The sequence below is a fragment of the Thioalkalivibrio sp. ALE31 genome (assembly GCF_000377405.1).
Lineage (GTDB): Bacteria > Pseudomonadota > Gammaproteobacteria > Ectothiorhodospirales > Ectothiorhodospiraceae > Thioalkalivibrio.
This window is the reverse complement of record NZ_KB905026.1, coordinates 1-56162: the sequence shown is the minus strand read 5'-3', so window position 1 is coordinate 56162 and position 56162 is coordinate 1. Positions and strand designations below refer to the sequence as shown.

The 56162-nt window shown below is 67.9% G+C and carries 56 protein-coding genes (1 of these 56 running past the window's edge); 34 read left to right on the top strand and 22 right to left on the bottom strand.

What is annotated here, in order from left to right:
• The 4 genes in view from D103_RS0111515 to D103_RS0111500 are tightly spaced (at most 60 nt apart) and all read right to left on the bottom strand, a layout consistent with a single transcriptional unit that may run on beyond the window.
• Positions 1 to 588, bottom strand: the 5' portion of a protein-coding gene (locus D103_RS0111515) for a zinc-binding dehydrogenase (protein WP_026280352.1). Its footprint begins 411 nt before the window's first position; the window shows 588 of its 999 coding nt (coding positions 1-588); it begins with the start codon at positions 586 to 588; the stop codon falls past the left edge of the window.
• A 60-nt stretch (positions 589 to 648) separates the two neighbouring features.
• Entirely contained in the window at positions 649 to 1140 is a 492-nt protein-coding gene (locus D103_RS0111510; RefSeq protein WP_018876899.1) for a Slp family lipoprotein, read from the bottom strand.
• 2 nt (positions 1141 to 1142) lie between these two features.
• A complete protein-coding gene (locus D103_RS0111505; protein ID WP_018876898.1) occupies positions 1143 to 1727 on the bottom strand; it encodes a Slp family lipoprotein in 585 nt (194 codons plus the stop codon).
• 44 nt (positions 1728 to 1771) lie between these two features.
• A complete protein-coding gene (locus D103_RS0111500; RefSeq protein ID WP_018866724.1) occupies positions 1772 to 2668 on the bottom strand; it encodes an HDOD domain-containing protein in 897 nt (298 codons plus the stop codon).
• Between the two features lie 194 nt (positions 2669 to 2862).
• Between D103_RS0111500 and D103_RS0111495 the strand changes: the two genes are divergently transcribed.
• The gene (locus D103_RS0111495; protein ID WP_018876897.1) at positions 2863 to 3660 is read left to right on the top strand and encodes a dienelactone hydrolase family protein; all 798 of its coding nucleotides are present in this window, start codon (positions 2863 to 2865) and stop codon (positions 3658 to 3660) included.
• A gap of 81 nt (positions 3661 to 3741) precedes the next feature.
• On the opposite strand, the gene D103_RS0111490 is transcribed toward D103_RS0111495, so the two are convergent.
• The 5 genes from D103_RS0111490 to metH form a co-directional block, all read right to left on the bottom strand.
• The gene (locus D103_RS0111490; RefSeq protein ID WP_018876896.1) at positions 3742 to 5115 is read right to left on the bottom strand and encodes a response regulator; all 1374 of its coding nucleotides are present in this window, start codon (positions 5113 to 5115) and stop codon (positions 3742 to 3744) included.
• Positions 5116 to 5283: 168 nt separating this feature from the next.
• The gene (locus D103_RS0111485) at positions 5284 to 6837 is read right to left on the bottom strand and encodes a bifunctional GNAT family N-acetyltransferase/carbon-nitrogen hydrolase family protein (RefSeq protein ID WP_018866721.1); all 1554 of its coding nucleotides are present in this window, start codon (positions 6835 to 6837) and stop codon (positions 5284 to 5286) included.
• A 57-nt stretch (positions 6838 to 6894) separates the two neighbouring features.
• On the bottom strand, positions 6895 to 7218 hold the full coding sequence (locus D103_RS0111480) for a hypothetical protein (protein ID WP_018866720.1): 324 nt from the start codon (positions 7216 to 7218) through the stop codon (positions 6895 to 6897).
• Complete coding sequence (locus D103_RS0111475) at positions 7215 to 7607, bottom strand: PH domain-containing protein (protein WP_018876895.1); 393 nt, start codon at positions 7605 to 7607, stop codon at positions 7215 to 7217. Before D103_RS0111475 ends, D103_RS0111480 begins: the two co-directional genes overlap by 4 nt.
• Positions 7608 to 7756: 149 nt before the next feature.
• Positions 7757 to 11548 (bottom strand): methionine synthase, encoded by a 3792-nt coding sequence (metH, locus tag D103_RS0111470; protein ID WP_018876894.1) that lies wholly within the window; start codon positions 11546 to 11548, stop codon positions 7757 to 7759.
• A gap of 154 nt (positions 11549 to 11702) precedes the next feature.
• Here metH and D103_RS0111465 point away from each other — a divergent pair, with 154 nt between their 5' ends.
• On the top strand, positions 11703 to 12437 hold the full coding sequence (locus D103_RS0111465) for an arginyltransferase (protein WP_018866717.1): 735 nt from the start codon (positions 11703 to 11705) through the stop codon (positions 12435 to 12437).
• Between the two features lie 39 nt (positions 12438 to 12476).
• Here the strand turns inward: D103_RS0111465 and D103_RS0111460 are convergent, their stop codons facing one another.
• Entirely contained in the window at positions 12477 to 13325 is an 849-nt protein-coding gene (locus D103_RS0111460) for a methyltransferase domain-containing protein (protein ID WP_018876893.1), read from the bottom strand.
• Positions 13322 to 14140 carry a class I SAM-dependent methyltransferase gene (locus tag D103_RS0111455; RefSeq protein ID WP_018866715.1) on the bottom strand — a complete coding sequence of 273 codons (819 nt, stop codon included), beginning with the start codon at positions 14138 to 14140 and terminating at the stop codon, positions 13322 to 13324. Before D103_RS0111455 ends, D103_RS0111460 begins: the two co-directional genes overlap by 4 nt.
• 489 nt (positions 14141 to 14629) lie before the next feature.
• Between D103_RS0111455 and purH the strand changes: the two genes are divergently transcribed.
• The 3 genes from purH to D103_RS0111440 are packed head-to-tail and all read left to right on the top strand — an operon-like array spanning position 14630 to position 20023.
• Positions 14630 to 16195 (top strand): bifunctional phosphoribosylaminoimidazolecarboxamide formyltransferase/IMP cyclohydrolase, encoded by a 1566-nt coding sequence (gene purH / locus D103_RS0111450; protein WP_018876892.1) that lies wholly within the window; start codon positions 14630 to 14632, stop codon positions 16193 to 16195.
• Between the two features lie 7 nt (positions 16196 to 16202).
• Positions 16203 to 17492, top strand: a complete 1290-nt coding sequence (purD, locus tag D103_RS0111445) for a phosphoribosylamine--glycine ligase (RefSeq protein WP_018876891.1) — start codon at positions 16203 to 16205, stop codon at positions 17490 to 17492.
• A 44-nt stretch (positions 17493 to 17536) separates the two neighbouring features.
• Positions 17537 to 20023, top strand: a complete 2487-nt coding sequence (locus D103_RS0111440) for a glycogen/starch/alpha-glucan phosphorylase (RefSeq protein ID WP_018866712.1) — start codon at positions 17537 to 17539, stop codon at positions 20021 to 20023.
• Between the two features lie 27 nt (positions 20024 to 20050).
• Here D103_RS0111440 and cysQ read toward each other — a convergent pair whose 3' ends face one another.
• From cysQ to D103_RS0111425, 3 genes are all read right to left on the bottom strand, one after another.
• Positions 20051 to 20884: a 3'(2'),5'-bisphosphate nucleotidase CysQ gene (gene cysQ / locus D103_RS0111435; protein WP_018876890.1), complete on the bottom strand. Its 834-nt coding sequence runs from the start codon at positions 20882 to 20884 to the stop codon at positions 20051 to 20053.
• Between the two features lie 85 nt (positions 20885 to 20969).
• On the bottom strand, positions 20970 to 21515 hold the full coding sequence (nudE, locus tag D103_RS0111430) for an ADP compounds hydrolase NudE (protein ID WP_018876889.1): 546 nt from the start codon (positions 21513 to 21515) through the stop codon (positions 20970 to 20972).
• Between the two features lie 16 nt (positions 21516 to 21531).
• Complete coding sequence (locus D103_RS0111425) at positions 21532 to 22245, bottom strand: alpha/beta hydrolase (protein ID WP_081618411.1); 714 nt, start codon at positions 22243 to 22245, stop codon at positions 21532 to 21534.
• Positions 22246 to 22277: 32 nt separating this feature from the next.
• On the opposite strand from D103_RS0111425, the gene D103_RS0111420 reads away from it, so the two are divergent.
• Positions 22278 to 23018, top strand: a complete 741-nt coding sequence (locus D103_RS0111420) for an HAD family hydrolase (protein WP_051074675.1) — start codon at positions 22278 to 22280, stop codon at positions 23016 to 23018.
• On the opposite strand, the gene D103_RS0111415 is transcribed toward D103_RS0111420, so the two are convergent.
• Positions 23011 to 23250 (bottom strand): hypothetical protein, encoded by a 240-nt coding sequence (locus D103_RS0111415; RefSeq protein WP_018876886.1) that lies wholly within the window; start codon positions 23248 to 23250, stop codon positions 23011 to 23013. The two genes, D103_RS0111420 and D103_RS0111415, sit on opposite strands and share 8 nt — an antisense overlap.
• Positions 23247 to 23888, bottom strand: a complete 642-nt coding sequence (locus D103_RS0111410; protein ID WP_018866707.1) for a 7-cyano-7-deazaguanine synthase — start codon at positions 23886 to 23888, stop codon at positions 23247 to 23249. The genes D103_RS0111415 and D103_RS0111410 overlap by 4 nt, the downstream gene beginning before the upstream one ends.
• Before the next feature lie 43 nt (positions 23889 to 23931).
• On the opposite strand from D103_RS0111410, the gene D103_RS0111405 reads away from it, so the two are divergent.
• Both D103_RS0111405 and D103_RS0111400 read left to right on the top strand, forming a co-directional pair.
• A complete protein-coding gene (locus D103_RS0111405) occupies positions 23932 to 24393 on the top strand; it encodes a TerB family tellurite resistance protein (protein ID WP_018866706.1) in 462 nt (153 codons plus the stop codon).
• Positions 24394 to 24704: 311 nt separating this feature from the next.
• Entirely contained in the window at positions 24705 to 25367 is a 663-nt protein-coding gene (locus D103_RS0111400) for a sulfite exporter TauE/SafE family protein (RefSeq protein WP_018876885.1), read from the top strand.
• Between the two features lie 45 nt (positions 25368 to 25412).
• On the opposite strand, the gene D103_RS0111395 is transcribed toward D103_RS0111400, so the two are convergent.
• The 4 genes from D103_RS0111395 to ppsA form a co-directional block, all read right to left on the bottom strand.
• Positions 25413 to 25865, bottom strand: coding sequence for a DUF4426 domain-containing protein (locus D103_RS0111395; RefSeq protein ID WP_018866704.1), 453 nt, complete (start codon positions 25863 to 25865; stop codon positions 25413 to 25415).
• A gap of 139 nt (positions 25866 to 26004) precedes the next feature.
• On the bottom strand, positions 26005 to 26568 hold the full coding sequence (locus D103_RS0111390; RefSeq protein WP_018866703.1) for a YggT family protein: 564 nt from the start codon (positions 26566 to 26568) through the stop codon (positions 26005 to 26007).
• 100 nt (positions 26569 to 26668) lie between these two features.
• On the bottom strand, positions 26669 to 27499 hold the full coding sequence (locus D103_RS0111385; protein ID WP_018866702.1) for a pyruvate, water dikinase regulatory protein: 831 nt from the start codon (positions 27497 to 27499) through the stop codon (positions 26669 to 26671).
• Entirely contained in the window at positions 27492 to 29864 is a 2373-nt protein-coding gene (gene ppsA, locus D103_RS0111380; RefSeq protein WP_018876884.1) for a phosphoenolpyruvate synthase, read from the bottom strand. Before ppsA ends, D103_RS0111385 begins: the two co-directional genes overlap by 8 nt.
• 123 nt (positions 29865 to 29987) lie before the next feature.
• Between ppsA and D103_RS13530 the strand changes: the two genes are divergently transcribed.
• From D103_RS13530 to D103_RS0111330, 10 genes are all read left to right on the top strand, one after another.
• Complete coding sequence (locus tag D103_RS13530) at positions 29988 to 30536, top strand: ATP-dependent zinc protease (RefSeq protein WP_018876883.1); 549 nt, start codon at positions 29988 to 29990, stop codon at positions 30534 to 30536.
• The gene (locus D103_RS0111370) at positions 30533 to 32068 is read left to right on the top strand and encodes an inactive transglutaminase family protein (protein ID WP_018876882.1); all 1536 of its coding nucleotides are present in this window, start codon (positions 30533 to 30535) and stop codon (positions 32066 to 32068) included. The genes D103_RS13530 and D103_RS0111370 overlap by 4 nt, the downstream gene beginning before the upstream one ends.
• A complete protein-coding gene (locus D103_RS0111365) occupies positions 32068 to 33096 on the top strand; it encodes an alpha-L-glutamate ligase-like protein (RefSeq protein ID WP_018876881.1) in 1029 nt (342 codons plus the stop codon). Before D103_RS0111370 ends, D103_RS0111365 begins: the two co-directional genes overlap by 1 nt.
• 49 nt (positions 33097 to 33145) lie before the next feature.
• Positions 33146 to 33628 (top strand): Fur family transcriptional regulator, encoded by a 483-nt coding sequence (locus D103_RS0111360; RefSeq protein WP_018866697.1) that lies wholly within the window; start codon positions 33146 to 33148, stop codon positions 33626 to 33628.
• A gap of 38 nt (positions 33629 to 33666) precedes the next feature.
• Complete coding sequence (locus D103_RS0111355; RefSeq protein ID WP_038028834.1) at positions 33667 to 34194, top strand: DNA-deoxyinosine glycosylase; 528 nt, start codon at positions 33667 to 33669, stop codon at positions 34192 to 34194.
• A 134-nt stretch (positions 34195 to 34328) separates the two neighbouring features.
• A complete protein-coding gene (locus D103_RS0111350) occupies positions 34329 to 35630 on the top strand; it encodes a TonB-dependent receptor (RefSeq protein WP_018876879.1) in 1302 nt (433 codons plus the stop codon).
• A 107-nt stretch (positions 35631 to 35737) separates the two neighbouring features.
• Complete coding sequence (locus D103_RS0111345) at positions 35738 to 36664, top strand: metal ABC transporter substrate-binding protein (RefSeq protein ID WP_018876878.1); 927 nt, start codon at positions 35738 to 35740, stop codon at positions 36662 to 36664.
• A gap of 91 nt (positions 36665 to 36755) precedes the next feature.
• A complete protein-coding gene (locus tag D103_RS0111340) occupies positions 36756 to 37355 on the top strand; it encodes an ATP-binding cassette domain-containing protein (RefSeq protein ID WP_018876877.1) in 600 nt (199 codons plus the stop codon).
• Positions 37345 to 38118 (top strand): metal ABC transporter permease, encoded by a 774-nt coding sequence (locus D103_RS0111335; protein WP_018876876.1) that lies wholly within the window; start codon positions 37345 to 37347, stop codon positions 38116 to 38118. The genes D103_RS0111340 and D103_RS0111335 overlap by 11 nt, the downstream gene beginning before the upstream one ends.
• Before the next feature lie 31 nt (positions 38119 to 38149).
• A complete protein-coding gene (locus D103_RS0111330; protein ID WP_018866691.1) occupies positions 38150 to 39028 on the top strand; it encodes a class I SAM-dependent methyltransferase in 879 nt (292 codons plus the stop codon).
• A gap of 285 nt (positions 39029 to 39313) precedes the next feature.
• Here the strand turns inward: D103_RS0111330 and folE2 are convergent, their stop codons facing one another.
• Positions 39314 to 40258: a GTP cyclohydrolase FolE2 gene (gene folE2 / locus D103_RS0111325; protein WP_081618408.1), complete on the bottom strand. Its 945-nt coding sequence runs from the start codon at positions 40256 to 40258 to the stop codon at positions 39314 to 39316.
• 115 nt (positions 40259 to 40373) lie between these two features.
• Here folE2 and dksA point away from each other — a divergent pair, with 115 nt between their 5' ends.
• From dksA to D103_RS0111290, 7 genes are all read left to right on the top strand, one after another.
• Entirely contained in the window at positions 40374 to 40775 is a 402-nt protein-coding gene (gene dksA / locus D103_RS0111320) for an RNA polymerase-binding protein DksA (RefSeq protein WP_017940914.1), read from the top strand.
• A gap of 65 nt (positions 40776 to 40840) precedes the next feature.
• Positions 40841 to 42103, top strand: coding sequence for a zinc metallochaperone GTPase ZigA (zigA, locus tag D103_RS0111315; RefSeq protein WP_018876874.1), 1263 nt, complete (start codon positions 40841 to 40843; stop codon positions 42101 to 42103).
• Entirely contained in the window at positions 42100 to 42747 is a 648-nt protein-coding gene (locus D103_RS0111310; protein WP_018876873.1) for a DUF1826 domain-containing protein, read from the top strand. The genes zigA and D103_RS0111310 overlap by 4 nt, the downstream gene beginning before the upstream one ends.
• A 235-nt stretch (positions 42748 to 42982) precedes the next feature.
• On the top strand, positions 42983 to 43459 hold the full coding sequence (locus D103_RS0111305) for a hypothetical protein (protein WP_018876872.1): 477 nt from the start codon (positions 42983 to 42985) through the stop codon (positions 43457 to 43459).
• A gap of 4 nt (positions 43460 to 43463) precedes the next feature.
• Entirely contained in the window at positions 43464 to 44432 is a 969-nt protein-coding gene (locus tag D103_RS0111300) for a YafY family protein (RefSeq protein WP_018876871.1), read from the top strand.
• The gene (locus D103_RS0111295; protein WP_018876870.1) at positions 44432 to 44956 is read left to right on the top strand and encodes an MOSC domain-containing protein; all 525 of its coding nucleotides are present in this window, start codon (positions 44432 to 44434) and stop codon (positions 44954 to 44956) included. Before D103_RS0111300 ends, D103_RS0111295 begins: the two co-directional genes overlap by 1 nt.
• A gap of 70 nt (positions 44957 to 45026) precedes the next feature.
• Positions 45027 to 45446 (top strand): HIRAN domain-containing protein, encoded by a 420-nt coding sequence (locus D103_RS0111290; RefSeq protein WP_018866684.1) that lies wholly within the window; start codon positions 45027 to 45029, stop codon positions 45444 to 45446.
• Between the two features lie 32 nt (positions 45447 to 45478).
• Here D103_RS0111290 and D103_RS0111285 read toward each other — a convergent pair whose 3' ends face one another.
• Positions 45479 to 46846, bottom strand: a complete 1368-nt coding sequence (locus tag D103_RS0111285) for an NAD-dependent succinate-semialdehyde dehydrogenase (protein WP_018876869.1) — start codon at positions 46844 to 46846, stop codon at positions 45479 to 45481.
• A gap of 104 nt (positions 46847 to 46950) precedes the next feature.
• On the opposite strand from D103_RS0111285, the gene D103_RS0111280 reads away from it, so the two are divergent.
• From D103_RS0111280 to D103_RS0111240, 9 genes are all read left to right on the top strand, one after another.
• Positions 46951 to 47922 (top strand): complex I NDUFA9 subunit family protein, encoded by a 972-nt coding sequence (locus tag D103_RS0111280; protein WP_018876868.1) that lies wholly within the window; start codon positions 46951 to 46953, stop codon positions 47920 to 47922.
• Positions 47923 to 47947: 25 nt separating this feature from the next.
• Positions 47948 to 49180 (top strand): multifunctional CCA addition/repair protein, encoded by a 1233-nt coding sequence (locus D103_RS0111275; protein ID WP_018876867.1) that lies wholly within the window; start codon positions 47948 to 47950, stop codon positions 49178 to 49180.
• A gap of 299 nt (positions 49181 to 49479) precedes the next feature.
• Positions 49480 to 50136 (top strand): protein-L-isoaspartate O-methyltransferase, encoded by a 657-nt coding sequence (locus D103_RS0111270; RefSeq protein WP_018876866.1) that lies wholly within the window; start codon positions 49480 to 49482, stop codon positions 50134 to 50136.
• Positions 50137 to 50238: 102 nt separating this feature from the next.
• Entirely contained in the window at positions 50239 to 51564 is a 1326-nt protein-coding gene (locus D103_RS0111265) for a TolC family outer membrane protein (protein ID WP_018876865.1), read from the top strand.
• Positions 51564 to 52139 carry an isochorismatase family protein gene (locus tag D103_RS0111260; protein ID WP_018876864.1) on the top strand — a complete coding sequence of 192 codons (576 nt, stop codon included), beginning with the start codon at positions 51564 to 51566 and terminating at the stop codon, positions 52137 to 52139. The genes D103_RS0111265 and D103_RS0111260 overlap by 1 nt, the downstream gene beginning before the upstream one ends.
• Positions 52140 to 52169: 30 nt before the next feature.
• The gene (locus D103_RS14260; RefSeq protein WP_019625837.1) at positions 52170 to 52310 is read left to right on the top strand and encodes a hypothetical protein; all 141 of its coding nucleotides are present in this window, start codon (positions 52170 to 52172) and stop codon (positions 52308 to 52310) included.
• A gap of 13 nt (positions 52311 to 52323) precedes the next feature.
• Complete coding sequence (locus tag D103_RS0111250) at positions 52324 to 53175, top strand: hypothetical protein (protein WP_018866677.1); 852 nt, start codon at positions 52324 to 52326, stop codon at positions 53173 to 53175.
• Positions 53175 to 54245: a homoserine O-succinyltransferase gene (locus D103_RS0111245; RefSeq protein ID WP_018876863.1), complete on the top strand. Its 1071-nt coding sequence runs from the start codon at positions 53175 to 53177 to the stop codon at positions 54243 to 54245. The genes D103_RS0111250 and D103_RS0111245 overlap by 1 nt, the downstream gene beginning before the upstream one ends.
• A 155-nt stretch (positions 54246 to 54400) precedes the next feature.
• Entirely contained in the window at positions 54401 to 55741 is a 1341-nt protein-coding gene (locus tag D103_RS0111240) for an MFS transporter (RefSeq protein WP_018876862.1), read from the top strand.
• Positions 55742 to 56162 lie beyond the last annotated feature (421 nt).

Sequence of the window (56162 nt, the reverse complement as noted above, 5' to 3'; positions counted from 1 at the left end):
CAGATCGGCGACATCCACGCCCAGGGCCGTGACAATGGCGGCGGCCTCGTCGCGCCGCACCAGCCCCAGCACCCGAGCGCCAGCCGCCCGCGCGATCTGCACCGCCATCTGGCCCACGCCACCGGCCGCCGCATGCACCAGCACACTCTGTCCGCGCTGCAGATCGGCTCGCTCGAACAGGGCCTCCCACGCGGTCAGCCAGGTCAGCGGCAGGGCCGCGGCCTGGATATCGGACACCGCCGAGGGCACCGGGACCACCGCGGCCTCCGGCACCACCACCTGCTCGGCGTAGGTACCCGGATCGGCGCCGACCCCGCCAAAACAGAAGGCCACACGTTGCCCCGGCCGCGCGTGGTGTACCGCGCTGCCGCATTCCTCGACGATGCCGACGCCATCGCAACCGGGGGTGTTGCGGGGGGCGCCGGGGACGATCATGCCGCCGCCGCGCACCTTGGTATCCACCGGGTTGACGCCGGCAGCCAGCATCCGGACACGGACCTGGTCGGGGGCCGTCAACGCCGGTTCCGCCACCTCGTCCAGGCGCAGGACCTCGGCGGTGCCGGGTTCGTCAAACACCACTGCTCGCATGGGACCTCCCAGACAAATTCGAATGGTTGTGCCCGCGCGCCGGGACGACCCGGTCCCGCGCTACAGGCCGATACCGATCCCGATGCCGAAGCGCACGCCGCCGGATGAACGCGGCGGGTCGGGCTCCGGCCACAGATGCACCGAGTGGGCATCCAGCACCGGGAAGACGTAGTCCAGTTCACCGATCCGCCCTTCCTCGACGCCGGTAACCGTGCCTACGCCCGTGATGCGGCGACCGGCGCGATAGTCCACCGGGTCGGCGAAACCGTCCACCCGCAGGCGGAAGCGCCCGGTGGTGGACTGCCGGGTCTGCGGCTCCTGGCGAGTCAGTGGGTAGCCAACCACCTCGACGAAGGTGGCCTCGGCGCGATTGTCCACCCGAGCGATGACGCCGCCCCAGACCTGCTCGTCGGCGGGCAGGCTGTCCGCCGTGACGGCCCGCGGTTCGACCTGCACGGACGGGTCGTCAGGCGCCTCCAGCGGGCCGGAGGCACAGCCGATCAGAAACAGGGGCAGCAGCAGGGCTGCCAGGGGAAACCGGAATCGGGACATACTCACCAGTACCACGGATGCGGGTGATAACGCCCGTAGACCCCGTAACGCGGGCCCCAGGGGCTGTAGAACGGATCGTAGAAGGGGTCGTAGAACGGGTCGCGATAATACCGCTCGGACGGCGGCGGCCGGCGTGGCCACAGGTACACCGCATCCGCCTGCAGGGTCACGAAGGTATAGGCGTAGTCACCGATACTGCCTTCCTCGGTGCCCTGGATGACGCCGCGTACGGTGACCTCGCGGCCCTCGGCATAGACCTGGGGGTCCAGGAATCCGCCGCTGACCGCGCGAAAGCGCCCCGGGGAGCGGTCAGCCTCCCGCGGGCGGCCCTGGCGATCCAGCTCGCGGGCGACCACCTCCAGCCGGGTGCCGCCGTCGGTGTTCTCGATGGCCGCGATCACTCCGCCCCAGACCACGACCTCGCCCTTCACCGCCTCGGGGTCGGCGAGCACCTGCTCGCGATCCGGTGCCGCGGCCGGCAACGGGGCCAGCGACGCCGGCACCCCGGCGCAGCCCGCCAGCAGGAACAGCAGGCCGGCCGCGAACCACACGCGCAGACCCGGGTTGATACAGGCGGACATCGACATAATGCTTCCGACCCCGGAGGCCGGCGCGGGTTCACGCCACGCTCTCACGCGCGCGGCTCCGCGTCGTGCGCCGGATCGCATAGGTCCTGCACCGCCAGCACCTCGTGCTGGGCCTCCTCCACGGCGGAGAGCAGGACCTCGGGGGCCAGGTGCAGGGCCTCCCAGACCGCCGGGTCCACCGGTGGGGCGTCGGCCCAGTCGCGCGAGTCGATCTCGGCCAGATGGGCGCCGGTATTGGCCAGGTGCACCAGCATCACGGCGGTGCGGTGGCGCTCCGGCGCCTGCATGGGCTGATGATGACCGGCCAGGCAATCGACCAGCAGCTCCGGCAGTCCCCAGTGCTCGGCCAGGGCCCCGCCCAGCTCCGCGTGATCAAACCCCAGCTGGGCACGTTCCGCACCCTGCGGGCTGAGCCCGTCGCCGACATCCAGGCTGGAGAGGAAGGCCCGATGGGCCGATTCCGGCGACTGCGAGAACAGCAGCAGCTTGCCCAGGTCATGCAGCAGACCGGCCAGGAAGATCCCGCTGGCCTGGCGTGGCAGCACCCGCATCGCCAGCTGACGCGCGATCACCGCGCAGTAGGCGGAATGCCGCCAGAAGACCTCCAGCGGCAGGCGCTCCTGATCGGGGATGCTGGCCGTCGCGCGGGTGATCGCACTGGCCACCACCAGGCGCTGCAGGGCATCGCGCCCCAGCATCGCGATCGCGCGGTCCACCGAGTCGATGGTCCGCGCGGGGGCGTAGGCGGGGCTATTGGCGATGCGCAGGACCAGGGCCACCAGGCCGGGGTCGCGGCTCAGGCTGTTCGCGATCTGGACCGCGGTCGCGTTGTCGTCCTCCAGAAGACGCGCGACCTCGAATACCACCTGCGGCATCGCCAGCAGCTTGTCGGCCGACTGGACCCGGGCCTCCAGGGAATCGTTGGCGGAACGCTCGGACATGGATGGATCCTCTTGCCGGAGCGAAGCGCCGATCGCTTCGCCCCACTCGTCCTGTTCCCGGGCCGGCGCGCTGACACGGCCCGGACGTCTCTACTGTAGCCGCTGTCCCGATCGTTGTAACCCGGCGGGGCAACGAACCATACTCGAGGGTCCGGGTCTATCGAGAGTCGATTCGACGATCAAGGAGGTGTTCGATGTTCGCCAAACCCGCTTTCGCGCCGCTCGCCGTCCTGCTGGCCGGACTCCTACCCGGCCTGGCCTTCGCCGGCATCCAGACCGAAGAGGTCGCTTACGACCACGACGGTGACGAGATGACCGGCTACCTCGCCTACCCCGAAGGCGACGGCCCGCATCCGGCGGTCCTGGTTATCCACGAGTGGTGGGGCCACAACGACTACGCCCGCGACCGCGCCGAGCAACTGGCCCGCGAGGGCTACGCGGCCTTCGCCCTGGACATGTACGGCAGCGGCAAGCTGGCCGATCACCCCTCCACCGCCGGTGAATTCGCCGGCGAGATCCGCGAGAACCGCGATCTGATGCTGGGCCGTTTCCAGGCCGCCTACGACTGGCTGCGCGCGCATGATGCGGCGGCCGATGCCGCACCCTCCGCGGTCGGCTACTGCTTCGGTGGCACCGTGGCCCTGGAGGCCGCACGCGCAGGGATGGACCTGAACATTGCGGCCAGCTTCCACGGCGGCCTGGGGACCGAACACCCGGCCGAGGCCGGCAAGGTCACGGCGGAGCTGCTCAGCTTCACCGGCACCGCGGATCCGATGATCCCGCCGGAACAGATCGCCGGCTTCCAGGACGAGATGCAGAATGCCGAGGCGCGCTACACCGTGGTGGAATTCTCCGGGGTGAAGCACAGCTTCACCAACCCCGGGGCCGACGCCATTGCCGAGGAATTCGGCATGCCGGTGGGCTATGACGCCCGCGCGGACCACGACTCCTGGAACCATCTGCTGGGCGTACTGCGCGACCGCCACCAGTAGGAAATGCCCCCGGCGGGCCCCGGGTCACCCGGGCCCGCCACCTCCCAACAACTCATCGAATCGCCGGGCCCTCCGGCGACGTCAGTATCCACGCAGGTAGATCGCCACACCCAGGGCGACCACAACCGCCAGCACTCCCACGAAGGCCACCCGGAACCAGCGCCGGCGCCCCAGGCGCTCGGAACGCCTGTGCGGCGGGTCTGACGCTGGCGCGCGCAGGCGGTCCTCCGGCTCCGCCTTGACCGACCCCTCGGGATCGGCCGGGCGCTCGGGCTCTGCGGCCGCCGTGGTGCTGTGTCCGGTCAGGGCGTGTTCCAGATCGCGGATACGGCCACGCAGCTCCTGATTGCGCTGCTGAGACTCGGCCAGTTCCTGTTCGCGCGCTACCAGGCGCTCGCCCAGATCCGCCGCCGAGTCCCCGGTGTCCGCGCAGCGCTGCTCCGCCTCCGCCTGGGCCTTCTCCGCGGCGGCCGCCCGCTCGCACTGCTGATTGCGCTCGCGGCGCAGGCGATCGGCCTCGGCTCGCGCGTCCTGCAGCTCTTTCTGCACCGCGTCGCGCTGGCGCTCCAGCTCGACCAGGTCATGATCCAGGCGAACGTTCTCGCCCTCCAGTTCGCGCACCCGGCTGCGCAGTTGCTCGGTCGCCTCGCTGGCCGCCGCGGGTGCCCCGGCCTCCTCGGCCTCCAGCTCCTCGACCCGCGCGCGCAGCGTGGCCAGTTCGGCCTCGCGGGCCTCGGCCTGCTCGCCGGTGGCCGCGGCCTCCTCGTCGCGCGCCCGCGCCTCGGCCAGCGCCGTCTCGGTCTCCTCCAGCCGGGCCTGCAGGGTCTCGATCTCGCGCTCGCGTTCCTCGGCGCGCTGGAAGGCCGCCGTGGATTCATCGCGAGCCTCGCCCAGGGCATTGCGCAGGCGCTCCAGTTCCTTCTGCGCCTCGCGCTCATTGGCGGACTGCTGGCGCAGCATCAGCTCGCGACGCAGGCGCTCGACCTCTTCGCGCAGCGCCGCGGCCTCGGCGGTATCGACTTCCGCGCCGGCGCTCGCGAGCTCCGGCTCCGGGGGCGGCGGCAGCAGTTCGGCCACCACCTCGCGCACACGGGTCGGCACGAACGGCTTCATCAGGACGGCGCTGGCGCCCAGCGAACGCCATTCGTCGCTGGCGGCCTCGTCGCTCTCCTGGCCGGTCACGATCGCCACCGGGAGATCGGCGGGGACATTCTCGATGCCATCGCGCACACGGAGCAGCAAATCCTGGCCGTCGATCCCCGGCATCGAGAGATCGGTCAGGACCAGGCCGATATCCGGATACTGCTGCAGCAGCTCCAGGGCCTGCTCGCCATCGGCGGCCTCGTAGACCGTGTGCTGGCCCTGCAGGATGCGCTGCAACGCGACCCGGATGACCTTGGAGTCATCCACCACGAGAATCGCGGCGCGTTTCGGATCCGGCGTCTGCTCGTTCATTCCTTCCCCCTGACTGACATCCGCCCGTCCAGTGACGGCGCGGCCTCGATCATGGCCGACGGACCGCGACCGATGCTCCCTGTACCAGCAAGACTAAGGGGCGCGGCCTCCGGATGCCAGTGGCAGCCAACGGGCAACCGGAACGCGTTCACGTTTTGTCCGCGCGGGCTACACTGGCTTGGACTTCCACTTGACCGAGTAGAGATCCCGGCGGCGGTCGCGCAGGTTGCGCACCGAGCCGTGGTTGCGCAGCTCCTTCAGGTTATCGAGGTCGAGGTCCACGATCAGTGTCATCTCGGTATTCGGAGTCGCCTCCGCCGCCACCGCGTCATGCGGGAAGGCGAAGTCGGACGGGGTGAAGACCGCGGCCTGGGAATACTGCATGTCCATGTTCTCGACCTTGGGCAGGTTGCCCACCGAGCCGGACATCACCACGTAGCACTCGTTCTCGATGGCGCGTGCCTGGGCACAGCGCCGCACCCGAAGGTAGGCGTTCTTGGTGTCGGTCCAGTAGGGGACGAACAGGATCTGCAGGCCATGATCGGCCATCACCCGGGGCAGTTCGGGGAATTCCACGTCGTAGCAGATCAGGATGCCGATCTTGCCGAAGTCGGTATCGAAGACGTGTACCTCGTCGCCCCCCTGCAGCCCCCAGTAGGAGACCTCGTCGGGGGTCACGTGGACCTTGTACTGGCGGTCCCAAGTGCCATCGCGGCGGCACAGGTAAGAGACGTTGCGGAGCACGTCCTCGGTGTATTCGGGCATCGACCCGGCCACGATGTTGATGTTGTAGGCCAGCGCCAGGCGCACCATTTCCTCGCGCACCGCCTCGGTGTATTCGGCCAGGCGGCGTACGGCCTCGGCCGGGTAGTCCTGGTTGAACGCCCCCATCAGCGGGCCGTTGAAGAATTCCGGGAACAGCACGCAATCCGCGCGGTAGCCGGAGACCGCATCCACGAAGTACTCCACCTGCTGGAACAGGGCATCGAGATCCACTGTCGGGCGCATCTGCCACTGGACCACGCCGATGCGCACGTCCGAGCGGCTGCCGCCGATCAGCTTCTCCTTCTCCTCGTAGTAGATGTTAAGCCACTCGATCAGGGTGGCGTAGGCCCCGGACTTCTCGTCGTCCGGCAGGTAGTTGGTGATGATCTTGCGGACGTGAAAGTCGTTCGCCAGCTGGAAGGTCAGGATCGGATCGGTGATCTCGTGGTTCTTCACCCGGCGCACGTACTGCTGCGGGGTCAGCTCGTCGCGGTACTGCTCGTAGCCGGGGATGCGCCCGCCGGCGACGATCGCCCGCAGGTTCAGCTTCTCGCACAGCTCCTTGCGCGCGTCGTACAGCCGCCGTCCCAGACGCAGCCCGCGATAGTCCGGATGCACGAAGATATCCACGCCGTAGAGCGTGTCGCCGTCGGGGTCATGGGTGGTCAGGAAGCCGTTGCCGGTGATCTGCCAGTAGTTGTGGTGATCGCCGAAGCGCTTGTATTCGACGATCAGGCTGATCGCCGCGGCCACCACCTTGCCGTTGTCCTCGATGCAGATCTGGCCCTCGGGAAAACGCTTCACCTGGGAGCGGAACTGCGCCTCGCTCCAGGCGCCGTCCAGGTCGTGATAGACCCGCTCCATGATCTCGCGGATGTCCTCGTAGTCCTCGATCCGGGTCGGCCGCAGGGTCAGGTGGTGCTGGGGATTGGATTCGTTGTCCGCGTCGGTCGTCACGCTCGGGGCTCCGGGGATTGAGAAGGAAACGCAGGATGCACGGTGCACCGGCCGGGATCAAAAGATCCAGGCCAGCATCAGCCAGAAGAAGACGAAGAACAGGAAAAAGCCGGGGATCATGAACTGCAGCTCCCCGATCAGGCCCTCGCCGGCGGCCAGGGCAAACACGATCGAGATCAGGACTGACACGATGGCCGCGACCAGCGCGGCGTTCTTCAGGCCCATGCCGTCGTCGAAGGTCATCGCCACCCAGTCCGACAGCCCCGGCAGGGAGACCGCCGCCGCCAGCACCAGCAGGGCCACCAGCAACGCCACCAGCGCCGAGGTGCCCAGCAGGATGCGCAGCGCCAGGCGGCTGTCGGAGCGATCACTCCGGCTCATGCCAGGGCCTCGCGGCGACCGCGCACGTACTCGCGCACGCGATTGGGGTCGGGGATGCCGGTGACCCGGAACTCCGGGTTGTCGCCAGTGGTGTACACCGCGATGCGGCCCACCCGGAAGATGCGGTCGAAAAAGCTCTGGTCCACCTTCACCGTGCGGATCTGGCCGATATCCAGATCCACATGCGACTTCGACAACAGACCGCGCTCGAGATGGACCTGGTCGGCATCGATGCGCAGCCGTACCGAGCGGGTCTGCAGATACCACCAAAGCAGGATCAGCAGGCCGAGCCCGAAGGCCGGGATCAGTACCAGGCTGAGGATGAAACCGAACGGGTGGTTGCGGAACATCGCCGGTCGGGCGTCGATCGCGGGTTCACGGGCGGACATGCACGAACTCCGGTTGCGGGCGGACCCGAACAGTTTGGCGCGGCCACCCAGACAAAGCGAGCCCCGCACCGGGGATTCCCTGATGCGGGGCTCGCAGTTTGCCGGACCCGCCCGCTCGCACGGGTCGGCCCGGAGACGGGACCGGGGTGTTAAGCGGTCCGGGCTTCGCGCTCGGCCTTGGCTTCCGCCTTGGCCTCGTCGCTGTCGTCGTAGCCGATGTTCGGCGCGAGCCAGCGCTCGGCCTCCTCGAACGACATACCCTTGCGCTTGGCGTAGTCCTCGACCTGGTCGCGGTTGACCTTGCCGAGACCGAAGTAGCGCGACTCCGGATGCGCGAAGTACCAGCCGGACACGGCCGAGACCGGCAGCATGGCGTAGCTCTCGGTGAGCGTCATGCCAGCGTTCTCTTCCGGCTGCAGGAGCTCCCACAGGGTGGACTTCTCGGTGTGCTCCGGGCACGCCGGGTAGCCCGGGGCCGGGCGAATGCCCTGGTACTTCTCCTCGATCAGGTCCTCGTTTTCGAGCGACTCGTCCGGGACATAGCCCCAGAATTCGCGGCGCACATGCTGATGCATGCACTCGGCGAAGGCCTCGGCCAGGCGGTCCGCCAGGCTCTTCACGAGGATCGAGTGGTAGTCGTCGTTGGCCTTCTCGAATTCCGCAGCCTTGGCATCGACATCGCCACCGGCACTGACCGCGAAGGCCCCGATGTAGTCGGGACCGCCGGCCTCCTTCGGCATCACGAAATCGGCCAGCGAGTGGCTCGGCTGACCCCGGCGCTTCTCGGTCTGCTGACGCAGGTGATGCAGCTTCTTCAGCACCTTGGAGCGATTCTCGTCGGTGTACACCTCGATATCGTCATTATTGACGGTGTTCGCCGGGAAGAAGCCCACCACGCCCCGCAGGGTGACCCACTTCTCGTCGATCATGCGCTGCAGCATCTCCTGGGCGTCCTTGAACAGCTTGCGCGCCTCTTCACCCACCTTCTCGTCATCCAGGATGCGCGGGTAGGCGGCGTGCAGCTGCCAGGAGTGGAAGAACGGCGTCCAGTCGATGTACTCGGCGACCTCGTTCAGATCGTAGTCGTCGAAGCGCAGCAGCACGGAGCCGTCGCCATGCGGGTGCAGCACGGTCGGCTCGCCCGGCAGCTTGTCGGTCTCCAGCGCCTTCGGCTTGGTTGGGGTATAGCTTGACCAGTCGATCTGCGGCTTGTTGGCGCGCGCCTTCTCCAGCGTGACCCACTGGGTCTTTTTCTTGCGCCCGGCGTTCTGCACGCGCAGCTTTTCGTACTCCTCGCGGATCTCGGCGGCGTACTTCTCGCGCAGTTCGGGGCTGATCAGGCTCTGGGCCACACCCACCGCACGCGAGGCGTCCTTCACCCAGACCACGGGACCGGAGTAGTTCGGCTCGATCTTGACCGCGGTGTGGGCGCGCGAGGTGGTCGCGCCCCCGATCATCAGCGGGGTCTTCATGCCTTCGCGCTCGAGATCGGCGGCGAAGTTGGCCATCTCCTCCAGCGAGGGGGTTATCAGGCCGGACAGGCCGATGACGTCCACATCGTGTTCCTTGGCGGCCTTCAGGATCTCGGCGCCCGGCTGCATCACGCCGATGTCGATGACCTCGAAGTTGTTGCACTGCAGCACGACGCCGACGATGTTCTTGCCGATGTCGTGGACGTCGCCCTTCACCGTGGCCATCAGGATCTTGCCGTTGTTCTCGGTGCCGGTCTTCTCGGCCTCGATGTACGGGATCAGATGGGCCACGGCCTTCTTCATCACGCGGGCGGACTTGACCACCTGCGGCAGGAACATCTTGCCCTCGCCGAACAGGTCGCCGACCACGTTCATGCCGTCCATCAGCGGACCCTCGATCACCTGGATCGGGCGGTCATAGGCCTGGCGCGCCTCTTCGGTGTCCTCGACCACGTAGGTGTCGATGCCCTTGACCAGGGAGTGCTCGAGGCGCTTGGTGACTTCCCATTCACGCCACTCGAGGTTCTCCTCCTTCTTGCCGCCGCCCTGGCCCTTGTACTCCTCGGACAGGTCAAGCAGTCGCTCGGTCGCGTCATCGCGACGGTTCAGGACCACATCCTCGACCGCTTCCTTCAGCTTCTCGTCGATGTCGTCGTAGACCGCGAGCTGGCCGGCGTTGACGATGCCCATGTCCATGCCCGCCTTGATGGCGTGGTACAGGAACACCGCGTGGATCGCCTCGCGCACCGGTTCGTTGCCGCGGAAGGAGAACGACACGTTGGACACGCCGCCGGAGACCAGCGCGTGCGGCAGGTCGTTCTTGATGCGGCGGGTGGCCTCGATGAAGTCCACGCCGTAGTTGTTGTGCTCTTCGATACCGGTCGCGACCGCGAAGATGTTCGGGTCGAAGATGATGTCTTCGGCCGGAAAACCGACCTTCTCGGTCAGCAGCTTGTAGGCGCGGGTGCAGATCTCGACACGGCGGTCCTCGTTGTCGGCCTGGCCGTCCTCGTCGAAGGCCATGACCACGATCGCGGCGCCGTAGCGGCGGCACAGCTGGGCCTGCTTGATGAAATTCTCCTCGCCCTCCTTCATGGAGATCGAGTTGACCACCGGCTTGCCCTGCACGCACTTCAGGCCAGCCTCGATGATCTCGAACTTGGAGGAGTCGATCATCACCGGCACGCGGGCGATATCCGGCTCGCCGGCGAGCAGATTCAGGAATCGGACCATCGCGTCCTGCGACTCCAGCATCCCCTCGTCCATGTTGATATCGATGATCTGGGCGCCGCCCTCGACCTGGTTCAGCGCGACTTCCAGCGCGACGTCGTATTCCTCGTTCTGGATCAGGCGCAGGAACTTGCGCGAGCCGGTCACGTTGGTGCGCTCGCCGACGTTCACGAACAGCGAGTCGTCAGTAATGTTGCACGGCTCGAGGCCCGACAGGCGACAGGCCGCGGCAACCTCCGGGACCTTGCGCGGCGGATGCTTCTCCACCGCCTCGCGCATCGCGCGGATGTGCTCCGGCAACGTGCCGCAGCAGCCGCCGATGATGTTCAGCAGGCCCTGCTCGGCCCAGGGGCCAACGTCCGCGGCCATCTGCTCCGGCGACTCGTCATAGTCACCGAACTCGTTCGGCAGACCGGCGTTCGGGTGCGCGGAGACAAACGTGTCGGCAATGCGCGACAGCTCTTCCACGTACTGGCGCATCTCTTTCGCACCCAGCGCGCAGTTCAGGCCGATGGAGACCGGGTTCGCATGACGCACCGAGTTCCAGAAGGCCTCGGTGGTCTGGCCGGACAGGGTACGGCCGGAGGCGTCGGTGATGGTGCCGGAGATCATGATCGGGAGGTCCTTCCCGAGCTCGTCTTCCAGGGTCTTCACCGCGAAGATCGCGGCCTTGGCGTTCAGGGTGTCGAACACCGTCTCGATCAGCAGCAGGTCCACGCCGCCCTCGACCAGAGCCTCGGCGGCCTCCTTGTAGGCCTCGACCAGGGTGTCGAAATCGACGTTCCGCGCGCCCGGGTCGTTCACGTCCGGCGAGATCGACGCGGTACGGTTGGTCGGGCCGAGGATGCCAGCTACGTAACGCGGCTTGTCCGGGGTCTTCTCGGTCCAGGCATCGGCGGCCTTGCGCGCGAGCTTCGCGGATTCGCGGTTCAGCTCGGGGACCAGATCCTCCATGTGGTAGTCCGCCATCGCGATGCGGGTACCGTTGAAGGTGTTGGCCTCGATGATGTCGGCGCCGACCTCGAGATAGTCGTTGTGGATCTGCTCGATGATGTCCGGACGGGTCAGCGACAGCAGGTCGTTGTTGCCCTTCAGGTCGGACTCCCAGTCCTTGAAGCGCTCGCCGCGGTAGTCGGCCTCGTCCAGCTTGTACAGCTGGATGGTGGTTCCCATACCGCCGTCCAGGATCAGGATGCGCTCTTTCAGCGCCTTCTCGATATCTTTACGTGTTGCCGTCATGTGCCGTACACCATTGGTTTCGAATGGGATAAGTGTACACGCCGGGGTTCCATCCCGGTCGTGGAGCCCACCCTTCCGGCAGGCTCTTTCGTATCTCGTGGCGGTCTGGGATGCCCCTGTTTGCGCCCGTGCACGGAGATGTCACGATAGCGCCATGCAGGAACATCCAATCCGCTGGTTCATCACTGCCCCGCAGGCCTGCCCCTATCTGGACGACCGCGAGATGCAGAGCCTCCTGGTCGACCCCGCGGTCAGCCTGGGCGGTGCCCGCTTCGGCCAGCTACTGGCCGAGGGCTTTCGCCGCAGCGGTCAGTTTGTCTACCGGCATCACTGCCCCGAATGCGCCGCCTGCGTGCCGGTACGCATTCCGGTCGCGAGCTTTCGCCCGAATCGCAGCCAGCGCCGTTGCCTGGACCGCAATCAGGATCTCGCGGTGGCGATCCGGCGCCCGCCGGAGCAGCCGGGCACCGGGCCCGCCGCCGATCTCGACGAGCACATGCCGTTGTTCTCGCGCTACCAGACCGCCCGCCACGCGGGCGGGGGCATGGAGCAGATGGGGCGCGAGGAATACACGGGCATGCTGGCCCACCATAACGGCCCGGTGGATCTGATCGAATTCCGCCAGGCCGGCACGCTGGTCGCGGTAGCCGTCACCGACCGCACCCCGCAGGGGCTGTCGGCGATGTACAGCTTCTTCGATCCGGATCAGCCGCGCCGCGGCCTGGGCACCCTCGCGATCCTGACCCAGGTGGCGCATGCGCACCGCCTCGGTCTGCCCCATGTCTACCTCGGCTACTGGATCGACCAGGCGCCGAAGATGGAATACAAGACCCGCTTCCAGCCGCTCGAAGGCCGCATGGACGGGGTCTGGAGGCGACTGCCCGCCTGACGGCGGCCAGCCCCTCGGTCCCTGCTTCGCAAGCGCGACCTAGCGGGCCGGCTTGCGGAAGCGGAAGATGCCCCAGGTCAGGTAGCCCGAGTTGCCGCCATCGACCCAGTGCTGCAGGCCCTGCTTCATGCGGTCGATGTAGTCCTGCGAGATGTAGTGCTTCAGCTCGTCCTCGCGGGACTCGAGCTCCTGCTTCACGCGGCCGTAGTGGGTCGCGATCTGGCTGGAATGCTCCTCGAAACCGACCTCTTCCAGACCCGCTGCCTTGGCCGCCTCACGGTAAAACTCGGGGCTAGCCAGCGAATCCAGATGGATGCGGGCGAGGATCGGGTCCAGCACGCCGTCCGGGCAATCGTCGGTCTGCATCGGATCGGTGAAGATCAGCCAGCCACCCGGCTTCAGCACTCGAGCGGCCTCCTGAATCACCTTCTTCTTGTTTTCGTTCTCGCTATGCAGGAACGAGTCTTCGGACCAAACTACGTCATAGGACGCGTCCGGCTCGTCGACCTTCTCGAAGCTGCCGTCGACCACGGTGATCTTGTGGTCCAGGTGGCGCGCCTTGTTGATCTCGCGGTCGCGCTCGTTTTCCTTTTCGGACAGGTTCAGCGCGGTGACCTCGCAGCCGTAGTTCTCCACCAGATAGCGCGCGACACCGCCGTAGCCGGCACCCATGTCGAGCACGCGCCATTCCGGCTGCGGCTCGCCGAGCAGGTCGGACATATGGGCGACCGTGCGCCGGCTGGCGTCGCCGATCGGCTCGTCCTTGTACTCGTACAGCCCGATATGGAGGTCTTCACCGCCCCACACCATCTTGTAGAAGGTGTCGGCGTCCTCGCTGTTGTAATAGTCGCGAGCCGTCTCGACGACGTCGGAGTAGTTCTCGCTCATCGTTCCTCGCCCTCGATATAACGCTTGTCGGCAACGTGGATGAAGAAGTCGGGATCGGTCTCGCGGTAGGTCTCCTGGAAGTCCCCGTAGGTCTCGATCTTCTGGAAACCGACCTCGCGCATCAGGCGGCGCACATAGGCCTTGCGCAGCGGGAACATGTTCAGGAAGTACTCGGAGCCATCCGGGAAGCGATACTGGAAGCGGGCCAGGCCTTCGTCGACATGGGCCGGCTGCACCTGCACGTCGTCGCCGCAGTAGTAGTAGGTGTGCTTGGACGAGTAGCCGTGGTCCATGATGGTGTCGTAGTTGCGCTGGTCGAGGATCAGCACGCCATCGTGGTTCAGGGCGGAGTAGAACTCGGCCAGGGCCTTGCGGCGGTCATGTTCGTTGAACAGGTGGGTGAACGAGTTGCCCAGACAGACCACGGCGTCGTAACGGCCGTAGATATCGCGGTTGAGCATGCGCCAGTCGGCCTGCACGGTGCGCAGGATGTGCCCGCGCTTGCGGCCGTTCTCGAAGGCCTTGACGAGCATCTCCGGGGCGCCGTCGGCGGTCACCACGTCAAAGCCCGCTTCGCGCAGCTGTACGGAGTGAAAACCGGTACCGGCGGCCACGTCCAGCACGCGCTTGGCGCCACGCTTCTTCAGTTCTTCGATAAAGAAGGTGCCTTCGCTCTTGGCGCGGTTGTCCCAGTCGATCAGGTCGTCCCACTTGTCGACGAAACCGGTGGTGTACTCGTTGAGGTAGTTCTCGGTATCGCGACGTTCGGTCGGCTTGTCACCGAAATCCTGATCATTCTTGATGTTCGCTGCCATGCTGGTTCCTCTTGGCTTTTGCTGCTGTCGTAAGCGTGAACGGACGGCCCGCGGCCGATCCGTCGGCACAACACCCCGCAAACGCAGAGAACCGCGACCCCCGCATGTCCCGGCGGTCTCGCCATTCGCCCGATCCGCCCAGGCCAGGCCTGGTGTTCGGGTAGCAATGCAACGGGCGCGTTGTTCGCAGCGCCCGCTACCGGCCTGGCCGGTTCATCCTGCACATCCGGAGGGCTCTTCATTACCCGGATGCCGAGCCGTGGTCTGGCGGGCCCATCCCGCCTGGCTCGGGGATCGTTTACGGCGCCTCGCGCTGCGTCTGAACGCGGGCGTTGTGTCCGAAATCGTTTTTATACCCTGAAGGTTTTGCGCAAAAATTACAAGTTGAACCCCGGCCCGCCCGCTGTGCCACGGCCGGGTCGGAGGCGCCTCCACGGGCGTCACGCGTTCGATATAATGGCGGTTTTTGCAGCGATCCCGAGGCCCCGCATGACCCCCAGCCGCCCCATCCAGCGTGCCCTTTTGTCGGTCTCCGAGAAGACCGGCGTCGTGGAGCTCGCCCGCGCCCTGCACGAGCGCGGCGTGGAGCTCCTGTCCACCGGCGGCACGGCCCGCCTGCTGGCCGAAAACAACCTTCCGGTGACCGAGGTTTCCGCGCACACGGGCTTCCCCGAGATCATGGATGGCCGGGTCAAGACCCTGCACCCGCGCATCCACGGGGGCCTGCTGGGGCGGCGCGACATCGACTCCGCGGTGATGGCCGAGCAGGACATCCCCCCGATCGACCTGCTGGTGGTGAACCTCTATCCCTTCGAGGCGACCGTGGCCCGACCCGGGTGCAGCCTGGAGGATGCCATCGAGAACATCGACATCGGCGGGCCCGCGATGCTGCGTGCGGCAGCCAAGAACTACCGTGACGTGGCCGTGGCCACCAGCCCCGACCAGTACGGCGAGATCGTCGCGGCCATTGGTGACCAGGGCGAGGTGCCGCAGTCCCTGCGCTTCCGCCTGGCGGTGGCGGCCTTCGATCACGTCGCGCGGTACGACGCCGCGATCAGCAACTATCTGTCGGCCCTCGACGAGGACGGTGAAACGACGCCCTTCCCCGGGCAGCTGAACGCCACCTTCGAGCGCGTCGAGACCCTGCGCTACGGCGAGAATCCGCACCAGCGCGCCGCGTTCTACCGCGATCCGCAGCCCACACCCGGCACCCTGGCCAGTTACCGCCAGCACCAGGGCAAGTCGCTGTCCTACAACAACCTGGCGGACGCCGATGCCGCCTGGGAATGCGTACGCCAGTTCGAGGCCGGGGCCTGCGTGATCGTCAAGCACGCCAACCCCTGCGGCGTGGCGGTCGCGCCGAGTCAGCTGATGGCCTACGAGCGCGCCTTCCAGACCGACCCGACCTCGGCCTTCGGCGGCATCATCGCCTTCAACCGCCCGCTGGACGGCGACACCGCGCATGCGATTGTCAGCCGCCAGTTCGTCGAGGTCGTGATCGCCCCCGAGATCACGCCGGGCGCGCTGCGCGCGCTGGCCACGAAGAAGAACGTCCGGGTACTGGAGATCCCGCCGGCGGGCGTTGGCCCGGGCCTGGACTACAAGCGCATCGGCGGCGGGCTGCTGGTCCAGGATGCGGACCGCGGCAGCCTGGCCGATGTGGAACTGAAGACCGTGACCGCGCGCGCGCCGTCGGAACAGGAGATGAAGGACCTGTGCTTCGCCTGGCAGGTCGCCAAGTACGTCAAGTCCAACGCCATCGTCTATACCCGCGACCAGCAGACCATCGGGGTCGGGGCGGGCCAGATGAGCCGCGTGTACTCCGCGCGCATCGCCGGCATCAAGGCCGCGGACGAAGGCCTGCAGGTCGCCGGCTCGGTGATGGCCTCGGATGCCTTCTTCCCGTTCCGCGACGGCATCGACGCCGCAGCCGAGGCCGGTATCACCGCGGTGATCCAGCCGGGCGGCTCGATGCGCGATCAGGAGGTGATCGACGCCGCCAACGAGCACGACATCGCCATGCTGTTCACCGGCATGCGCCACTTCCGCCACTGAGGTCCTGATGAACGTACTGGTAATCGGCAACGGCGGGCGCGAGCATGCGCTGGCCTGGAAGCTGGCACAGTCGCCGCGCGTCGAGCGCGTCCTGGTGGCCCCCGGCAACGCGGGCACCGCGCGCGAGGCCAAGTGCGAGAACGTCGACGTCGGCGTCACCGACATCGACGCGCTGCTGGCCCTGGCCGAACGCGAGGCCATCGCGTTTACCGTGGTCGGCCCCGAGGCACCCCTGGTCGCCGGCGTGGTGGATGCCTTCCGCACCGCCGGCCGGCGCTGCTTCGGCCCCACAGCAAAGGCCGCGCAGCTCGAGGGCTCCAAGAGCTTCGCCAAGGACTTCATGCACCGCCACCACATCCCGACAGCCGCCTACGGCAGCTTCGAGGACGAACAGGCCGCGCTGGAGTTCATCGCCACCCACGGCGCGCCCATTGTGGTCAAGGCCGACGGCCTGGCCGCCGGCAAGGGCGTGATCCTCGCGCAGACCGAGGACGAGGCCCGCGCGGCGGTGCACGACATGCTGGCCGGCAACGCCTTCGGGGAGGCCGGCAACCGCGTGGTCATCGAGGAATTCCTGACCGGTGAGGAGGCCAGCTTCATCTGCATGGTGGACGGCGAACACGTGCTGCCGCTGGCCTCCTCGCAGGACCACAAGGCGCGCGACAACGGCGACCAGGGCCCGAACACGGGCGGCATGGGGGCCTATTCACCCGCCCCGGTGGTGACCGATGCGCTGCATGCGCGCATCCTGCACGACGTCATCGAACCGACCGTGCAGGGCATGGCCGCCGACGGCGAACGTTACACCGGCTTTCTGTATGCCGGCGTGATGATCGACGCTGCGGGCAACCCGAAGGTCTTGGAGTTCAACTGCCGCTTCGGCGACCCCGAGACCCAGCCGATCCTCAGCCGCCTGGAATCGGACCTCAGCGAACTGGTCGAGGCGGCGCTGGACGGGCGTCTGGACGCGGTCGAGGCCCGCTGGGATGCGCGCGTAGCGCTGGGCGTGGTCCTGGCCGCCGGGGGCTATCCGGGGGACTACCGCAAGGGCGACGTCATCAGCGGCCTGGAGACCGTGGAGGCCGATCCCGACGCCCACGTGTTTCATGCCGGAACCGCCCGCGATGTCGAGGGTCGCATCGTGACCGCCGGCGGTCGCGTACTCTGCGTGGTCGGCCTCGGAGCCGACGTGAAGAGCGCGCAGAAAAAGGCCTACGCGGCCGTACACCAGATTCATTTCGACGATATATACTGCCGAACAGATATCGGCTATCGCGCCGTCGCCCGGGAAGGATAATTCCGGGCATCGGCGCTTCTACCCCCTTTCTGGAGATCCGCCCGATGGCCGCCCCCGAAGTGACCCACCTGCCCAACCTCCCCAACGATGTGGAGGGTCTGCGGCAGTCGATCCGCGATGCTGTGGTCCGCGTGGTCGGCGAGGACCCGCGCCAGGCCACCGAACGCGACTGGATGGAGGCCCTGGCCTTCGCCATCCGCGAACGCATGGTGGAGCGCCGCCTGCTGACTCGCCGGCAGTTCGCCGACGAGGACGTCAAGCGCGTCTACTACCTGTCGCTGGAATACCTGATCGGGCGCATGCTCGAGGCCAACCTGCGCAACATGGGCATCCTCGAGCCGGCCCGCCAGGCCATGGCCGATCTCGGCGTCGACCTCGACACCATTCTGGACCTCGAAGACGACGCGGCCCTCGGCAATGGCGGGCTGGGGCGCCTGGCCGCCTGCATCCTGGAGTCCCTGGCGACCCAGGGCTACCCCGGCTACGGCTACGGCATCCGCTACGAGTTCGGCATGTTCCGCCAGGAATTCGAGCCCTACCATCAGGTGGAACACCCGGACAACTGGCTGCGCTACGGCAACCCCTGGGAGTTCCCGCGCTCGGACCGCAAGTATCCGATCCACTTCTACGGCTACGTGGTCGAGCACCATCACCCCGATGGCTCCACCCGCTACACCTGGGAGGACGGCGAGGAAGTCCTGGCCATGGCCTACGACTACCCCACCGCGGGCTATGGCCGGCGCAACGTGAACAACCTGCGTCTTTGGGCGGCCAAGGCCACCCGCGACTTCGACCTGCGCTATTTCAATGAAGGCGACTACATCCGCGCGGTCGCGGACAAGGCGGAGTCGGAGACCATCTCGATGGTCCTGTACCCCAACGACGCCACCGCGATCGGCAAGGAACTGCGCCTGAAGCAGGAGTATTTCTTCGTCTCGGCCTCGCTGCAGGACATCATGGAGCGCCATCTGGCTCTGGACTACAGCCTCGACGCCCTGCCCGACAAGGTCGCGATCCAGCTGAACGACACCCACCCGGCGATCGCCGTCGCAGAGCTGATGCGCCTGCTGATGGACGAGCACGAGCTGCCCTGGGAACGCGCCTGGGAGCTGACCCGGCGCACCTTCGCCTACACCAATCACACCCTGATGCCCGAGGCCCTGGAGACCTGGCCGGTGGAGCTGATGGAACGCGTACTGCCACGCCATATGGGGATCATCTACCAGATCAACCATGGCTTCCTGGAGGAGGTACGCCACCGCTACCCGGGCGACAACGACCGCCTGGCGCGGCTGTCCATCATCGACGAGGAACACGGCCGTCGGGTCCGCATGGCCCACCTCGCGGTGGTGGGTTCGCACCGCGTCAACGGCGTGGCGGCGCTGCACACCCAGTTGCTGCAGGAGACCCTGTTCGAGGACTTCTACAACCTGTGGCCGGAGCGCTTCGTGAATGTCACCAACGGGGTGACCCCGCGCCTGTGGATGATCCAGTCCAACCCCGCGCTCACCGAACTGCTGGGCCAGCGCATCGGCGACGACTGGCAGTACGATCTGGATCGCCTGCGCGCGCTGGAACCCTACGCCCACGATGCCGACCTGCAGAAGGCCTTCATGGACGTGAAGCGCGCGAACAAGCAGCGCCTGGCGGACCTGGTGCGCGAGCGCACCGGCGTGGAGCTGAACCCGGACGTCATGTTCGACGTGCAGATCAAGCGCATCCACGAGTACAAGCGCCAGCTGCTGAAACTCCTGCACGTGGTGGACCTGTACCGCCGCATCCGCGCCGGCGAGGACATCCCGCCGCGCGTGGTGCTGTTCGGCGGCAAGGCCGCGCCGGGTTATGCCCGGGCCAAGGGCATCATCCAGGTGATCAACGAGGTCGCCGACATCGTCAACCATGACCCGGCCATCGGCGACCGCCTGAAGTGCGTGTTCTTCCCCAACTACGAGGTCAGTTCGGCGAGCATCATCATCCCGGCGGCGGATGTCTCCGAGCAGATCTCCACCGCCGGCTTCGAGGCTTCCGGGACCGGCAACATGAAGCTGGCGCTCAACGGCGCCCTGACCATCGGCACCCTGGACGGTGCCAACATCGAGATCCGGGACGCGGTGGGCGAGGACTCCATCTTCATCTTCGGCATGACCGCCGACGAGGTCGTCGAGCACCGCCGCCACGGCCCGTCCCCGGAGGCCATACTCGCCGGCCAGCCGGGCCTCGCCGCCGCAGTCGAGATGATCGAGTCCGGGTTCTTCACCTGCAACGACCCGGGCACCCACGCCGACCTCGGTCGCTACCTGCGCCAGGAAGATCCCTTCTTCGTGATCGCCGACTATGCGGCCTACGCCGAGGCCTGCGCGCGGGCGGACACCCTGTACGCCGACCGCGCCGCCTGGGCCGAGGCCGCCATCCTGAATGTCGCGCGCATGGGGTATTTCTCGATCGACCGCACGGTGCGCGACTACGCCCGCGAGATCTGGGACATCACGCCGGAGCCGGTCGCCCCGTCGCGCACCAACGGCGCCGCCTGACGCGGCGGCGCGCGCTCAGAGTTTCCCTCAGGCCTCCGGCAATCCCAGGCGGCGCAGCCAGCCGTCGGGGTTGCCGGCGCACACCAGAAACTCGGGGTTCAGCAGGCTCTCGCGCGTGTTGTAGCGAAGCTCCTGGCCCTGGAGGTCGGTCACCCGGCCGCCGGCCGCCCGCACCACCGCATGGGCCGCCGCGGTATCCCATTCGCTGGTGGGCCCCAGGCGCGGATAGATATCGGCGGCGCCCTCGGCCACCAGGCACAGCTTCATCGAGCTGCCCATGCTGACCAGCTCGTGCGGGCCCAGCCGGTCCAGCGCGAGCTTCAGGCGTTCCGCCCCGTGTGAACGGCTGCCCGCCACCACGGGATGATCCGTGCCGATGCGCTCGCTGGCGACCGCAATCGTGCGCGGGGCCTGGTCTTCGTCCCGCCGGATCGCCACCCCGTCGCGGTGCCCGGCATACAGCCGCTTGAGCACCGGACACCAGACCACGCCGAGGACCGGCTCGTGGTTGTGAATCAACGCCACGTTCACGGTGAACTCGCCATTGCGCTTCACGAACTCGCGGGTCCCGTCGAGGGGATCGATCAACCAGTAGGTCGGCCACTGCCGACGCCGCGCGAAGGGCACGTCCTGCCCCTCCTCGGACAGCACCGGCCAGTCCGGGTCGATATCCGACAGCCCGCCGATCAGGATACGGTGGGCGGCCAGATCGGCCTCGGTCAGCGGCGAATGGTCGGCCTTCTCGGTGACCGCGAAACGGGTCTCGTAGAGCTCGAGAATGGCGTGGCCGGCCGCGTCGGCCAGGCTCGAAACCTCGTGCATCAGGGCAGTCAGGGCCGCATCCTTCGGCGGAGCATGCATGGGGAACTCCCGTTTTCCCGGAACATTCCCCCTAGCTTGGCAGGGTTGCGGCCCCGGGGGAACACCGGCGCGCGCCAGGAGGCCTCTATCCGTCGAGGTAGTCGCGCACCATGTACAGGGCGGCAATGGAACGCGCCTCGGTCAGGTCCTCGCGTGCAACCAGCTCCGTCAGGCGGTCCAGCGACCAGGGCACCACCTCGATCGCCTCCGGCTCGTCGCCCTCTGCGGTCTCGGGATAGAGATCCTCGGCCAGCACCAGATGCGTCTGGTGGGCCATGTAGCCGGGCGCCACGGTCAACGCGCCCAGGTGGGTCAGGCGGTGTCCGGCGTGCCCCACCTCCTCCATGATCTCCCGGTTGGCGGCAGCCAGGATGTCTTCGCCCGCCTCGATCCGTCCCTTGGGCAGGCCCAGCTCGTAGCGGTGGGTGCCCGCGGCGTATTCGCGGATCAGGAGGATTGTCCGGTCGGCCTGCACCGGGGCGATGATCACCGCACCATGGCCGCGGCTGACCAGGCGCTCAAAGCAGGTGCGCGCGCCATTGCTGAACTCGAGGTCCAGCTCTTCCACCTCGAACAGGCGACTGCTGGCGACCGTGCGTCGCCCCTGGACATCCGGCTTGTCTCGGCTCATGCGCCCTCCCGGGCGGTCAGTGGCTGTTGCGCAGACGCACCAGGGTCCGCAGTTCGCCCTCGAACAGGGTGTCGAACATGAACCCGTGATCGGAGGTCACCACCTCGAACCCGTCCTGCTCGGCCGGCTCGGTCTCCGCCAGGCGCAGATCCAGATCGCCCCAGCTCACGGCCATGGTGACGCGCATCGGGAAATAGCCGTCGAGGAAGCGGCGAACGAACGGGCCGTTCTCCAGGCGATAGACGCCGTCCCCCTCGTGCTCGACGATCTTCATGCGCGCGGTCACACAGACCTCGGCGTCCTTCTCCACCCCGCGCAGATCCACACGATCACCCTCGGCGCGCGCGGATTCGATGTTGCGGGTGGACTCGACCTGGAGTTCGTCGATGGTCGCCTCATTGTACACAATGACCATGCGCCGAATGGCCGCCACATCGTTGTGGCACTGGCGCAGATCGGCCCATCCGTCCTTCAGGGAGGAGGCCGTGATGCGGATCTGATTCTGGTGGTGATGCGGCGTCCGGTCCGGCTCCTCCAGCAGGAACGTCAGCTCCGGGCTGGTCGTCTGGGTCTGGTCCGGGGAGACCGTCTCGCCCCACAGGGCATCATCCTCCAGCGGATCATAGTCCGGATCATCCGGGTCCATCGCCAGGGTGGGGCCCGGCTGGGCCAGAAGCGCGGCAAGAAGGGGCGCGGGCAGAAACCGCACCTGGGGTACCATGAGAGCCATAACCAATCCCCTCGATCATGTGGCCGTCTGCTGTGGACCCGCAAAACCCCGAAAAAAATCCGCACGCCCCCGCGCTCGCCGTGGACTGGAGTCGCATCGACACCGTGCTGTTCGACATGGACGGCACGCTGCTCGACCTGCACTTCGACAACCGCTTCTGGCGCGAGCTGATCCCGCGGGAGTACATCCGCTGCCAGCCGGACGACCCGGAATGCGCACGCCGCCGCCTGGAGGACGAGATGCAGCGGGTGCGCGGCAAGCTGGAATGGTACTGCGTGGATCACTGGACGCGCTTCACCGGGCTGGACATCCTGGGCCTGAAACGTGAACTGGCCCATCATATCGCCCTGAAACCGCATGCCGATGCGTTGCTGGCCGCCCTGCAACGTGCCGGCCGACGGCGGGTGCTGGTGACCAATGCCCACCCGCAGGTCTACGCCTTCAAGCACCGGCTCACCCGCATCGGCGACCGCCTGGACACCATCGTCTCCGCCCACGATCTGGATTGCGCGAAGGAAGAGGCCGCGTTCTGGGAGCGCCTGCAGCGGATCGCCCCCCATGACCCGGAGCGCACCCTGCTGGTGGACGACAACCTGCTGGCGCTGGCGAGCGCCGCCGGGGCGGGCATCGCAGAGCTGCGCGGCATTCGATACCCGGACGAGCGCGGCGAGCCCATGCACTCGGAGGACTTCGTGCTGCTGGAGTCGCTCGCGGACCTGATGTCCGGCCTGCCCGCCACGAGAGACCGGGCCGGCGATTCGGCGGCTACTTGACCGGGGTCGGCAGGTTGCGGATCAGGTCCAGGCGGATCTGCACCGGCCGGCCTTCGCACTCGCCATCCAGCCAGTGATAACCATCCGCCTCGCGCACTTCGCGGGGCGTTACCTTGCCCCACCAGGCTTGACTGGAACCGGGCTCGGCCCAGTTCAGTTGCAGGGTTTCGCCGGTGAGGATGGCGATCTCCAGACGCTCGGAGACATGGCGGGGAATGGCGGCATCGGTCATCGGGGTGCTTCGCGGTAGTCGGTCGGGTCGGGGATGCCGGCCGCGGCGAACGCGGCGCGCCGGGCCTGGCACTGCGGGCAGCGCCCGCAGTGGCGCGATTGTGCCAGAAGGCAGCTCCAGGTGCGGCGCCAGTCGATCCCCAGCGGATCCGTCGTGGCGATGATTTCCGCCTTCGACTGCTCGATCAGCGGCGCCTCGACCTGCAGATGCGGGACCAGGGTCCCGGCCAGCGCCGAGACCTGCTGCACGAACCCGGGCTGCGAACCCGGCCCATGCCCCTGATCCTCGCGGTTCAGGGCCAAAAGGATACGCCCGGCACCGTGGTGTTCGGCCAGGTTGACCGCCAGCGCCAGCACCAGCAGATTGCGCTGGGGCAACGGCACATGCCCGACCCAGTCGTTGCGCCGGGTGAAGGCCGCGCGCAGGGACTGCAGGTCCAGCGCGACGGGCGTCGCGCCGTAGACCCCGGCCAGATGCTCCACCGCCGCCCATTCGCGGACCGCATTGCGCTGGCCATAGTCGACCCAGACGGCGCGCAGCACCTGGCCGGCTGCATGGCACTGCGCCAGCAGGGCGCTGCTCTCGATGCCGCCGGAGAGCAGGAGGAGATCGGGGGATTCGGGCCGAACGGATTCCATTCGGGCACCATACCGCACAGCGCGAGTAGACGGAGACCACGCGGTGATTGAACAACTACGCAGCCACTGGCAGCGCCTGCTGGGCGCCGAACGCAGCGATCGCGCCGAGGGCGATCCCGAACAGCGCCTGCAGCGCGCCGCCGCGGCCCTGATCATGGAAGTCTGCCGCGCCGACTTCGAACTGCGCGCGGAGGAGCTCGAATCGGTACGTGGCAGCCTGATCGAGTTGTTCCGCCTGGACAACGATACCGCCGATGCGCTGCTGGAGATCGCGCAGGAGGAGAGCGACGCGCTGATCTCCATCCACCCGATGGTGCGCGAGGTCAATGCGGCCTTCGATGCCGAGCAGAAGGCCGACATACTGCGCGCCCTGTGGCGCGCCGCCTGGGCCAACCGCGACCTGCACAAACGTCAGGAGGCGGTCATCCGGCACCTCGCGGACCTGCTCTACGTGCCGCACGCCACCTTCATCCGGACCAAGCACGAGGTCCTAGGGAAACACTGATTCATGTACACGCTCGCGTTGGCACCCCAGGTTCTTCGAGACAAGGCGCGTCGTGCAGCGGGTAGTGGTTCTACCCGCAAGCGGCGCAACGCCGTATCGGGGAACCTGGGGTGCCAACCCCACAAACCATTCAATGCAGGGGCTCGGCCGCTTTTGCGCGCGCACAGCGTTGCGGTTCCCTTGTGCAGAATGACTGCACGGCAGTCACCGCGCCTTGTTCGCACGCAAAAGCGACTCGAGCGCGAGCGTATACATCAAGCAGTGTTTCCCTGGGCGATGCGGCCGATCCGGACTGACCGGGGCACGCACTGATGGGTGACCCGGGTACCCTGCTGGCCGCGCTGGCGGTGGGCATCCTCGGCGGCGTGCACTGCCTGGGGATGTGCGGCGGCATCGTCGGCGCAATCTCCATGGGCCACGGTCGCCGCGGGCCGGGGCTGGACCTGCTGCTGGCCTACAACCTCGGGCGCATGGCGAGCTATGTCGTTGCCGGGGCCCTGGCCGGGTGGCTGGGGGCCAGTCTGCTGGGCGGCCTGCCGGCCGGTCAGGCGATCCTGCAGAGCTTCGCTGCGGTCTTCCTGATCCTGCTCGGGTTCTATCTCGCCGGCTGGTGGCCGATCCTCGCGCGCCTGGAACAGGCCGGCGGGGTGCTGTGGCGGCGCATCGAACCGCTGGGGCGGCGCTTCCTGCCAGTGCGCCACGCCGGGCAGGCCCTGGTGGTCGGCGGGCTGTGGGGCTGGCTGCCCTGCGGGCTGGTGTACAGCGTGCTGGCCTGGTCACTGGGCGCCGGCGGGGCCCTGGAGGGCGCCGCGCTGATGGGTGCCTTTGCCCTGGGCACGCTGCCCAATCTGCTGCTGATGGGGGTGTTCGCCGCACGCCTGGCGGCCTTCGTGCGCCGCCCCTGGGTCCGCCGGATCGCCGGCGGCGGGGTCGCGCTGTACGGGGTCTGGATGCTGCTGAGTGTGGCGATGTGATCCCCCGCCCGGGCGGGGGATCATTCTGAAGGCCCCGGGCGGGGCTCAGTCCACGAAAAAGTCGCGCGAGAAGCGCACCGGCAGCACGCGTTCGCTGCCCGCCGGGGCGACATCGATCGCGAAGTCGAGGGTCTCGCCGCTGCGAACCGTCACCTCCGACAGGAAGTAGATGGCATCACCATCCTGGATCTCGCGGAAACGCAGGTTGCGCATCTGGTCGTTCATGTTGGTGGCCGACCCGGTGACCTCGGCGGAGACCGCCTGCAGACCGTTATCGCCCCGCTCCATCACGCTGACGTTGACCATCGCCCGGTTGGAACTGCGCCGCACGTCATAGGCCCGCGCGACCTCCGGCGACAGGAAGGTGGTGTTGATCACGTTGTAGTGGACGACGTAATTGTCGAACTCCGCCTCGTTGGCGGATGCGATCGAGCTGCCGAGAGCGACCGCCGCCAAAGCGACGAGAAAGCCGGTAAAGACCCGATGCACTCTTGCCATGGCTGACTCCTTTGCCTGATGGGGAAAGCGGGGCCCTGCGGAGACAGGCTCTCAGGTACCCCTGTCTTCGAGTCTAGCCGCTTTTGCTGCGATTGAAACCGGGGGTGGCGGCGCGCGTGCCGACCCCCGCTCGGCGGATTCAGAAAGAGCGGACGATAATCAGCAGGATATAGAGCCCGACCAGGGCAATCATCGGCGAAAAATCGATCGCACCGGTGTTCGGCAGGGCCCGGCGCAGCGGGCCGAGGATGGGACGGTTCACCGCGCCGGCCAGGCGCATGATGGGGTTGTTGGCGGCCCCGCCGCCCCCGGCCTGGATCCAGCTCATCACCACCTCGACGATCAGCGCGATGATGAAGACCCAGATCACGGTGGTCAGCAGCTCGCGGATCGCCACGGCCAGGATGAGCCCGAGCCCCACGTCCACGCCAACGATGAGCACGCGCAACCAGATCTCGATGAACTTGAGCACGATCATCAGCACGATCGCGGCGAGATCGACCCGCCCTACCGACGGAATCACCGGCCGCAGCACCCGCAGCGGCGGATCGGTCAGCATCACGATGGTCTGCGAGATCGGGTTGTAGTAGTCGGCCCGCACCAGGCCGAAGATCGTCCGCAGGATCAGCAGGATGATGTAGATCCCGAAGACAACGCTGACGAGGAAGATGGCGATCTCTTGTCCGGTTCCGGCGGCGGGCATGCGGGCTCCTTGCGGTGCAGCGAGTTAACCGCGCCCATTCTCCGGCAAGCCCGACGGGATGCCAAGCTGTGACGCGTCCGGTGCGGCTTGCCGGCGCGGCTCAGCCGCCGCGGCGGGCATCCATGCAGTCGCGCACCCGGGTGGCGATCTCCTCGATCGACAGCTCGGTCACGTCCAGGTGCGGGATCCGCCAGGTATCGAAGAACTCCTGGATCGCCACGCATTCCGCCCGGCACTGCGCCAGACTCGCGTAGCGGCTGTCGGGGCGGCGCCCCTCGCGAATCTGCGCCAGGCGCTGTGGCGTGATGGTCAGGCCCACCAGTCGACCGCCGAGCCCCCGCAGCCCTTCGGGCATGTGCGGGATATCGCCCTGGTGCAGGTCCTCCGGGACCAGCGGGTAGTTGGCGGCAAAAAGGGCGTAGTTCATCGCCAGATAGAGACTGGTGGGTGTCTTGCCGGAACGCGAGGCCCCCAGCAGCACGACGTCGGCGACCGACAGATCCTGAGTGGCCAGGCCATCATCATGGGCCAGGGTGTAGTTCAGCGCCTCGATGCGGCGGTCGTAGCGGCTGACGTCGCCCATGCCATGGGCCCGTCCGGACACAGACTGCGACGCGACCCCCAGCAGGCCCTCCAGTCGCTCCACCTGCTCGCCGAAGACATCGATCACCGGCACCGGGCAATGGCGCAGGTCGGCCCGCAGGTCGGCATTCGCCAGGGTAGCGACCACCAGGGCCGGCTGCGGACCGGCCTCGGCCCGGGCGAACACGCCGGCCAGGCGGCCGGGGGTCTGCACGAATGGCAGTCGGTGCCAGGCCGGGTCGACATCCGGAAACTGGGTGAACAGCGAGCGCGCCAGCGTCTCCGCGGTGATCCCGGTCCCGTCCGAAACCAGGTAGACCTGCGGGCACTGGGCGGCGGCATCAGCCATTACCGGGCTCCCGCCCCTGTGCGAGCTGTTCCCAGGTGGACAACAGCGAATCGGGGTTCAGCGACAGCGACTCGATGCCCTCGTTCATCAGCCAGGCCGCCAGCTCCGGATAGTCGGACGGGGCCTGGCCGCAGATACCGACGTACTTGTCGGCGCGCCGGGCGGCCCGGATGGCCATACTCAGAAGCGCCTTCACCGCATCGTCGCGCTCGTCGAACGACTCCGCCACCAGTCCGGAGTCGCGGTCCACTCCCAGGGTCAGCTGGGTCAGATCGTTGGAGCCGATGGAGAAGCCGTCGAAATGCTCGAGAAAACGCGCCGCCAGCAGCGCGTTGGAGGGGATCTCGCACATCATCACGACCTTCAGGCCGTTCTCGCCGCGGCGCAGCCCCTCCTCGTCCAGCACCCGGATCACGTCCTCGGCCTCGGTCAGGGTGCGCACGAACGGGACCATGATCTGCACGTTGTCCAGTCCCATGTCGTCGCGCACCCGCCGCAGGGCCTCGCACTCCATCGCGAAGGCCGGGCGGAAGGTCTCCGAGCGGTAGCGCGAGGCCCCGCGAAAGCCGAGCATGGGGTTTTCTTCCTGCGGCTCGTAGCCGCGCCCCCCGATCAGGTGGGCGTACTCGTTGGACTTGAAGTCCGACAGGCGCACGATCACCGGCTCCGGCGCGAAGGCCGCCGCCAGCGTCGCGATGCCCTCGGACAGCTTGCGCACGAAGAACTCGCGCGGGCCGTCGTCGAATCCATGCAGCCGCTCGGCGATGCGCTCCTGCACCTCGGGGTCCAGGCGGCCCGGGTCCTCGGCGTAGTCCAGCAGCGCCAGCGGATGCACGCCGATGGTGCCGTTGATGATGAACTCCAGCCGCGCCAGGCCGATCCCCGCGTGTGGCAGTTGCGAGAAGGCGTAGGCGCGGCCGGGGTTGGCCACATTGAGCATCAGCTTGACCGGCAGCTCCGGCAGTTCGCCGATGTCGGTCTTCTTGACCTGGTATTCCAGCTTGCCCGGATACACGTGACCATCATCCCCCTCGGCGCAGGAGACGGTCGCCTGCATCCCGTCGGAGAGCACCTCGGTCGCATTGCCGCAGCCCACTACCGCCGGGATGCCCATCTCGCGGGCGATGATCGCCGCGTGGCAGGTACGCCCGCCGCGGTTGGTGACGATCGCGGCGGAGCGCTTCATGATCGGTTCCCAGTCGGGATCGGTCATGTCCGCGACCAGGATGTCGCCCTCCTCCATGGTGTGCATGGCATCCGGGGAATCCAGCACGCGCACCACGCCAGCCCCGATCTTCGCGCCGATCGCCCGGCCGGTGACCAGCGGCTCCGCCTCGTGCGGCGCCAGTTCGTAGCGCTCGCCCGCGCCCAGCTCGAAGCGACTCTCCACGGTCTCCGGGCGCGCCTGCACGATAAACAGCTCGCCGGTCTCTCCGTCCTGCGCCCACTCGATGTCCATCGGCCGGCCGTAGTGCTGCTCGATCGCCACCGCAAAGCGCCCGAGCTGCTCGGCGTCGGCATCCGACAGGCAGAAGCGCTGGCGCAGGTCCTCCGGGGTGTCCTCGGTGCGCGTGCCATCCCCGGTCAGCACCATGCGCACCGCCTTGGTGCCGAGGGTGCGGCCGATGATGGCGCGCTTGCCGGCCGCCAGCGCCGGCTTGTAGACCTGATACTCGTCGGGATTCACCGCGCCCTGCACCACCGTCTCGCCCAGGCCCCAGGCCCCGGTAATGAACACCGCATCACGAAAGCCGCTCTCGGTATCCAGCGTGAAGATCACACCGCTGGCGCCGACGTCGGAGCGCACCATGCGCTGGATACCGGCCGACAGCGCGACCTCGTCATGGGCGAAACCGTTGTGCACGCGATAGGCAATGGCGCGGTCGTTGTACAGGCTGGCAAAGCACTCGCGCAGCCGCTGCAGCAGGGCATCGATGCCGCGCACATTGAGAAAGGTCTCCTGCTGTCCGGCGAACGAGGCCTCGGGTAGGTCCTCGGCGGTCGCCGAGGAGCGCACCGCCACCGGGACCTCGTCCCCCAGTTGCGCGTAGTGTTCGCGCACCGACTGTTCCAGCTCGGCCGGCAGTTCGGCCTGCTCGATCCAGCCGCGCACCTCGCGCCCGGCGGCGCGCAGCGCCTCGATGTCGTCGATATCCAGATCCGCCAGGCGCGCCTTGATCCGTTCATCCAGGCTGTCCTTCGCCAGCAGGGCGCGATAGGCATCCGCGGTGGTGGCGAACCCGCCCGGCACGCGCACCCCGGCCGCGCCCAGCTGTCCGAGCAGCTCCCCCAGGGACGCATTCTTGCCGCCCACCTTCGCGACATCGTTCATGGTCAGGTCGGCGAGATCGACTACCCAGTGCATGGCGACTCCTGGACTGCGGTGACCGGCCGGCACGAAGACGGCCGCGGGTTTGTGAACCCCTTAACAGGGGTGAACCACTATGATCAGCTAGACTTCGATGTTTTGTAACCTTCAGGAGACTGCGTGACTGCCCCAGCCGCCCGTCGTTCCAGCTTAACCCACTCCATCCTGCCGACCATGCTGCTCGGCTTGGCGTTCCTCGCGCAATCCGCCGTGGCCCACGAATCGGGCCCGTCCATGGCCATCCTGGGCGCGGTGGAGGACGTACAGATCGTCGAGGAAGACGTCGTGCTGGAGGCACGCATGGACACGGGTGCGACCTCCTCCTCCCTGAACGCGCTGAACAAGGAACGCTTCGAAAAGGACGGCGAGGACTGGATCCGCTTCGAGATCATCGATCCGGAAGACGAGGACGCCCGCATCACCCTCGAGCGCCCGATCGAACGGATCGTCCGTATCCGGCGCCACAGCGGCGAGTCGCAGGAGCGCCCGGTCGTGCGCATGGAGTTCTGCATTGGCAACCAGCTCCTGACCGCCGACACCAGCCTGATCGACCGCACGGCACTGACCTATCAGGCCCTGATCGGTCGCAGCCACATGGCCGGCCATATCCTGGTCGATTCCGGCGAGAAACACCTGCGCGCGCCCGACTGCGCGGCGGATGACCAGTGAAGCACTTTCACCTGCCGATCCTGATCGTGCTGCTGAGCGCGGTCGGGCTCGGGGTCTTCGCCTACAAGGTCAGCGCGCTGGGCATGCCCCTGCAGCCGGACGCCACCGCCGAGACCTGGCAGGTGGAGGCACGGGTGCGCTATCAGCCCACCGGCGGCGCGGCCACGGTGGAGCTGCGCATCCCGCATCGCCTGCCCAATTTCTCCATTCTGGACGAAGGCTTCGTCTCGCGCGGCTACGGCCTGAACTCCATTACCCAGGCCGAGGATCGCCTGGCCCAGTGGACCACCCGCCAGCCACGCGGTGAACAGGTTCTCTACTACCGCGCCACGCTCTATCGCGACGGCAACGACCGCTCGGAGTCGGAGTACCCCGGGCCGGTGGCCGTACCCGACTGGACCGAGCCCTTCCGTTCCGCCGCCGATGCCCTGATCGACGACGTACGCGGCCGCTCCTCGGATATCCAGAGCTTTGCCTCGGTGCTGGTCAATGACCTCGCCAACGCCGCCCCCGCATCCAACGCGGCGGTGTTCATCGAGAGCGACGACAACCGCACGCGCCGCACCGAGACCCTGATCGAACTGCTGGCCACCGCGCGGATCCCCGCGCGCCAGGTGACGGCCCTCCGGCTGGTCGATGGCCGCCGCGACATCGAGCCGCAGACCTGGCTGGAGGTCCACAACACCCGGCGCTGGGTCCCCATCGACCCGGAGACCGGCGAGATCGAGTATCCCGCGGACGTAGTCGTCTGGTCGCACGGCAGCGCCCCGCTGCTCGAGGTATCCAATGGCGAGGCCGCCGAGGTCCGGTTCGCGGTCTCGCGGGGAGTCCAGGATGCCCTGGCGACCATCCAGCGCTTCGGCGACACCCTGGACACCCGCATCCTCGACTTCTCCACCCTGAACCTGCCGCTGGGCACGCAGAACACCTACCGCGTGCTGCTGATGGTGCCCCTGGGTGCGATGATCATCGTGTTCCTGCGCAACGTGATCGGCATCCAGACCTTCGGCACCTTCATGCCGGTGCTGATCGCGCTGTCCTTCCGCGAAACCCAGCTGCTGGCCGGGATCATCCTGTTCACCCTGATCGTGTCGCTGGGCCTGGCCGTGCGCTTTTACCTGGAGCACCTGCGCTTGTTGCTGGTCCCCCGCCTGGCCGCGGTGGTCAGCGTGGTCATCATGCTGATGCTCGGGATCAGCGTGCTGTCGCATCAACTGGGCTTCGAGCGGGCCCTGGCGCTGTCGTTGTTCCCGATGGTCATCCTCGCCATGACCATCGAGCGCATGTCGGTCGTATGGGAGGAGCACGGGCCGGCCGACGCCATCACCCAGGGCATCGGCAGCCTGGTCGTCGCGGCCGCCGCCTACGGCCTGATGGCCAACCGTCAGCTGGAGCACCTGCTGTTCGTGTTCCCGGAACTGCTGCTGGTGCTGCTGGCTGTGACCCTGCTGCTCGGGCGTTACACCGGCTACCGCCTGACGGAACTGTTCCGCTTCGGCCGTATCCAGGACGCGATGCGGAGGCCCGACTGATGCCGGCCTGGTTCCCGCGCTTCGTGCGACCGAAGCTGCTGAAGGAACAGGGCATCGTGGGCATGAACGCCCGCAATGCCCGCTACATCGCGGCCTGGAACTCCCGGCGCTTCTACCCGCGGGTGGATGACAAGCTGCAGACCAAGAAACTGGCGCTGGATGCCGGCCTGTCGGTGCCCGATCTCTACGGGGTCGTGCGCACCCACCGCCAGATCCGCGACGTGCGCCGCCAGCTGCGGGACTACGAAGACGGCTTCGTGATCAAGCCAGCGCATGGCGCCGCGGGCGACGGCATCCTGGTGATCGAGGGCTGGCGCGGCGACCGGCCGCGGCGGGCGGGCGGGCGCGCCATGGAGCTGAGCGAGCTGGACGACCACATCTCCAACATCCTGTCAGGGATGTACAGCCTGGGCGGGCGCCCGGACGTCGCCATGATCGAACAGCGGGTGCGTTTTTCCTCGGTGTTCGACGCGGTCTCGCACCGGGGCGTGCCGGACATCCGCACGGTCGTCTATCGCGGCTACCCGGTCATGGCGATGATGCGCCTGCCGACCCAGGACTCCGACGGCAAGGCCAACCTGCACCAGGGCGCGGTCGGCACGGGCATCGACCTGGGCTCCGGCCGGACCATCGGCGGGGTGCGCTACAACAAGCCCTGCCGCGAACACCCTGACAGCGAGCAGAGCATCGTCGGTCTGCAGATTCCTGACTGGGGCCAGCTGATGGAGCTCGCCGCGGGCTGCTTCGAGCTGAGCCAGCTCGGCTACCTGGGAGTGGACGTGGTCATCGACGCCGACCGCGGACCGCTGATCCTGGAGCTCAATGCTCGCCCGGGGCTCGCCATCCAGATCGCCAATGGCGAGGGCCTGGACCACCGGATCACCGCCGTGGACGCGCACATGGTGGCGCGCGAGACCGAACCGGCGGCCGACCGCGCCCGCTGGTCCGCTGAGATCTTCGCCCGTCCCGACGCCACGCGCCCCGAACAGCCCGACCCGGAGCCCGCGACCGATGCCGAACCCGCCTGATGGCCGGGGCGGTTACGGACGCGATGAGTGTTTGGGCTATGCTAGGCGCATGACTGCCGCCGCCGAGACCCAGACGCCGGACATCGAACAGGCCCTTGCCGACGCCGAACGCGTCTGTGCCCGCCAGGGTGCGCGCCTGACCGAGCAGCGCCGGCGCATCCTCGAACAGATCCTGCGCACCGAGGGCGTGATCAAGGCCTACGACCTGATCCACGCCCTGTCCTCCGACGATCACAGCATCAAGCCGCCGACGGTCTACCGCACCCTGGCCTTCCTGCTGGAGCAGGGGCTGATCCACCGCATCGAGAGCCTGAACGGATTCGTCGCCTGCTCGCATCCGGGCGAGCGCCACGAGTCCGCGCTGATGATCTGCGACGGCTGCGGCCAGATCACCGAGTTCCACACCCCGGAACCGGCCAGCCGCGCACTGGAAGAGGAGGCCGAGGTACAGGACTTCGCTATCGAGTCGCGCATGGTGGAACTGCACGGCCAGTGCGGCGACTGCCGTCGGAGTCAGCAGGACCGCGCCTGACACCGCCCACCCTCTCAGCCCGCTTGCTCCACCTTCCTGTGACCGCTGGCTCAGCCACCCTTGAAGCGTTCCCACCGATCCTGCGAGCGGATACCCGACTGGTCGTGCTGGGTAGCTTTCCCGGCGTGGCGTCGCTGGAGGCCCGGGCCTACTACGCCCACCCGCGCAACCAGTTCTGGCCCATTGCCGGGCAGATCCTCGGCGAACCCTTCCCGGAGTTGGACTACCCGGAGCGCATCCAGCGCCTGCTCGACCACGGCGTGGGCCTCTGGGACGTCTACGGGGCCTGCTCGCGCGAGGGGAGCCTGGACAGCGCCATCCGCGAACCGGTCCCCAACGATCTGGCCCGCCTGACCCGCGAGGCCCCGGGCCTGCGCGTGATCATCCACAACGGCGCCGAGAGCGCGCGGCGCATCCGCGAGACCCGCGCCCTGGGCGTCGAGGCCCTGCGCCTGCCCTCCACCAGCCCCGCCAATGCCCGCCTGAGCCTGACCGAAAAGCTGGAGCCCTGGCGCGCGGCGTTCGCCCGCGCGGGCCTCCCCCGAGACCGATCCGCCACAAGCTGACTGGCTGGAACGGGGTTGAACCCAGGGTTGTTATTGTATAACGTTCATGCCTTGACGTTACGCTATAACAACTCACCTTCATCGGCGGACCCACTGATCCTGGCTGCAGTCTGCCGTGCAACAAGGAGCTCGACATGTCCCGCGCCCCATACGCCCGCCCCGTCCTTGCCGGACTCACCGCCCTGGCCCTCGCCGCCCCCGGGGCCGCTGCCGCGCAATGGAGCGCCCAGTCCGAAGACCGTTCCTGGGGTCTGGACGTTTCGCTGATCCTGGAAGGCGTCTACTACAACGAACTCTCGCACGGGATCGACGAACCCGCCGGCTTCGACGATGGCCACGACCACGGCCATGGTCACGACCACGGACACGATCATGGCTTCGACGACGGATTCAACCTGGGCCACAGCGAGCTGGTCTTCCAGGCCAACCTGGGCGACCTGTTCGACGGCGTGCTGATGCTCGGCTTCGACGACAGCGACATCGAAGTCGAAGAGGCCTACCTGACTACCCGCGCCCTGCCCGGCGGCTTCCAGATCAAGGCCGGTAAGTTCCTGTCCGATATCGGGTACATCAACAGCCGCCACGGCCACGACTGGGACTTCGTCGACCGTCCGCTGGTAAACGAGTACATCTTCGGCGACCACGGCCTCCAGGAAACCGGCGTCCAGGCCACCTGGGTCGCACCGACCGAGGCCTACACCCAACTCGGGGTGGAACTGCTGCAGGGCGAAACCAGCGGAATCGCCAACTACGAGGGTAGTCAGTCGGCGCTCAACGGTCAGGAACGCATTCTTCGGGACCGCTCCGGCCCGCGCCTGGTCACCGCCTTCGCCAAGTTCGGCCCGGATCTTGGCCCTGACCACGCCGCGCAGTTCGGCGTCTCCGGTGGCTACGCCCGCAGCTATCAGGTGACGGACGAGCACTCCACCCGCTTCGAGGACTGGGACGGCAGCGCCTGGTTCGCCGGCCTGGATGCCGTCTACAAGTACAGCGCCGGGCGCGCCTACGGCCATGGCGACTGGCGGCTGCAGGGCGAGTACTTCTACCGCGAAATCGACGTCGACCGCCGTGACGTGAACTTCGAGGCAGACGGCAATGGCCCCGTGGGTTTCGTGCGCAACGAGCAAAGCTTCAAGAACAAGCAGGACGGTATCTACGTCCAGGGCGTCTACGGCTTTGCCCCGCGCTGGGAGGCCGGTCTTCGCGCCGAGGCCCTTGGCCTGACCAACGACGTCGGCCGCGGCGACGGCGACTCCTTCGGTACCTCCTATCGCCACTCCGCCCAGGTCACTTTCCGCCCGGTGGAGCCGGTGTTCCTGCGCGCCCAGCTGTCGCAGAATGACTTCATCGATGACGACGGCCACCGCGACCGCGGGCTGGAGTTCATGCTGCAGCTGAACGTGGCCCTCGGCGCCCACGGCGCCCATCGCTTCTGATGCCCACTCGCGCGGGCCCGCCCGGGCCCGCTCGCTTCCGCCCGTGTCGGCCAATCCGGCCGGCATCGGTACCGTGCTAGCACACCATATCCCCCAAGGAGTCCCGCATGTTCTTTCGCAAGACTCGCACCCGCAGCACCCGGTGGCTGATTTCCATCGCCGCCCTTACCCTGACCGCGCTGGTCCTGGCGCCCGCCCAGGCCGCGGCCGGTCTTAACGTCGTCGCCACCACCTCCAGCCTCGGCGCCCTGGCCCGCGAAATTGGCGGCGACCAGGCCGAGGTCCGCGTACTCGCGCCACCGGACCGCGACGCCCACTATCTCGATGCCCGCCCCAGCTTCATGGCCGCCCTGCGCCGGGCCGACATGCTGCTGGAGCTGGGCGCCGGCCTGGAAGAGGGCTGGCTGCCGGCCGCGCAGCGGGGTGCCAGCAACCGTGCCATCAATTCCGGGCAGCCGGGGCACTTCCGCGCTGCGGACATGATCGAGCTGCGCCGCTCCATCACCATGGATGGCCCGAACATGGGGCACGTGCATGAAGAGGGGAACCCGCACTTCAACGCCGACCCGCGGCGCATGGCCGAACTCGCCCTCGCACTGGGCCAGCGCATGGGCGAACTGCGTCCGGACCATGCCGACAGCTTCATGGAGCGAGCGGAACGCACCGCCGACCGCCTGCGTACACACGCCGAGACGCTGGCCGAGCAGGTCGTGCCGGAGCAGCGCATCGTGGTCTACCACGAGGACCTCGACTATCTGGAAGAGTGGCTGCCGGTCGAGATCGTCGGCTATCTGGAACCGGCGCCGGGGATCCCGCCCACCGCGCGCCATCTGCGCAGCCTCGTGGATGATCTCGAAGGCACCGAGGGCACTGTCCTGTACGCCGAGTTCCAGCCGCCTCGCGGCGCCGAATTCCTCGAACGCAACCTGGGCTGGCCGAGCCATGCGGTCCCTCTGGATCCGCCGGCCGACTCCAGCCTGGATGGGTACCTGGACCTGATGACCACCTGGGCGCAAACGCTGCCCCAACGCTAACCCGGGGCGAAACATCTTCCTCACGATCGGGCCCGGAAAATGCTTTCCGGGCCCGATATCATTCAGGCCCCTCCAACGATTTCGAGTCCGCATGCCCCCTCAAACCGCGCTGCACGCAGAGGCCGCGCACCTCGGCTTTGATCGTCCGGTGCTGGGCCCGCTGTCCCTCGACGTACCCACGGGGACCCGATGGGCCCTGACCGGCCCCAATGGCATCGGCAAGTCGCTGCTGCTGAAGGCCGTAACCGGCCAGGCTCGGGTCCACTCAGGCACCCTGCGGCTTGGCCCCGCGACGCGTGTCAGCCTGCTGGCGCAGGACCACCCCCGGCGGGACCCCTGGCCCTTGTGCGGTCACGACTGGTTCAGGGCGATGGGCGCCACCCCGCCCGATCAACCCCGGGTGCAGGCCTTGCTGGATCGTCGCCTCGACCGCCTGAGTGGCGGCCAGTGGCAGTTGCTGCGCCTGGCCGCGGCCCTGCACAGCAGCGCCCACCGGCCACCGGGGGAACGCCTGGTCCTTCTGGACGAGCCCGCCAACCACCTCGACGCCGAGGTGCGCGGCGATGCGGTCGACCTGATTACCTCCCTCCCGGCTGCTACGACACTGGTGATGACCAGCCACGACGACGAGTTCCTGCAGGCCGTCGGGGTCGAGAACCATCCATTGACGGACTACCTCGATGCTCGGTGACCTGTTGTTCGAACCGTTTGTCTCCGGGCTGCTGATCACGGGCGTGCTGGCCCTGGCCGGGGCCGGCCTGTTCCTGCGCGGGTCGGTCTGGCAGGCGCTGGCACTCGGACAGTGGGCCGCCGTCGGGGGCGTCCTGGCGTCGGTCGTCCACTGGCCGGTGCTGCCTGTAGCCCTGGCACTCGGGGCCGGAGTCATGGCCCTGCTGCAACGCAGCTCTGACCGCGAGCGCCTGCCGCTGGCCGTTTTTCTGGCCGGACTGGCGGCAGTGACATTGCTGGCCGCCAATTTCGCGCAGGCCAGCCTCGCCGCGGCCGCCTGGGCCGAGGGCCAGCTGTACTTCGCCGGACCGCGCGAACTATGGGCAGTGGTCGCGCTCGGGTTGGCCAGCCTCGTGTTCGCGCCCGGGCTGTACCACGTCTGGCGACACGCACAGCTCGCCCCCGACGTCCCCGGCACGCGCAGCCCGCGCACGTGGCTGCGCCTCACGGAGATCGCCTGGTTGGTGGCCGCAGTGGTGCTGGGCAGCATGGTGCTGGGCCTGCCCGCTGCCCTCGCCACGCTGCTCCTGCCCGCCTGGGGCGCCGCCTATCTCGCACGCAATCTGCGCGGATTATTCCTGTGGGCCCAGGCCCTGGCCCTCGCGGGCTTCCTGATCGCCTGGAGCGTCAGCCTGCCGCTGGATCAGCCGTTTGCGCCAGTACTCGTCCTGGTCAATGTCGGCCTCGCCCTGGCGGCCCGACTGCTCGCAATGTCACGTCCCTGAACCGATCGAGAAGTCACCGCGGAGCAGAATCATGCCCCCGAAGCCAACCCCCCATGGTGCAACCCCATCCGGCGGGCCGAAGCGCCAGGGCACCCACTCGCCGATCTTCCAGGCGATCGAGAAGCTGCAGGGCGACCGACCCTGGGGAAGTGTGCTCGATGCCGGAACCGGACGCGCATCCATCGAGTGGATCTGTGCGCTGGAGACCGAGCGCTGGACCGCCGTCACGGCCTCGCAGGAGATGGCGAACACGGTGAAGAAGGCGGCAGGAAAAGACCGACGACGCGAAGATCGCATCCTCGTCGGCAACTGGATGTCGGACCAGCTGCTGTTCGGCGAGCGCTTCGACACCGTCCTGCTCGACTACTTCATCGGAGCAATCGAGGGCTTCTCGCCCTACTGGCAGGACCGCGCGCTGCATCGACTACGGCCTCATGTGGGCGAGCGGCTGTATCTCGTCGGCGTGGAACCCTATGTACTGACCGAACCCAAGACCGAGTCTGACCGCATCGTGCGCGAAATCGGTCGCCTGCGGGATGCCTGCCTGCTGCTCGCGGGGAACCGCCCCTATCGCGAATACCCTTCGTCCTGGGTCATGCGCCATCTCGGAATCGCCGGCTTCCGGGTTCTGGATGTCCGCTATTTCCCGATTCACTACCGCGAGCGCTTCGTCAACGGCCAGCTCGACCTGTGCCTGCGCCAGCTGTCGCACTTCAATGACGATGGCCTGGCAAAGGCCATGCACCAGAAGATCGAGGCGCTGCGGGAAACCGCCCTGCCGCTGGCCCGAAGCAAGGAGGGCCTGCGGCACGGGGCGGATTACCTGATCACGGCCGAGCCGATGGCCGACCGGCATCGCAGCCTGCCCGACGCGGCAGGCACCTCTCAGTCAGTGCCGTCCGGGCCGTAGCACGGGCTACGCCATCGCCCCCCTGGGCCCGAGCAGGCCTCAGTCCGCTTGACAATGCACCGCAAGTGCGTATGATTCTCATTTCGATGCGCAGCCCGGACAGCTGTGTGTCGCCAGGACGAAAGGTGACTTCCTGCCTTTGGTCTCTCCATCCTCCGTAAGCATTGCCGCCGGATTGCGTTTCCGGCGGCTTTTTTACGTGTCCACACGCTTGCCGAAGAGCGACCTGGCAGATGCCTGACCAACCCCACCGCCTTGTGGCGGTCCACGCTCCGACTGGCTGCTTCAGCGTTCCGCTGACGGCAGACGCACGACCCGCGCCACGGCGTCGTGTGCATGCAGGCTCTCGCGGTGGCGAACCTGGATGCGATAGCCGCGGGCGTAGTACTCCGGGCGCAGGGCGCTGTCCAGGCGCCGTACGGCGTCTTCGCAGAACATCAGGTTGCGGCCGTTGGCGAGCGCGAAGGCCTTCTCGTCCACGCGCTTTACCGCCGTTTGCAGGGCGGTGCCCAGCGCCTGTTCCACGCGATCAATCAGATCGGGCAGGGGCAGCGTTGAGACCAGCGGTTCCAGACCGACCGTGACGGTTGCCTCGCTGCGCTGGCTGTGGGGCGTCGCGACGATCCCCTCGGCCCGGCCCAGCCATTCGCGCACGGTTGCCGCATCCACGGCCGCTCGCGTGAAGTCACGGTCGAACTGCTCCTGGATCGCCTGCCGCGCCAGGGCGGCGGAGCACGGACAGGTGGAGGAATAGCCCACCTGAACCTCCAGCTCCAGAGACACCGCCCCGGACTCGCTGCGCGCAGCGATCCGGAACGGGTAGCGCTTCCAGCCCGCGGCGGCACTGACCAGGGCCGGCCGTTCCAGCGGCAGCTCCCCGGCCAGACGGACCTCGGCCACGCTGGACAGGCCATCGTGCGAAGCCAGAAACGCTTCGAGCACGCCCCACAGCCGCGCAACGTCCAGCTCGCGGGACTCCAGCTGTCGCAGGGCCCCGTAGAGCCGTGACATATGGATACCGCGCGCGCCCGCGTCGTCGAGGCTCACCCCCGCGCTTGCCCGGGCGATCACTGGCTGGCCGGTCAGATACAGCGGAAGGGTGATGTCTTCCATACCCACCCAGTCGAGCGCGGAGGCGTGCGTAGCAGCCGACGCGGCAATATCCGGTAGCGGATCGGTCGCGGAGGTTTCCGTATCCGGCGAGGCCGGAGACACACAGGTAGAGGACATAAGACACCTTTTTGCAGGCGGGTCGACCCCATCACAGGACGGTGGCCGATCCGTGTTGTCGGGGCGCAATCGAAACGTTATGGTATAACATCCTGATCGCAACCGACGGAACCCCATGACCCGCGACGAACTGCTGGCCATGCCTGCCGCGGCCTACATGAACGAGGCCCAGCTCGCGTACTTCCGCGAGCGCCTGCTCGAAATGCGCGACGAGATCCTGGCCGACATGGAGGGTGCCCGGGACGGATTGCGCGACAACGAACGCACCCCGGACGAGCTTGACCGCGCGGCAATGGAGGAGTCGCGCCTCCTGTCGATGCGGGTGCAGGAGCGCGAAGGCCGCCTGCTGCGAAAGATCGATGCGGCCCTGCATCGCATCGAAACCGGCGATTACGGCTACTGCGAGGTGAGCGGCGAACCGATCGGTCTGCCCCGCCTGCTGGCCCGCCCGACGGCGACCCTCTGCATCGAGGTCAAGGAACGCCAGGAAAAGGCCGAACACGTGTTCGTGCGCTGAGCCTGCCCAACCCTTCCATCCGGGCACATTCCGACGCCCGGGCATCCCGATTCCCTGGAGGTACCATGAAACGCCTGCCCGTCACCGTCCTCTCCGGCTTTCTCGGCGCCGGCAAGACCACACTGCTGAACAACATCCTGCACAACCAGTCGGGGCTGCGCGTCGCGGTCATCGTCAACGACATGAGCGAGGTCAACATCGACAGCGCCCTGGTGCGCGGCGGCCAGGATGCCGTAACACGTACCGATGCCCGCATGGTCGAGATGACCAACGGCTGCATCTGCTGCACGCTGCGGGACGACCTGCTGGTGGAGGTGCGCCGCCTCGCCGAATCCGGGCAGTACGACTACCTGGTCATCGAATCCACCGGCATTTCCGAACCCATGCCGGTCGCGGCCACCTTCGCCTTCCGCGACGAAGACGGCCAGTCCCTGGACGATGTCGCCCGCCTCGACACGATGGTCACGGTGGTGGATGCAGGTGCCCTGCTGCAGGACTACGCGTCCAGCGATTTCCTGGGCGACCGCGGCGAATCCCTGGGGGAGGAAGACGACCGTACCGTCGTTGACCTGCTGGTGGATCAGATCGAGTTCGCGGACGTCATTGTCCTGAACAAGGTGGATCGCCCGTCGCCGGAACAACTGGATACCGTCCGCAGCGTCGTGCGCGCCCTTAACCGGGACGCCAGAATCATCGAAACCACACACGGCCAGATCGCGCCGGAGTCCCTGCTGGGCACCGGACGCTTCGACTTCGACCGCGCGTCCCAGGCCGCCGGCTGGGCCCAGGAGATGATGGGTGGCCACACCCCGGAGACCGAGGAATACGGCATCTCCAGCATCGTATACCGCGTCAATCGGCCATTTCATCCGGAACGCTTTTTTGCCCTGCTGCACGAGGAATGGCCTGGCATCATCCGCAGCAAGGGCTGGTTCTGGCTGGCTTCGCGCCCCGACTGGGCCGGCACATTGTCTCAGGCCGGCGGGGCGCTGACCCACCACGCTGCCGGGTTCTGGTGGGCTGCCGTATCCCCGGAGCAGCGCCCCACCCACGAAGACTGGTGGGAGACGGCAATCGCGCCGGTCTGGGATGACCGATTCGGGGACCGACGTCAGGAGATTGTACTGATCGGCATCCACATGGACGCGGATGCGATGCGCAAACGTCTCGACGCCTGCCTGCTCACCGACGACGAGATGCTGGAAGGCCCGGAACGCTGGCTGAGCTACGCGGATCCCTTCCCGGTCTGGCGCCTGGGGTCCGAGACCGCCGAGCCCGAGGTGGATGCCCCGGAAACCCGAGAGTCCCGCCCGGACGTAACCGCATGAACACTGCGCGAACGTCGCACCCGGTCGAGCGCGCGCCGTCTAGGCACCGCTTCGTCGACCGCGCCGCCGAGCTCAAGGGCATTCACCGCCACGATGTGAACGCGCTGATCTGGCGCCGAAGCCTGGATCCGCAACTCCGGGACCAGGCCCGGGCGCTGCTGTCCCGCGGCCCCGGGATGATTCTGGACATCCACTGCCGACCGGACCAGGTGCGCGAACGGTTGCACGGCGCCATCGACCGGGCACCGTTCAGGATTCATCGTCTGGCATACGATCTGGAGCGCCTGGCGCACAACTTTGCCGTCGTCGCGCATGCGATCAGTGTCCGCCTCCAGCTCGAAGTGCTGGCCCACCAGCCATGCCCGCTGTTTCACGTGGACAACAACGTGCTGCGGATGGTCTGCAGCTACACCGGCCCCGGAACCGAATATGCAGACGACCGTTTCCTGAACCGCGACCGGCTCCGTTGCGGCGACAACGAGGGCGTTCTTGCAGGCCATCCGCCCTTGGCACTTGAGAGCGGATCCGTGATCCTCATGAAAGGCGAACGTTCACCTACGTGCGGGGGGCTTGGAGCCGTCCATCGCTCGCCGCCGGTTGCGGGAGATCAACAGCGCCTGCTCGTACGACTCGACCACCCCTGACCCGCAAGCCCGTCGGACCCGGGACGGATCTGCTGCGCGTCTGGCAGAGTCAGTCCGTCAGGCTCCCCCGAGGAGACACTGACGGCCCTCGGTCCTCTGCCCCGGGCAGGGCCGGAGAAAGCGGACCGGCCCACAAAATCCACCGATCTTCATGATCGCTCGCATTCAATGCTTGACTCGCGCCTCTCCCTCGACGACTATGAATGCGAATGGTTCTCATTTCTTAGGAGGCACAATGTTCACGCTCGACGCATGGCTGGAAAACCCCGACCCCTCGCTCCGGATCATCGACGAGCCGTCGCGCCGGATCGTGGCCGAGTGGCGCGGCCAGGAACTCCGCGATCTGCTGGAGACGGGGATCATCGCCCCCGCGGATTGCTGCGGACCGCAGGCCCGCGACCAGGCCCACGAAACGATCCGCGAGCTCATCCTGGAGGCCTGCCTCGAAGGTATCACCGTCCAGCGCAGACCACCGGAGCCGCGGCCAGACATGTCCGCGTCCATGAAACGGCCTGCGGACAGCGACGACCACCCCACCCGCAATCCCCATCCGGGAGGCGCGTCTTGCGAGCCCGCCACCGCTCGCAGCCGCTCTCGACGAATGACCTGTGCTCAGGGCCCCGGAGCGACGCAGCCGACGAAAAAAACCCGTGACATTGCCAAGGGGCAGGTTCTCCACGTAGCGTTCCGGAAATGTCCATCCCTGCATTGACTTCGTGAACCGCGCCGAGCGGATCTTCCATCTGCACCGCCTGCTCCAGGCGCGCCAGCCGCCGTCGCTGGCGCACCTGATGGAGGCGCTCGAGGTCTCGCGCGCGACCATCAAGCGCGACCTCGAGTACATGCGCGACTTCATGCAGGCACCGATCGAGTACGACGCGGAGGCCAACGGCTACCGCTACGCACAGGATGTCCCGGCCTTCGAGCTGCCGGGGCTATGGTTCAACGAATCCGAATTGCTCGCGCTCCTGACCATGGAGCAGCTCCTGGAGGACGTGCAGCCGGGTCTGCTGGCGCCCACACTGGGGCCATTGAAGGAGCGTATCCGGGAGCTGCTCGCCAGCGGCGGGCACCAGCCGGACGCCGTGCGCCGCCGCATCCGCATCCAGCCCCTGGCCCAGCGCGGCAACCGCAGCGACGGCTTTCAGGCCGTAGCCGCCGCGACCCTGGACGAACAGCCGATCGCGATCGAGTACCACGGCCGTGCCCGCGACTCCGCCACCCAACGCGTCGTGCATCCCCAGCGACTGCTGTACTACCGCGACAACTGGTACCTGATCGCCTGGTGCGAAAAGGCCCGGGCCCTGCGCACCTTCGCGCTGGAACGCATCCGGTCCACCCGGGCGACCGATGGCCCCTACCACGACATCGACGAAGCGACCCTGGATGCCCACACCGGCGCGGCCTTCGGCATCTTCACCGGCCCCGCACAGGAATGGGCGGTGCTGCGCTTCACCCCGGAACACGCCCGCTGGGTCGCGGACGAGACCTGGCACCCGGACCAGACCGGCCACTTCGAGGGCGACCACTACCACCTGCGGGTGCCCTTCGGGGATCCCACCGAGCTGATCCAGGAGATCCTGCGCCACGGTCCCGGGGTCGAGGTCCTGGCCCCCGAAAGCCTGCGCACCCGTGTCGCCACCACGCTGCGCGAGGCCGCTGCGCAATACGCGGCTTCGTCCTGATGCTGCGCCGCTGGCTGGCCCGCCACAAAGCCGCCTCCGGCCGGCTGGAAGCGATCTGGATCGCCGATCGGGCCGGCACCCCCATGCACGCGTGCGCCGCCGTGGAGGTCACCGAAGCGGGCCTGACCGGTGACCGCTACGCCACCGGGCAGGGCCACTGGCACACGGTGGAATCCTGCCCCGTCACCCTGATCTGCAGCGCCGAGCTGGACCGCGCCACGCGGCGGGCGCGGCGCCTGCGCCAGCCCGCGACCCCGACGCCCGGCGACCACCGCCGCAACCTCGTGGTCAGCGGCCTCCGGCGCAGCCCGCGCGCGGGAACCTTGCGCATCGGTGTTGTGCGTTTTGCCATCACACGGCCGCGCCCGCCCTGCGGCTGGCTCAACCAGGTGGTCGGCTACAACCTCGCCGGCGCCCTGCGCCAGGACAGCGGCATCTGCCTGCGGCCACTGGAGCCGGGCACCATCCGGCGGGGCGACCCCGTGCACTGGGAGGCCGCCCCGGGGCCCGCAAGACACGATTAGCCGGGGTGGCTCATTCTGTGAGCCACCCCCGGTGCTACAAAGGTCGCAACCCCCCAGATGGAGCGCGACCATGCAATCGAACACCCCCAACCGCCAGGCTCGCCGCACCCCCGTACTGCGCGGCTACTACGCCCAGCGCGGCCGCTACAACGCCACCGCCACCACCGAGGAACTGCTGCAGACCATCCCGCTGGCCGGCTACCGCCACCACGACGCCCCGAAGCTGTGGAATGCGTTGAAGCGCGGCCAGGCCCTGACCCTGCGCCGCGAGCGGCTGAACCCGCACGATGACAAGGCCGTTGCCATCGACTGGATCGACCACCAGCTCGGCTATCTGCCACGCGAACAGAACCAGCTCGCCGCCGACCTCCTCGACCGCGACGAGCCCCTGGTCGCCCGCATCATCGCCAAGCGCGACCAGGCCGACCCCCACAACCGGCTCGAACTGGGCCTCTACCGCGCGCGGCCGAGGACCGCGCCGGCCCACTAGGGAGACGCGGATCCTCCCCCGGGCGGGGCAAATCAAGCGACCCAGATGGTCTTGGCGTTCTGGAACTCGCGGATGCCGAGTTCGGAGAGTTCGCGGCCGTAGCCGGAGTCCTTCACGCCGCCGAACGGCAGGCGCGGGTCGCTCTTGACGATGCCGTTGACGAAGGCGCAGCCGCATTCCAGCCGCCGGGCCAGCGCCTCGCCGCGGGCCGGGTCGGCGGTCCAGACGCTTCCGCCCAGGCCGAAGCGCGAGCGGTTGGCGAGCTCGACGGCATGGTCCGCGTCGCGCGCCCAGGTGACCGCTGCAACCGGGCCGAAGGTCTCCTCGTCGAAGGCCGGCATGCCGGGTTCCACGCCATCCAGCAGGGTCGGCGGGTAGAAGTAGCCGGCGCCGACACGCGGCGCGCCGCCGGCGACCAGGCGGGCCCCGGCGGCCACGCTGCGGGTGACCTGATCGTGCAGCTCACTGCGCAGGTCGTCGCGCGCCAACGGGCCGATGTTCGTGCCCTCGTCCATCGGGTCACCGATGACCAGGGCCTCGATAGCGGCCCGGAAGCGCTCCACGAAGGCATCCGCGATGGGTTCCTCCACAATGAAGCGCTTGGCGGCGATGCAGGTCTCGCCGTTGTTCTGGAAGCGCCCGCGCACCGCCTGCTCGACTGTATGGTCAAGGTCCGCGTCGGCCAGCACCACAAAGGCATCCGACCCGCCCAGCTCCAGCACCGAGGATTTCAGCGCCTTGCCTGCAGCCGCCCCAACCGCGCGGCCGGCCCCCTCGGATCCGGTCAGGCTGACGCCCTGCACGCGGGTGTCGGTGATGATGCCTTCCACCGCGTCGGAGCCCACCGGCAGATTGCGGAACACGCCCTCGGGGAACCCGGCCGCCAGGAACACCCGCTCCAGGTGTTCGGCGCAGCCAGGAACGTTAGAGGCATGTTTGAGCAGTACGGTGTTGCCGGCCAGCGTGGCCGGGATCGCCTGGCGAAAGGCCTGCCAGTAGGGAAAATTCCAGGGCATCACCAGCAGCACGGTCCCCAGCGGCTGCCAGGCAATGAACGAGCGGCTCGCGTCCGAGGCGATCATGGTGTCCTGCAGGTAATCCGGGCCGTGTTCAGCGTAGTACTCGCAGGCGGCGGCACACTTGTCGACCTCGGCCCGCGCCTCGGCCAGGCGCTTGCCCATCTCCTGTGTGGCAGTGGTCGCCAGGGTCTCGCGTTCCTCGCGCAGCACGCCGGCCAGATCGCGCAGGCGCGCGGCGCGCTCCGTCACGGGGCGCGCCGCCCAGTCCGGCGCCGCGCTCGCGGCACGAGACAATGCGGCCTCCAGCGCTTCCTCGTTCATGCGCGGGTAGCGCGCGAGGGTCTCGCCGGTGGCAGGATTGATCGCAGTCAGTTCGGGCATATCGGTGCCTCGGCGTCAGGGCCCGAAATACGGGCTTGTTTGAACAATGCAGGTCACCCGAGTATAAGACGTCCCGCACTCGCTTTCGGAAGGACCTTGCCACCATGTCGATCGATTCGATTCGCAATGTCTGCCTGCTGGGCGGCACGGGCTTCGTCGGCCACCACATCATTCGCCGACTGATTGATCGCGGCCTGAAGGTCCGCGTGCTGTCCCGCCGTCCGCATCGCCACCGCGATCTCCTGGTCAACCCCGAGGTGGATCTGGTCGAAGGCAGCGCCCATGACCCCGCCACCCTGGAGCGCGTCTTCGCGGGGCAGGACGCGGTGATCAACCTGGTCGGCATCCTCAACGAGCGCGGGCACAGCGGCGCCGGTTTCCGCACCGCCCATACCGAACTGACCGAAAAGGCCCTGGCCGCCGCCGAGGCGCAGGGCGTGCGCCGCTTCCTGCAGATGAGCGCGCTCAAGGCGGACATGGACGACGCCCCCAGCCACTACCTGCGCAGCAAAGGCGCGGCGGAACAGGCGGTATTCGCCAGCGAATCCCTGGCGGTCACGGTTTTTCGCCCGTCGGTGATCTTCGGCCCCGAGGACTCCTTCCTGAACCGCTTCGCGACTTTGCTGAAGTTCTCGCCGATGATGCCCCTGGCCCGCGCCCGGGCGCGTTTCGCCCCGGTGTATGTCGGCGATGTGGCCGAGCACTTCGTCGAGGCCCTCGACGACCCGGATACCTTCGGGCAGGGCTTTGAACTGTGCGGCCCGAAGACCTATACCCTGGCCGAACTGGTGCGCTACGTCGGACGCGTCTCCGGTTACCGGCGCCCGGTGATCGGCCTGCCCGACTGGGCCGGCAAGCTGCAGGCCAGCGTGCTCGAGTTCGTGCCCGGCAAACCGTTGTCGCGCGACAACTTCGCCTCGCTGACCATCGACTCGGTCTGCGACGGCGAGCAGCAGCTACCCTGCCCGACCCGGCTGGAATCCATCGCCCCCGGCTACCTGGGTGGCGGCGGCGCCGGACGCGAGGCCCGCATGCAGCAACTGCGGACCCTCAACCGCGGATCGGGCCGCGGCTGACCCGGATCGCGATCCCGGGGCCGCCATGCAGACCTATCTCGTCGGCGGTGCGGTTCGCGACCGCCTGCTGGGTCGCCCGTTCACGGAGCGCGACTATGTCGTCGTCGGCAGCACGCCGGAGGCGATGGAGGCTGCGGGCTTTCGACCGGTCGGGCGCGACTTTCCCGTCTTCCTGCATCCCGAGACCCACGAGGAATACGCGCTGGCGCGCACCGAGCGCAAGACCGCGCGGGGCTATCACGGCTTCCAGTTCAACGCCTCGCCCGAGGTCACCCTGGAAGCCGACCTCGAACGCCGCGACCTCACCATCAACGCGATGGCCGAGGACACCGACGGCCGCCTGATCGACCCCTATGGCGGACGGGAAGATCTGGAAGCCCGATGGCTGCGCCACGTTTCCCCGGCCTTTGCCGAAGATCCGGTACGTCTGCTGCGGGTGGCCCGGTTCGCCGCCCAGCTCGCGCCCTGGGGCTTCCAGGTGGCCCCCGACACGCTGACCCTGATGCGCGAGCTCGTCACCTCCGGCGAGGTCGACGCTTTGGTCCCCGAGCGCGTCTGGGCAGAATGCGAGAAGGCCCTGAAGAGCCCCGCACCGCGGCGCTTCCTCGAGGTACTGCGCGAGGCCGGGGCACTCGCCATCCTGTTCCCGGAGATCGAGCGGCTGTTCGGCGTACCCCAGCCCGAGCGCTACCATCCGGAGATCGACACCGGCGTGCATACGCTGATGGTCCTGGACCAGGCGACCCGCCTGTCCGACGCCCCGGAGGTGCGCTTCGCCGCGCTGGTGCACGACCTCGGGAAGGGCACGACCGACCCCGACATCCTGCCCAGTCACCACGGGCACGAGGAACGCGGGGTGGACCTGATCCGCGCCCTGTCCGAACGCCTGCGCATCCCCAATCGCTACCGCGACCTCGCGGTGCGCGTGGCGCGCTACCACGGCCTGGTCCATCGCGTGTTCGAACTGCGCCCGAAGACCGTGATGAAGCTGGTCGACGGACTGGACGCCCTGCGCCGCCCGGAGAACGTCGAGCCCTTCCTGCTCGCGGTGGAGGCGGATTTCCGCGGGCGCACCGGCTGGGAGGACAAGCCCTACCCGCAGGCCGATGCCGTACGCCGCGCGGTAGCCGCCGCGCAGGCCGTGCAACCGCAGGCCCTGATGGCCGAAGGCTACAAGGGCAAGGCCCTGGGCGAGGCATTGCAGCGCGATCGCATCCGAGCCATTGCCGAGGCCCTCGCGGACAACCCCGAACTGTAGGAGCCCAGCCTCTGGGCGATGGGGCCTGTCCAACACCCAATCGCCGAGAGGCTCGGCTCCTACGCGGGGCCGGAGCGTGGGAGCCTGCTCGCAGGCGAAGCCCCCGCCAAAGCCGGACACGGGCAGGGGCATTCGCCTGCAAGCAGGCTCCTACGGGGACTCGGCCCCGTAGGAGGCCAGCCCCCTGGCCGATGGAATGTTGACCAGACCCCATCGGCCAGAGGGCTGGCCTCCTACTTGCCTGTTTCGGCGCGTGAACGTACTCTTTCGCGGCTGTTTAGCGTACAGAGGAAACCGCGATGGATTTCGCCAAGGCCCGGATCAACATGGTCGAGCAGCAGGTTCGCCCCTGGGACGTGCTCGATACGCGCGTGCTGGACGTGATGGAAACCCTGCCGCGTGAACGCTTCATGCCCGAGCCCTACCAGGCCCTGGCATATGCGGATTCCGAGATCCCGCTGGGGCACGGCGAAAACACCCTGCCGCCGGTGGTGGTCGGCCGGCTGCTGCAGGCCGTGTCGCCGCAGCCCACCGAGACGATACTGGAGATCGGCACCGGTTCCGGTTACGTGACCGCCTGCCTGGCCCACCTCGCGGCCCGGGTCGACAGCATCGAGCGGATCGACGATCTGCGTCTCGCGGCGCGTAACCGCCTGACGGATCTGGGTCTCGATAACGCCCACCTGCGCACCGCCACGGTGACCCGTGACTGGACCCCGCCGCGCCCGCGTTACGACGCGATCATCCTCACTGGCGGCATGACCGAATACGACGACTTCCTCGAGCCCTACCTGACGCTCGGCGGCCGCTTGTTCGTGGTCACTGGCGATGGCCCGATCATGGAGGCCCAGCTGATCACCCGGACCACCGAAGACGACTGCCGCCACGAGGGCCTGTTCGAGACCCGCGTGAAGCCGCTGGTTGGCTTCGAGCCGAAGCCCGCGTTCGAATTCTGAGCCGGTCGCCTGCGCCCCGGCACGGGGCGCGCGCCGGAGGCCCCATTCCGGAACATGCTCTGATAGGATAGGCGTTTCCTAATATCCTCCGGAGTCGCGTCCATGAACCGTCTGCCGTCGCTTCTCGCCGCCGCCGGGCTGGCCCTGGTGATCTCGGCCCCCGCCACCGCCTCCAGCCTGATGGAGGTCTACGAGCGCGCGGCCGCGGAAGACGCCGAACTGCGCACCGCCGAGGCGGAGTACCGCAGCGTGCTGGAGAACCGGCCGCTCGCGCGCTCTGCCCTGCTGCCGCAGATCTCCGGGCAGGCCGAGGCCGGCGCGTTCTACCGCGACGGCCGCAATGAACCGAGCATTGATGGGCGCGAGACCAGCTTCGGCGTCAATCTGGCCCAAAGCCTCTACGACCGCCGCAACTACATCGAGCTGGCGCAGGTGGATCTCGAGATCGCCCGCGCCGAGGCCGAACTGGATGCCGCCCGCCAGGACCTGATCCTGCGCGTGGCCCAGGCCTACTTCGACGTGCTCATCGCACAGGAAACCCTGGCCTTCCGCGAGGCCGAGGTCGAGGCGATCGAGCGCCAGCTGGAACAGACCCAGCGCCGCTTCGATGTCGGCCTGGTCGCCCGTACCGACGTCACCGAAGCCCAGGCCCAGCGCGACATCGCCGAGGCCGAGCGCATCGCCGCCGCGAACCAGCTGGACCTGACCCGCGAGCAGCTCGCGGTGATCACCAACACCTACTGGGACGAGCTGGACATGCTGCGCGACGAGGCCGAGCTGACCCCGCCGGAACCGGCCGATCCGCAGGCCTGGGTCGATATCGCGCTCGCCAACAACCTGGAACTGGCCGCCCAGCGCCTGAGCACCGAGACCGCCCGCGAACAGATCCAGCGCCAGCGCGCCGAGGGCCTGCCGCGGCTCAACCTGAACGCCTCGGTGCGCGAGAACCGCTACCACGGCCTGGATGTACCAGCTGATGCCAGAGGCGCCTTCTTCGAGGGCACCGACGCCCAGGTCGGCGTGCAACTGGAGATCCCGCTCTACACCGGCGGGCGCGTCAGCGCCCTGACCCGCCAGGCCCGCGAGGACTTCCAGGCCGCGCAGGAAGGCCAGTCGCTGGTGGAGCGCCGCACCACTCAGGACACCCGCAGCGCCTACCTGTCGGTGATCTCCAACAACTCGCGGGTGCGCGCGCTGGAGCAGGCGCTGGTTTCGACCCAGTCCGCGTTCGAGGCGGCCGAGGCCGGCTTCGAGGTCGGCACCCGCACCCAGGTGGATGTCCTGCTCGCCCTGCGCGAGGTCTTCCGCGCCGAGCGCGACTACGCCGAGGCCCGCTACGGCTTCCTCGGCGAATCGCTGCGCCTGCAGCGCGCCGCCGGTCGCCTGAGCGTGGCCGACCTCGAGGCCATCGACGACCTGCTGGAGTAATGTCCGCCTCCGCCACGCATAACCCACGGGCCCGCTGCGAGCGGGCGCGCTCGCGCCTGGTCCTGATCGACCTGCAGGAACGCCTGCTGGCCGCGATGCCCGAGGCGGCCCGTGCCGAGGTCGAGCGCAATGCCGCGCGCCTGATCGAGGCGGCGCGCAAGCTCGGCATCCCGATCGAGGTATCGCGCCAGTATCCCAAAGGCCTCGGCGAGGTCACCGCCCCCCTGCAGCAGGCGCTGGACGGCGAGGGCGCGGTCACCGACAAGACGGCCTTCTCCTGCTGCGCCGAAGCCGACCTGCACACCCGCCTGACCCGCGGCGACCAGATCATCCTGACCGGCGCGGAGACCCACATCTGCGTGACCCAGACGGCACTGGAACTGCTGGAGGCGGGCGTGACCGTGTTCGTGGTCGAGGACGGGGTCTGCTCGCGCGATGCCGGGCGCAAGCGCAACGGACTGGAGCGCCTGCGCGCCGCCGGCGCCATCATCACCAACCACGAGTCGGTACTGTTCGAATGGCTGCGCGACGCGGCCGATCCGCAGTTCCGCGAACTGAGCCAGTTGATCCGCTAATCACGAACCGGGAGACACGCAGGGATGCGCATGCTTGGAAACATACTGCTGGGTTTGTGGCTGATCCTGTTCGGCCTGCGCGGCCTGCTGGGGCTGCAGTTCCAGTACGACCACTACGTCATCAGCGGCCTGGCGGTGATCGCCGGTATCCTGTTCATCCTGCGACGCTAACCGAACCCGAGCCATGCGCCTGACCCCCGACGAGTACCGCAATCAGGACCACCGCCGCATCACCCTGCTGGGGATGTCCGGTGTCGGCAAGACGCGCCTGTCCAACATGCTGCGGCGCGAGGACTGGTTCCACTACTCCGGCGACTACCGCATCGGCACGCGCTACCTGAGCGAACCGATCCTGGACAACATCAAGGCCCAGGCGATGGCGGTGCCATTCCTGCGCGATCTGCTGCGCTCGGACTCGATCCAGATCATCAACAACATCACGGTGGACAACCTGCACCCGGTGGCGAGCTTCCTCGGCAAGCTCGGCAACCCGGAGCTGGGCGGGCTGCCGCTGACCGAGTTCAAGCGCCGCCAGACCCTGCACCACGAGGCCGAGGTGCAGGCCATGCTCGACGTGCCCGACTTCATCAGCAAGTCCCAGACGCTGTTCGGCTATCCGCACTTCGTCAACGATGCCGGCGGCTCGGTCTGCGAGCTGGACAGCCCCGGCGTGCTGGAGACCCTCGCGGAGCACACGCTGATCCTCTACATCAAGGCGACCGACGAGGACGAGCGCCAGCTGATCGAGCGCGCCGAGAGCGATCCCAAGCCGCTGTACTACCGCGAGGCCTTCCTCGACCAGCAGCTGGCCGAATACATGCGCGACGAGGGGCTGGACTACGTCGCCCAGATCGACCCCGACGCGTTTGTGCGCTGGGTCTTCTCGCGCCTGTTCCGCGCACGCCTGCCACGTTACGAGGCGATCGCCGAGAGCCACGGTTACACCATCAGCACCACGGAACTGGCGCGGGTGCGCAACGCAGCCGACTTCGACGACCTGGTCTGCATGGCCCTGGAACGGGAGGCGCGACTGTAATGCCACTTGTCGCCTACTCCGACCTGCCCACCTTTGCCCGCCTGAAAAGCGAGGGCGAGACCGTACTGCCCAGCGACTTCGCCCAGCAGCAGGAGATCCGCGCCCTGCATATCGGGCTGCTGAACATGATGCCGGACGCCGCCCTCGCGGCCACCGAGCGCCAGTTCTTTCGCCTGATCGGCGAGAGCAACCAGATCGCGCAGTTCTATATCCACCCGTTCACCCTGCCGCAACTCAAGCGCGGGCCGAAGGGGCGCGACCACGTCAAGCAGTACTACGAATCCTTCGAGGACCTGAAGAAGGAGGGCCTCGACGCGCTGATCATCACCGGCGCCAACGTGACCCAGCCGGACCTGGCCCTGGAACCCTTCTGGGAACCGCTGGCCGAGGTGGTCGACTGGGCCTGGGAGAACGTGACCTCCACCCTGTGCTCCTGCCTGGCGACCCACGCCGTGCTGCAGGCGCGCTACGGCGAGCACCGCCGGCATATGGGCGAGAAGCTGTGGGGCGTGTTCCCGCATCGCGTGGTCGACCGCGGGCATCCGCTGGTCACCGGCGTGAACACCCGTTTCGACGTGCCGCACTCGCGCTACAACGATGTCTCGCGCGACCAGTTCGAGCGCCACGGCCTGCGCGTGCTGGTGGAGAGTGACCAGTCCGGGATCCACCTGGGGGCCTCGCCCGACGGCTTTCGCATGGTCTTCTTCCAGGGCCACCCGGAATACGACTCGATCAGCCTGCTCAAGGAATACAAACGCGAGGTGGTGCGCTACATCCAGGGCGAACGCGACGCCTACCCGCCGCTGCCGGAGAACTACCTGATGCCGCAGGCCGCCGCTATCCTCGACGAGCACCGCGAGCACGTGGAGGCCGCCCTGGAACACTGCACCGAGATCCCGGCCCTGCCCGAGGCGCTGCTGCTGGACCGCCTCGACAACACCTGGCACGACACCGCGCTGGCGGTGATCAATAACTGGCTGGGCAACGTCTACCAGCTGACCAACCTCGACCGGCGCAAGCCGTTCCGCGACAGCGTCGACCCGAGCGACCCGCTGGCCGGGCGCCGGTAGCGCGTCGCACCCGCCCCTGTCATTGCGAGGTGCCGCAGGCACCGTGGCAATCTGCCTTCCGGCACCACCGGATCCCGCCGCCCTGCCAGCATCTGGAGGTTGCCACGTCGCTTTCGGCTCCTCGCAATGACGGGACAACGCAACGGAAAGACCTCATGACCGTCAACGACCTGGACAAGCTTCCGCGCCCGATTATCGGACTGTACGAAACCATTGCCGGCGACGAGGACGCGCGCGTCTGCAAGGACATCCCCGAAAACGCCTGCCGCGCCCAGCCGGTCAATTTCTTCGTCCACCTGGTCGCCAACACCCTGAGCAAGATTGGCGACGAGCTCGCCTCGGCCCGACTGGTGCTGGCCTGGCTGCTCGGCGCCCTGGGCGCCCCGGCCGCCTTCGCCGGCTTCCTGGTGCCGATCCGCGAATCCGGCTCCCTGCTGCCGCAACTATTCGTTGCCGCCTCCATTCGCCGCCGGGCGATCCGCAAGGGCTTCTGGGTGCTGGGCAGTGTCCTGTCCGGCCTGGCCGTCGCCGGCATGGCTGTCGTCGCCCTGACCCTGGAGGGCGCCGCCGCCGGCTGGGCCATCCTCGGGCTCCTGATCGTCTTTGCCCTGTCGCGGGGGATCAACTCGGTGGCTTCCAAGGATGTGCTCGGCAAGACCATCGCCAAGCACCAGCGCGGAACCGTGATGGGCTATGCCGCCTCCCTCGCCGGCTTCTTCACCCTGGGCCTGGGTATCTACCTGACGCTGGCGAACCTCGAAGAGGCCGGCATCGGGGTCTTCGTCGCCCTGCTGGCCGCCTCGGCCGGGGCCTGGTGGGTGGCCGCCGCGACCTTTACCCGGCTGCGCGAGGACCCGGGCTCCACCGAGGGCGGCGGCAACGCGGTGACCGAGGCCATCCGCTCCATGCGCCTGCTGTGGACCGACCGCGCCTTTGGCCACTTCGTGCTGACCCGCGCCCTGCTGATGAGCACCGCGCTGGCCCTGCCCTTCTACGTCCTTCTCGCGGAGGACGCCACCGCCGGCGATCTCGGAACCCTGGGGCTGCTGATCCTGGCCAGCGGCCTGGCCTCGGCGGTCAGCGCCCCGGTCTGGGGGCGCCTGTCCGACCGCTCGGCGCGCTGGGTGCTGATCCTGTCTGGCCTTCTGGCCGCCGGGCTTGGCATTGCGGTCGCGGTGGGCGTCTGGTTCGTGCCGGTGGATACCGACCACGCACTGGTCCCCGGCGGCTGGCTCTATGCGGCGTTGTTCTTCCTGCTCGGGGTCAGTCATGCCGGTGTGCGCCTGGGGCGCAAGACGTATCTGGTGGATATGGCCACGCAGGAGACCCGGGCCGCGTTCACCGCGGTCAGCAACACGGTCATTGGTGCCCTGCTGCTGGTCGGCGGGCTGTTCGGGCTGCTGGCGCAGCTGGCGGGCACCGAGGTGGCGATCTTCGTCCTCGCGCTGATGAGTCTGGCCGGCGCCGCCAGCGCCTGGCTCATGGGCGAGGCCTGACACGCGCCCCTCTCTCGCCCTCGCCCCCAGCGAGACAGGCTTTGCGCTCTCGGTTTTACGTGCCTCCGTCCGGCCGCCTGCCTCGTGGTGGCTGGTCCTGGTTCGGCCTCGGGTGTTCACGGTGCCTTCGGTCCACATACTGCCCGGCGCTGACTCGCCAGCGCGCCGCGAGGTCCTTTCTTGCTTGCCCAAGAAAGGACCCAAAGAAGGGCACCCGGATTCCGCCCGGGAACCTTGCTCCAGGGCCCTCGGGCCGGCGGCGCTGAACTCGCTACGCTGCGCTTCGCTCAGACATCCAGCGCCCCGAATTTATAGAAAACGGGCCGGCCCGAGAACCCTTCCGCAAGGGGCTCCATACGGGAGGCGAAGGTCAAAACCGAACGCATCCCCATGTTTGCGCCTAACCATAGGCAACGCCGCT

Excerpts from the sequence above, each read along its gene's own strand:
- D103_RS0111310 (WP_018876873.1), top strand. The coding sequence starts at position 42,100 with ATGAACACTGCGCGAACGTCGCACCCGGTCGAGCGCGCGCCGTCTAGG.
- D103_RS0111490 (WP_018876896.1), bottom strand. The coding sequence starts at position 5,115 with ATGAACGAGCAGACGCCGGATCCGAAACGCGCCGCGATTCTCGTGGTG.
- D103_RS0111465 (WP_018866717.1), top strand. The coding sequence starts at position 11,703 with ATGCAGGAACATCCAATCCGCTGGTTCATCACTGCCCCGCAGGCCTGC.
- D103_RS0111330 (WP_018866691.1), top strand. The coding sequence starts at position 38,150 with ATGCCCCCGAAGCCAACCCCCCATGGTGCAACCCCATCCGGCGGGCCG.
- cysQ (WP_018876890.1), bottom strand. The coding sequence starts at position 20,884 with ATGCATGCTCCGCCGAAGGATGCGGCCCTGACTGCCCTGATGCACGAG.
- D103_RS0111480 (WP_018866720.1), bottom strand. The coding sequence starts at position 7,218 with ATGAGCCGGAGTGATCGCTCCGACAGCCGCCTGGCGCTGCGCATCCTG.
- purD (WP_018876891.1), top strand. The coding sequence starts at position 16,203 with ATGAACGTACTGGTAATCGGCAACGGCGGGCGCGAGCATGCGCTGGCC.
- D103_RS0111385 (WP_018866702.1), bottom strand. The coding sequence starts at position 27,499 with ATGGCTGATGCCGCCGCCCAGTGCCCGCAGGTCTACCTGGTTTCGGAC.
- D103_RS0111400 (WP_018876885.1), top strand. The coding sequence starts at position 24,705 with ATGGGTGACCCGGGTACCCTGCTGGCCGCGCTGGCGGTGGGCATCCTC.
- D103_RS0111425 (WP_081618411.1), bottom strand. The coding sequence starts at position 22,245 with ATGGCTCTCATGGTACCCCAGGTGCGGTTTCTGCCCGCGCCCCTTCTT.
- D103_RS0111335 (WP_018876876.1), top strand. The coding sequence starts at position 37,345 with ATGCTCGGTGACCTGTTGTTCGAACCGTTTGTCTCCGGGCTGCTGATC.
- D103_RS0111495 (WP_018876897.1), top strand. The coding sequence starts at position 2,863 with ATGTTCGCCAAACCCGCTTTCGCGCCGCTCGCCGTCCTGCTGGCCGGA.
- D103_RS0111415 (WP_018876886.1), bottom strand. The coding sequence starts at position 23,250 with ATGACCGATGCCGCCATTCCCCGCCATGTCTCCGAGCGTCTGGAGATC.
- D103_RS0111365 (WP_018876881.1), top strand. The coding sequence starts at position 32,068 with ATGCCGGCCTGGTTCCCGCGCTTCGTGCGACCGAAGCTGCTGAAGGAA.
- D103_RS0111510 (WP_018876899.1), bottom strand. The coding sequence starts at position 1,140 with ATGTCCCGATTCCGGTTTCCCCTGGCAGCCCTGCTGCTGCCCCTGTTT.
- D103_RS0111460 (WP_018876893.1), bottom strand. The coding sequence starts at position 13,325 with ATGAGCGAGAACTACTCCGACGTCGTCGAGACGGCTCGCGACTATTAC.
- D103_RS0111275 (WP_018876867.1), top strand. The coding sequence starts at position 47,948 with ATGCAGACCTATCTCGTCGGCGGTGCGGTTCGCGACCGCCTGCTGGGT.
- dksA (WP_017940914.1), top strand. The coding sequence starts at position 40,374 with ATGACCCGCGACGAACTGCTGGCCATGCCTGCCGCGGCCTACATGAAC.
- D103_RS0111455 (WP_018866715.1), bottom strand. The coding sequence starts at position 14,140 with ATGGCAGCGAACATCAAGAATGATCAGGATTTCGGTGACAAGCCGACC.
- D103_RS0111350 (WP_018876879.1), top strand. The coding sequence starts at position 34,329 with ATGTCCCGCGCCCCATACGCCCGCCCCGTCCTTGCCGGACTCACCGCC.
- D103_RS0111245 (WP_018876863.1), top strand. The coding sequence starts at position 53,175 with ATGCCACTTGTCGCCTACTCCGACCTGCCCACCTTTGCCCGCCTGAAA.
- folE2 (WP_081618408.1), bottom strand. The coding sequence starts at position 40,258 with ATGTCCTCTACCTGTGTGTCTCCGGCCTCGCCGGATACGGAAACCTCC.
- D103_RS0111290 (WP_018866684.1), top strand. The coding sequence starts at position 45,027 with ATGCAATCGAACACCCCCAACCGCCAGGCTCGCCGCACCCCCGTACTG.
- nudE (WP_018876889.1), bottom strand. The coding sequence starts at position 21,515 with ATGAGCCGAGACAAGCCGGATGTCCAGGGGCGACGCACGGTCGCCAGC.
- D103_RS0111270 (WP_018876866.1), top strand. The coding sequence starts at position 49,480 with ATGGATTTCGCCAAGGCCCGGATCAACATGGTCGAGCAGCAGGTTCGC.
- ppsA (WP_018876884.1), bottom strand. The coding sequence starts at position 29,864 with ATGCACTGGGTAGTCGATCTCGCCGACCTGACCATGAACGATGTCGCG.
- D103_RS0111360 (WP_018866697.1), top strand. The coding sequence starts at position 33,146 with ATGACTGCCGCCGCCGAGACCCAGACGCCGGACATCGAACAGGCCCTT.
- D103_RS14260 (WP_019625837.1), top strand. The coding sequence starts at position 52,170 with ATGCTTGGAAACATACTGCTGGGTTTGTGGCTGATCCTGTTCGGCCTG.
- D103_RS0111265 (WP_018876865.1), top strand. The coding sequence starts at position 50,239 with ATGAACCGTCTGCCGTCGCTTCTCGCCGCCGCCGGGCTGGCCCTGGTG.
- D103_RS0111390 (WP_018866703.1), bottom strand. The coding sequence starts at position 26,568 with ATGCCCGCCGCCGGAACCGGACAAGAGATCGCCATCTTCCTCGTCAGC.
- D103_RS0111250 (WP_018866677.1), top strand. The coding sequence starts at position 52,324 with ATGCGCCTGACCCCCGACGAGTACCGCAATCAGGACCACCGCCGCATC.
- purH (WP_018876892.1), top strand. The coding sequence starts at position 14,630 with ATGACCCCCAGCCGCCCCATCCAGCGTGCCCTTTTGTCGGTCTCCGAG.
- D103_RS0111410 (WP_018866707.1), bottom strand. The coding sequence starts at position 23,888 with ATGGAATCCGTTCGGCCCGAATCCCCCGATCTCCTCCTGCTCTCCGGC.
- D103_RS0111305 (WP_018876872.1), top strand. The coding sequence starts at position 42,983 with ATGTTCACGCTCGACGCATGGCTGGAAAACCCCGACCCCTCGCTCCGG.
- D103_RS0111260 (WP_018876864.1), top strand. The coding sequence starts at position 51,564 with ATGTCCGCCTCCGCCACGCATAACCCACGGGCCCGCTGCGAGCGGGCG.
- D103_RS0111505 (WP_018876898.1), bottom strand. The coding sequence starts at position 1,727 with ATGTCGATGTCCGCCTGTATCAACCCGGGTCTGCGCGTGTGGTTCGCG.
- D103_RS0111295 (WP_018876870.1), top strand. The coding sequence starts at position 44,432 with ATGCTGCGCCGCTGGCTGGCCCGCCACAAAGCCGCCTCCGGCCGGCTG.
- D103_RS0111475 (WP_018876895.1), bottom strand. The coding sequence starts at position 7,607 with ATGTCCGCCCGTGAACCCGCGATCGACGCCCGACCGGCGATGTTCCGC.
- D103_RS0111345 (WP_018876878.1), top strand. The coding sequence starts at position 35,738 with ATGTTCTTTCGCAAGACTCGCACCCGCAGCACCCGGTGGCTGATTTCC.
- zigA (WP_018876874.1), top strand. The coding sequence starts at position 40,841 with ATGAAACGCCTGCCCGTCACCGTCCTCTCCGGCTTTCTCGGCGCCGGC.
- D103_RS0111240 (WP_018876862.1), top strand. The coding sequence starts at position 54,401 with ATGACCGTCAACGACCTGGACAAGCTTCCGCGCCCGATTATCGGACTG.
- D103_RS0111285 (WP_018876869.1), bottom strand. The coding sequence starts at position 46,846 with ATGCCCGAACTGACTGCGATCAATCCTGCCACCGGCGAGACCCTCGCG.
- metH (WP_018876894.1), bottom strand. The coding sequence starts at position 11,548 with ATGACGGCAACACGTAAAGATATCGAGAAGGCGCTGAAAGAGCGCATC.
- D103_RS0111395 (WP_018866704.1), bottom strand. The coding sequence starts at position 25,865 with ATGGCAAGAGTGCATCGGGTCTTTACCGGCTTTCTCGTCGCTTTGGCG.
- D103_RS0111500 (WP_018866724.1), bottom strand. The coding sequence starts at position 2,668 with ATGTCCGAGCGTTCCGCCAACGATTCCCTGGAGGCCCGGGTCCAGTCG.
- D103_RS0111340 (WP_018876877.1), top strand. The coding sequence starts at position 36,756 with ATGCCCCCTCAAACCGCGCTGCACGCAGAGGCCGCGCACCTCGGCTTT.
- D103_RS0111440 (WP_018866712.1), top strand. The coding sequence starts at position 17,537 with ATGGCCGCCCCCGAAGTGACCCACCTGCCCAACCTCCCCAACGATGTG.
- D103_RS0111280 (WP_018876868.1), top strand. The coding sequence starts at position 46,951 with ATGTCGATCGATTCGATTCGCAATGTCTGCCTGCTGGGCGGCACGGGC.